The organism is Candidatus Micrarchaeota archaeon (assembly GCA_028866575.1).
Classification (GTDB): domain Archaea; phylum Micrarchaeota; class Micrarchaeia; order Micrarchaeales; family Micrarchaeaceae; genus UBA12276.
On sequence record JAGWHU010000004.1, the window covers coordinates 57,672 to 113,273 of the forward strand.

At 49.1% G+C, this 55,602-nt stretch carries 61 protein-coding genes and 2 tRNA genes (1 of these 63 cut by a window edge); 31 read left to right on the forward strand and 32 right to left on the reverse strand.

Features of this window, described 5'->3' with window-relative positions; all coding sequences use genetic code 11:
• On the forward strand, positions 1-1,238 hold the 3' portion of the coding sequence (locus KGI06_03180; GenBank protein MDE1871217.1) for an ATP-dependent DNA ligase. The gene continues 538 nt to the left of window position 1, outside the view; the window shows 1,238 of its 1,776 coding nt (coding positions 539-1,776); its start codon lies beyond the left edge, outside the window; it ends in the stop codon at positions 1,236-1,238.
• Between the two features lie 81 nt (positions 1,239-1,319).
• Here the strand turns inward: KGI06_03180 and KGI06_03185 are convergent, their stop codons facing one another.
• Complete coding sequence (locus tag KGI06_03185) at positions 1,320-1,646, reverse strand: hypothetical protein (GenBank protein MDE1871218.1); 327 nt, start codon at positions 1,644-1,646, stop codon at positions 1,320-1,322.
• 119 nt (positions 1,647-1,765) lie between these two features.
• Between KGI06_03185 and KGI06_03190 the strand changes: the two genes are divergently transcribed.
• The 4 genes from KGI06_03190 to KGI06_03205 all read left to right on the forward strand — a co-directional run bounded on the left by KGI06_03190 (position 1,766) and on the right by KGI06_03205 (position 5,833).
• Positions 1,766-2,662, forward strand: coding sequence for a hypothetical protein (locus KGI06_03190; protein ID MDE1871219.1), 897 nt, complete (start codon positions 1,766-1,768; stop codon positions 2,660-2,662).
• A gap of 216 nt (positions 2,663-2,878) precedes the next feature.
• Entirely contained in the window at positions 2,879-3,859 is a 981-nt protein-coding gene (locus tag KGI06_03195) for an HD domain-containing protein (GenBank protein ID MDE1871220.1), read from the forward strand.
• Positions 3,860-3,993: 134 nt separating this feature from the next.
• Entirely contained in the window at positions 3,994-5,268 is a 1,275-nt protein-coding gene (locus KGI06_03200; GenBank protein ID MDE1871221.1) for a redoxin domain-containing protein, read from the forward strand.
• Positions 5,269-5,317: 49 nt separating this feature from the next.
• Positions 5,318-5,833: an orotate phosphoribosyltransferase gene (locus tag KGI06_03205; GenBank protein MDE1871222.1), complete on the forward strand. Its 516-nt coding sequence runs from the start codon at positions 5,318-5,320 to the stop codon at positions 5,831-5,833.
• A 63-nt stretch (positions 5,834-5,896) separates the two neighbouring features.
• On the opposite strand, the gene KGI06_03210 is transcribed toward KGI06_03205, so the two are convergent.
• The gene (locus KGI06_03210; GenBank protein MDE1871223.1) at positions 5,897-6,037 is read right to left on the reverse strand and encodes a hypothetical protein; all 141 of its coding nucleotides are present in this window, start codon (positions 6,035-6,037) and stop codon (positions 5,897-5,899) included.
• Positions 6,038-6,182: 145 nt separating this feature from the next.
• Here KGI06_03210 and KGI06_03215 point away from each other — a divergent pair, with 145 nt between their 5' ends.
• Together KGI06_03215 and KGI06_03220 are read left to right on the forward strand one after the other, a co-directional pair.
• Positions 6,183-6,374: a C2H2-type zinc finger protein gene (locus KGI06_03215; GenBank protein MDE1871224.1), complete on the forward strand. Its 192-nt coding sequence runs from the start codon at positions 6,183-6,185 to the stop codon at positions 6,372-6,374.
• Positions 6,375-6,491: 117 nt separating this feature from the next.
• Positions 6,492-7,076 carry a hypothetical protein gene (locus KGI06_03220; GenBank protein MDE1871225.1) on the forward strand — a complete coding sequence of 195 codons (585 nt, stop codon included), beginning with the start codon at positions 6,492-6,494 and terminating at the stop codon, positions 7,074-7,076.
• Between the two features lie 234 nt (positions 7,077-7,310).
• Here KGI06_03220 and KGI06_03225 read toward each other — a convergent pair whose 3' ends face one another.
• The 11 genes from KGI06_03225 to KGI06_03275 all read right to left on the reverse strand — a co-directional run bounded on the left by KGI06_03225 (position 7,311) and on the right by KGI06_03275 (position 14,812).
• Positions 7,311-7,571: a type II toxin-antitoxin system RelE/ParE family toxin gene (locus KGI06_03225; protein MDE1871226.1), complete on the reverse strand. Its 261-nt coding sequence runs from the start codon at positions 7,569-7,571 to the stop codon at positions 7,311-7,313.
• Between the two features lie 9 nt (positions 7,572-7,580).
• The gene (locus KGI06_03230) at positions 7,581-7,808 is read right to left on the reverse strand and encodes a hypothetical protein (GenBank protein MDE1871227.1); all 228 of its coding nucleotides are present in this window, start codon (positions 7,806-7,808) and stop codon (positions 7,581-7,583) included.
• Between the two features lie 131 nt (positions 7,809-7,939).
• Positions 7,940-8,392 (reverse strand): hypothetical protein, encoded by a 453-nt coding sequence (locus KGI06_03235; GenBank protein MDE1871228.1) that lies wholly within the window; start codon positions 8,390-8,392, stop codon positions 7,940-7,942.
• Positions 8,393-8,494: 102 nt separating this feature from the next.
• Positions 8,495-8,610: transfer RNA gene (locus tag KGI06_03240), tRNA-Met, on the reverse strand.
• A gap of 68 nt (positions 8,611-8,678) precedes the next feature.
• Entirely contained in the window at positions 8,679-8,840 is a 162-nt protein-coding gene (locus tag KGI06_03245; GenBank protein MDE1871229.1) for a hypothetical protein, read from the reverse strand.
• A 15-nt stretch (positions 8,841-8,855) separates the two neighbouring features.
• Positions 8,856-9,482: a hypothetical protein gene (locus KGI06_03250; GenBank protein ID MDE1871230.1), complete on the reverse strand. Its 627-nt coding sequence runs from the start codon at positions 9,480-9,482 to the stop codon at positions 8,856-8,858.
• A gap of 216 nt (positions 9,483-9,698) precedes the next feature.
• A tRNA-Gly gene (locus KGI06_03255) sits at positions 9,699-9,817 on the reverse strand.
• 122 nt (positions 9,818-9,939) lie between these two features.
• The gene (locus KGI06_03260; protein MDE1871231.1) at positions 9,940-10,224 is read right to left on the reverse strand and encodes a hypothetical protein; all 285 of its coding nucleotides are present in this window, start codon (positions 10,222-10,224) and stop codon (positions 9,940-9,942) included.
• Positions 10,225-10,316: 92 nt separating this feature from the next.
• Positions 10,317-12,206, reverse strand: coding sequence for a Glu-tRNA(Gln) amidotransferase subunit GatE (gatE, locus tag KGI06_03265; GenBank protein MDE1871232.1), 1,890 nt, complete (start codon positions 12,204-12,206; stop codon positions 10,317-10,319).
• 5 nt (positions 12,207-12,211) lie between these two features.
• The gene (gene gatD, locus KGI06_03270) at positions 12,212-13,501 is read right to left on the reverse strand and encodes a Glu-tRNA(Gln) amidotransferase subunit GatD (GenBank protein MDE1871233.1); all 1,290 of its coding nucleotides are present in this window, start codon (positions 13,499-13,501) and stop codon (positions 12,212-12,214) included.
• Between the two features lie 42 nt (positions 13,502-13,543).
• Positions 13,544-14,812 carry a tRNA (N(6)-L-threonylcarbamoyladenosine(37)-C(2))-methylthiotransferase gene (locus KGI06_03275; GenBank protein MDE1871234.1) on the reverse strand — a complete coding sequence of 423 codons (1,269 nt, stop codon included), beginning with the start codon at positions 14,810-14,812 and terminating at the stop codon, positions 13,544-13,546.
• 68 nt (positions 14,813-14,880) lie between these two features.
• On the opposite strand from KGI06_03275, the gene KGI06_03280 reads away from it, so the two are divergent.
• From KGI06_03280 to KGI06_03295, 4 genes are all read left to right on the forward strand, one after another.
• Positions 14,881-15,297 (forward strand): hypothetical protein, encoded by a 417-nt coding sequence (locus tag KGI06_03280; GenBank protein ID MDE1871235.1) that lies wholly within the window; start codon positions 14,881-14,883, stop codon positions 15,295-15,297.
• A gap of 81 nt (positions 15,298-15,378) precedes the next feature.
• On the forward strand, positions 15,379-15,597 hold the full coding sequence (locus tag KGI06_03285; GenBank protein MDE1871236.1) for a hypothetical protein: 219 nt from the start codon (positions 15,379-15,381) through the stop codon (positions 15,595-15,597).
• Between the two features lie 22 nt (positions 15,598-15,619).
• Entirely contained in the window at positions 15,620-18,766 is a 3,147-nt protein-coding gene (locus KGI06_03290; GenBank protein MDE1871237.1) for an isoleucine--tRNA ligase, read from the forward strand.
• 80 nt (positions 18,767-18,846) lie between these two features.
• Positions 18,847-19,422 (forward strand): hypothetical protein, encoded by a 576-nt coding sequence (locus KGI06_03295; GenBank protein ID MDE1871238.1) that lies wholly within the window; start codon positions 18,847-18,849, stop codon positions 19,420-19,422.
• A gap of 294 nt (positions 19,423-19,716) precedes the next feature.
• On the opposite strand, the gene KGI06_03300 is transcribed toward KGI06_03295, so the two are convergent.
• Entirely contained in the window at positions 19,717-21,111 is a 1,395-nt protein-coding gene (locus tag KGI06_03300; GenBank protein ID MDE1871239.1) for an Lrp/AsnC family transcriptional regulator, read from the reverse strand.
• 401 nt (positions 21,112-21,512) lie between these two features.
• Between KGI06_03300 and KGI06_03305 the strand changes: the two genes are divergently transcribed.
• Together KGI06_03305 and KGI06_03310 are read left to right on the forward strand one after the other, a co-directional pair.
• On the forward strand, positions 21,513-21,839 hold the full coding sequence (locus KGI06_03305; protein ID MDE1871240.1) for an Lrp/AsnC family transcriptional regulator: 327 nt from the start codon (positions 21,513-21,515) through the stop codon (positions 21,837-21,839).
• A 62-nt stretch (positions 21,840-21,901) separates the two neighbouring features.
• Positions 21,902-22,645 carry a hypothetical protein gene (locus KGI06_03310; GenBank protein ID MDE1871241.1) on the forward strand — a complete coding sequence of 248 codons (744 nt, stop codon included), beginning with the start codon at positions 21,902-21,904 and terminating at the stop codon, positions 22,643-22,645.
• A 9-nt stretch (positions 22,646-22,654) separates the two neighbouring features.
• Here KGI06_03310 and KGI06_03315 read toward each other — a convergent pair whose 3' ends face one another.
• The gene (locus KGI06_03315) at positions 22,655-23,737 is read right to left on the reverse strand and encodes an aminopeptidase P family protein (protein MDE1871242.1); all 1,083 of its coding nucleotides are present in this window, start codon (positions 23,735-23,737) and stop codon (positions 22,655-22,657) included.
• Between the two features lie 95 nt (positions 23,738-23,832).
• Here KGI06_03315 and KGI06_03320 point away from each other — a divergent pair, with 95 nt between their 5' ends.
• Positions 23,833-25,071: a hypothetical protein gene (locus KGI06_03320; protein ID MDE1871243.1), complete on the forward strand. Its 1,239-nt coding sequence runs from the start codon at positions 23,833-23,835 to the stop codon at positions 25,069-25,071.
• Here KGI06_03320 and KGI06_03325 read toward each other — a convergent pair.
• Together KGI06_03325 and KGI06_03330 are read right to left on the reverse strand one after the other, a co-directional pair.
• A complete protein-coding gene (locus KGI06_03325) occupies positions 25,064-25,285 on the reverse strand; it encodes a DUF167 domain-containing protein (GenBank protein MDE1871244.1) in 222 nt (73 codons plus the stop codon). The genes KGI06_03320 and KGI06_03325 overlap by 8 nt on opposite strands.
• 15 nt (positions 25,286-25,300) lie before the next feature.
• On the reverse strand, positions 25,301-26,215 hold the full coding sequence (locus KGI06_03330) for a MoxR family ATPase (protein ID MDE1871245.1): 915 nt from the start codon (positions 26,213-26,215) through the stop codon (positions 25,301-25,303).
• 84 nt (positions 26,216-26,299) lie between these two features.
• Here KGI06_03330 and KGI06_03335 point away from each other — a divergent pair, with 84 nt between their 5' ends.
• Together KGI06_03335 and KGI06_03340 are read left to right on the forward strand one after the other, a co-directional pair.
• Complete coding sequence (locus KGI06_03335; GenBank protein MDE1871246.1) at positions 26,300-26,620, forward strand: hypothetical protein; 321 nt, start codon at positions 26,300-26,302, stop codon at positions 26,618-26,620.
• 33 nt (positions 26,621-26,653) lie between these two features.
• Positions 26,654-27,235 carry a DUF655 domain-containing protein gene (locus KGI06_03340; protein ID MDE1871247.1) on the forward strand — a complete coding sequence of 194 codons (582 nt, stop codon included), beginning with the start codon at positions 26,654-26,656 and terminating at the stop codon, positions 27,233-27,235.
• A 43-nt stretch (positions 27,236-27,278) separates the two neighbouring features.
• Here the strand turns inward: KGI06_03340 and KGI06_03345 are convergent, their stop codons facing one another.
• Together KGI06_03345 and KGI06_03350 are read right to left on the reverse strand one after the other, a co-directional pair.
• Positions 27,279-27,746, reverse strand: a complete 468-nt coding sequence (locus KGI06_03345; protein MDE1871248.1) for a hypothetical protein — start codon at positions 27,744-27,746, stop codon at positions 27,279-27,281.
• Positions 27,747-27,866: 120 nt separating this feature from the next.
• Entirely contained in the window at positions 27,867-28,151 is a 285-nt protein-coding gene (locus tag KGI06_03350; protein ID MDE1871249.1) for a 50S ribosomal protein L21e, read from the reverse strand.
• 93 nt (positions 28,152-28,244) lie between these two features.
• Here KGI06_03350 and KGI06_03355 point away from each other — a divergent pair, with 93 nt between their 5' ends.
• Entirely contained in the window at positions 28,245-28,571 is a 327-nt protein-coding gene (locus tag KGI06_03355; GenBank protein ID MDE1871250.1) for a hypothetical protein, read from the forward strand.
• On the opposite strand, the gene KGI06_03360 is transcribed toward KGI06_03355, so the two are convergent.
• The 4 genes from KGI06_03360 to KGI06_03375 all read right to left on the reverse strand — a co-directional run bounded on the left by KGI06_03360 (position 28,572) and on the right by KGI06_03375 (position 32,798).
• Positions 28,572-29,447 carry an alpha/beta fold hydrolase gene (locus KGI06_03360; GenBank protein MDE1871251.1) on the reverse strand — a complete coding sequence of 292 codons (876 nt, stop codon included), beginning with the start codon at positions 29,445-29,447 and terminating at the stop codon, positions 28,572-28,574. It abuts the gene before it with no gap.
• A 219-nt stretch (positions 29,448-29,666) separates the two neighbouring features.
• Positions 29,667-30,233, reverse strand: coding sequence for a methyltransferase domain-containing protein (locus tag KGI06_03365; protein MDE1871252.1), 567 nt, complete (start codon positions 30,231-30,233; stop codon positions 29,667-29,669).
• A gap of 8 nt (positions 30,234-30,241) precedes the next feature.
• Positions 30,242-32,488, reverse strand: coding sequence for a DNA topoisomerase I (gene topA, locus KGI06_03370; protein ID MDE1871253.1), 2,247 nt, complete (start codon positions 32,486-32,488; stop codon positions 30,242-30,244).
• An 82-nt stretch (positions 32,489-32,570) separates the two neighbouring features.
• A complete protein-coding gene (locus KGI06_03375) occupies positions 32,571-32,798 on the reverse strand; it encodes a hypothetical protein (protein ID MDE1871254.1) in 228 nt (75 codons plus the stop codon).
• Positions 32,799-32,815: 17 nt separating this feature from the next.
• Between KGI06_03375 and KGI06_03380 the strand changes: the two genes are divergently transcribed.
• From KGI06_03380 to KGI06_03390, 3 genes are all read left to right on the forward strand, one after another.
• Positions 32,816-33,172: an EamA family transporter gene (locus KGI06_03380; protein MDE1871255.1), complete on the forward strand. Its 357-nt coding sequence runs from the start codon at positions 32,816-32,818 to the stop codon at positions 33,170-33,172.
• Between the two features lie 8 nt (positions 33,173-33,180).
• Positions 33,181-33,510 (forward strand): hypothetical protein, encoded by a 330-nt coding sequence (locus KGI06_03385; GenBank protein MDE1871256.1) that lies wholly within the window; start codon positions 33,181-33,183, stop codon positions 33,508-33,510.
• 105 nt (positions 33,511-33,615) lie between these two features.
• A complete protein-coding gene (locus KGI06_03390) occupies positions 33,616-34,080 on the forward strand; it encodes a hypothetical protein (GenBank protein MDE1871257.1) in 465 nt (154 codons plus the stop codon).
• A 40-nt stretch (positions 34,081-34,120) separates the two neighbouring features.
• Here KGI06_03390 and KGI06_03395 read toward each other — a convergent pair whose 3' ends face one another.
• The 6 genes from KGI06_03395 to leuS all read right to left on the reverse strand — a co-directional run bounded on the left by KGI06_03395 (position 34,121) and on the right by leuS (position 41,675).
• Positions 34,121-34,690 carry a hypothetical protein gene (locus KGI06_03395; protein ID MDE1871258.1) on the reverse strand — a complete coding sequence of 190 codons (570 nt, stop codon included), beginning with the start codon at positions 34,688-34,690 and terminating at the stop codon, positions 34,121-34,123.
• 7 nt (positions 34,691-34,697) lie between these two features.
• The gene (locus KGI06_03400) at positions 34,698-35,162 is read right to left on the reverse strand and encodes a 30S ribosomal protein S15 (protein MDE1871259.1); all 465 of its coding nucleotides are present in this window, start codon (positions 35,160-35,162) and stop codon (positions 34,698-34,700) included.
• Between the two features lie 20 nt (positions 35,163-35,182).
• The gene (locus KGI06_03405) at positions 35,183-37,621 is read right to left on the reverse strand and encodes a valine--tRNA ligase (GenBank protein MDE1871260.1); all 2,439 of its coding nucleotides are present in this window, start codon (positions 37,619-37,621) and stop codon (positions 35,183-35,185) included.
• Between the two features lie 116 nt (positions 37,622-37,737).
• On the reverse strand, positions 37,738-38,028 hold the full coding sequence (locus KGI06_03410; GenBank protein MDE1871261.1) for a TRAM domain-containing protein: 291 nt from the start codon (positions 38,026-38,028) through the stop codon (positions 37,738-37,740).
• Positions 38,029-38,152: 124 nt separating this feature from the next.
• Complete coding sequence (locus tag KGI06_03415) at positions 38,153-38,797, reverse strand: HAD family hydrolase (GenBank protein ID MDE1871262.1); 645 nt, start codon at positions 38,795-38,797, stop codon at positions 38,153-38,155.
• A gap of 1 nt (position 38,798) precedes the next feature.
• Entirely contained in the window at positions 38,799-41,675 is a 2,877-nt protein-coding gene (gene leuS, locus KGI06_03420) for a leucine--tRNA ligase (protein MDE1871263.1), read from the reverse strand.
• Between the two features lie 101 nt (positions 41,676-41,776).
• Here leuS and KGI06_03425 point away from each other — a divergent pair, with 101 nt between their 5' ends.
• Positions 41,777-42,394, forward strand: coding sequence for a superoxide dismutase (locus tag KGI06_03425; protein MDE1871264.1), 618 nt, complete (start codon positions 41,777-41,779; stop codon positions 42,392-42,394).
• Positions 42,395-42,411: 17 nt separating this feature from the next.
• Positions 42,412-43,293, forward strand: coding sequence for a hypothetical protein (locus KGI06_03430; protein ID MDE1871265.1), 882 nt, complete (start codon positions 42,412-42,414; stop codon positions 43,291-43,293).
• A 6-nt stretch (positions 43,294-43,299) separates the two neighbouring features.
• Here the strand turns inward: KGI06_03430 and KGI06_03435 are convergent, their stop codons facing one another.
• Positions 43,300-44,022 (reverse strand): orotidine 5'-phosphate decarboxylase, encoded by a 723-nt coding sequence (locus KGI06_03435; GenBank protein MDE1871266.1) that lies wholly within the window; start codon positions 44,020-44,022, stop codon positions 43,300-43,302.
• Positions 44,023-44,122: 100 nt separating this feature from the next.
• Between KGI06_03435 and KGI06_03440 the strand changes: the two genes are divergently transcribed.
• On the forward strand, positions 44,123-44,824 hold the full coding sequence (locus KGI06_03440) for a hypothetical protein (GenBank protein ID MDE1871267.1): 702 nt from the start codon (positions 44,123-44,125) through the stop codon (positions 44,822-44,824).
• Here the strand turns inward: KGI06_03440 and KGI06_03445 are convergent, their stop codons facing one another.
• Positions 44,825-45,595, reverse strand: coding sequence for a hypothetical protein (locus KGI06_03445; GenBank protein ID MDE1871268.1), 771 nt, complete (start codon positions 45,593-45,595; stop codon positions 44,825-44,827).
• Positions 45,596-45,644: 49 nt separating this feature from the next.
• Between KGI06_03445 and KGI06_03450 the strand changes: the two genes are divergently transcribed.
• The 8 genes from KGI06_03450 (at position 45,645) to KGI06_03485 (ending at position 55,042) form a co-directional block, all read left to right on the forward strand.
• Positions 45,645-46,517 (forward strand): UbiA family prenyltransferase, encoded by an 873-nt coding sequence (locus KGI06_03450; GenBank protein ID MDE1871269.1) that lies wholly within the window; start codon positions 45,645-45,647, stop codon positions 46,515-46,517.
• Between the two features lie 110 nt (positions 46,518-46,627).
• A complete protein-coding gene (locus KGI06_03455) occupies positions 46,628-48,046 on the forward strand; it encodes a glycosyltransferase (GenBank protein MDE1871270.1) in 1,419 nt (472 codons plus the stop codon).
• 73 nt (positions 48,047-48,119) lie between these two features.
• The gene (locus KGI06_03460) at positions 48,120-49,301 is read left to right on the forward strand and encodes a hypothetical protein (GenBank protein MDE1871271.1); all 1,182 of its coding nucleotides are present in this window, start codon (positions 48,120-48,122) and stop codon (positions 49,299-49,301) included.
• A gap of 9 nt (positions 49,302-49,310) precedes the next feature.
• Complete coding sequence (dxr, locus tag KGI06_03465; protein ID MDE1871272.1) at positions 49,311-50,567, forward strand: 1-deoxy-D-xylulose-5-phosphate reductoisomerase; 1,257 nt, start codon at positions 49,311-49,313, stop codon at positions 50,565-50,567.
• 120 nt (positions 50,568-50,687) lie between these two features.
• Positions 50,688-51,329, forward strand: a complete 642-nt coding sequence (locus KGI06_03470; GenBank protein ID MDE1871273.1) for a hypothetical protein — start codon at positions 50,688-50,690, stop codon at positions 51,327-51,329.
• A gap of 36 nt (positions 51,330-51,365) precedes the next feature.
• Positions 51,366-52,670: a cytochrome ubiquinol oxidase subunit I gene (locus KGI06_03475; protein MDE1871274.1), complete on the forward strand. Its 1,305-nt coding sequence runs from the start codon at positions 51,366-51,368 to the stop codon at positions 52,668-52,670.
• Positions 52,667-53,578: a cytochrome d ubiquinol oxidase subunit II gene (locus KGI06_03480; protein ID MDE1871275.1), complete on the forward strand. Its 912-nt coding sequence runs from the start codon at positions 52,667-52,669 to the stop codon at positions 53,576-53,578. Before KGI06_03475 ends, KGI06_03480 begins: the two co-directional genes overlap by 4 nt.
• Before the next feature lie 33 nt (positions 53,579-53,611).
• A complete protein-coding gene (locus tag KGI06_03485) occupies positions 53,612-55,042 on the forward strand; it encodes an RtcB family protein (protein ID MDE1871276.1) in 1,431 nt (476 codons plus the stop codon).
• Between the two features lie 98 nt (positions 55,043-55,140).
• On the opposite strand, the gene KGI06_03490 is transcribed toward KGI06_03485, so the two are convergent.
• Positions 55,141-55,440: a hypothetical protein gene (locus KGI06_03490; protein MDE1871277.1), complete on the reverse strand. Its 300-nt coding sequence runs from the start codon at positions 55,438-55,440 to the stop codon at positions 55,141-55,143.
• Between the last annotated feature and the right edge of the window lie 162 nt (positions 55,441-55,602).

The window sequence follows — 55,602 nt, forward strand, 5'->3', positions numbered from 1 at the left end:
CTGGGGACAGGAAGTTCAAGGCGGAAGTAGAAAGGGCATACAACATATGCAGCGACCTGGGCCTCGTAGCAAGGGAGCTCAAGGCGAAGGGAAAGCGCGCGATAGAGGACTTCAGGGTTTCGCTCTTCAAGCCGGTGAGGCCAGCGCTTGCCGAAAGGCTGGCCACGGCAGAGGACATACTGGAGCGCATGCACGGCATAGCCGCTGTGGAGCAGAAATACGACGGCTTCAGGGTGCAGGTGCACAAGGACGGCAGGAAGATAAGGCTGTTTTCCAGGAGGCTGGAGAACACCACCGAGATGTTCCCTGATATTGTAAAGGCGGTCGAGAAGGAGGTTGGTGCAGGCAGGATAATATTCGAGGGGGAGGCGCTTGCCTTCAACGAGGCTACATCCGAATACCTCCCGTTCCAGGAGACGATACAGAGGAAAAGGAAGCACGACATAGCGAAGAAGGCCGAGGAGCTTCCGCTTCACCTCTTCGCCTTCGACCTGCTTTACCTGGACGAGAAGGACTGGCTCTCCGAGCCCTACGAGAAAAGGAGGTCGAAGATAGAGGAGATACTGAAGAACGGGAAGCTGATAACCCCTACCACAAGGATAGTAACGAAATCCCCGAAGGAGCTCGACGAGTTCTTCGCCAAGTCGATAGAGAACGGCCTGGAGGGCGTTATAGCAAAGGACCTTGACGCGCCCTACATAGCCGGGGCAAGGAAGTTCTCCTGGATAAAGCTCAAGAGGAGCTACAGGGCAAAGCTCGCGGACAGCATGGACCTTGTCATACTGGGGTATTACCTCGGCCACGGGAGCAGGGCTGAATTCAAGTTCGGCGGGCTCCTGTGCGGCGTGTACAACGAGAAAAGGGACATGTTCGAGACGATATCAAGGATAGGGACCGGGTTCACCGAGGTGCAGATGGAGGAATTGAGGGACAAGCTGAACAGGATAAAGACCAAAGGCAAGCCGGCAAGGGTAGACTCCGTGATAGCCCCAGATTTCTGGGTGGACCCGAGGTACGTAGTGACGGTGAATGCAGACGAGATAACGAAGTCGCCGATGCATACGTGCGGCAGGTCAAAGAACGGGGAAGGAATAGAGATAGGATATGCCCTGAGGTTCCCCAGGCTGGTCGGAGGCGAGCATCCGATAAGGTCTGACAAGGGTCCCGAGGAAACAACCACTACTGGCGAGATAATAGAGATGTTCAAGCTCCAGAAGAAGGTGGGGCTTAAGGAATAGGAGGCATGCACGTTGCACGCAAATAAAAAATATTGGGATCCGGTAAATTTTTTTTACCCAAAGCCAAAAGGATCCGGCAAGTTATATCTGCCTGATGTTTTCTATGGTCTTGGAAAACTTCTGGACGCTTTTTGCTATGTCCTTAAGCCTGGGGTTCAGCCTGTAGCCCAGCCCGTAGCCCTTCTCGGTGCGTATGTGCGTGGGCTGTATCACGTTCAAGTCAAGCGAAAGCTCCCTCAGCGTGATTATGAGCGTCTTCCTGGTGAATTTCTTCTCCAGTACCGCGTACAGCTCCCTTGTCGTCCTGGGGGACTTCTGAAGCAGCAGGGCTATGACTGCGTAGTTCGGCCTGCTGAGCACCTTCCTTATAGCCCATACCTCATCCTTGTCTCTCTCTTTTTTCACCATGGTTACTTATCTCAAATAAAGCTTTAAAAACTTTCGCAGAAACCGAAATTCAACACCGAAACACCAAAACAACATTTATTATAAAAATATATATACTTTTACCTGACTAAACAATAATAATGCGGTATAAACACATAATAATGCAGCTCCCGAACGTTTTATTAAAGGGAATGGCCGAAAGGCGCCAGGGAATCCCTAAAGCGCTGGCAACCGCAGTGCCCTCAAGGCAGGACTACGTCCTTGCCGCAAACAGCTTGCTGGAAAGCGCTGACAGCACTGTACTCGCCTACCTCTGGCTTGCAATGGAGTCCAACCATAACATCATCGTGATAGCGGACAGCTGCGACGCTGAAGGATTCGTCGATTCGCTGTGCACGTTGGTACCGCGGTTCATGACGATGATAGACACGCGCGGAAGGATTGCGGACAGGGGCACCAACTTCACCGATGCCGTTGCCATGAAGCGGATAGGCGATGCGGGCGTCGCGAGGATTATGCAGGAATGCATTCCGGACAGGATCATAGCAGCTCTAGGAAAAGGGGGCATGGACAAAATGTTCAGCTCCTCGAAACTTGGCGTGTCTTTCATAGCATCGGTCCCTAGAGGCGCAATAGGGTACCATGTGGTAAGGGGCCTGTGCAGGCGGCTAAGGGTAAGGCCTGAAAACGCAAACATGCTCGACATATCAATAAGCCTGTCCAGAAACGGGGATAAATACGGCATAACCGCAGTCACGGAATACAGATGGCTTGACAGGGCGGAATTCGGCCTGAAGGGAAACGACTTCATATCCAAGAGGTACAGCAACATCAGGATAATAAAGGACGGCACGCTAGATGCGGTCAACGCAGCGCGCTCAAAAGTGGTTGGGGGCATGTCAAGGTCGCACCTTGCCAGCAATAGCGAGGCTCTTGGGGAATTGGGGAGGAGGGCGAGGTTCCTTGACTCGCTGCGCACCGGCAACAGCATGGGGAAAGAGACAAACCCGATCGGGCTTTATTACGAGATAAAATAGCCATTGCAAAGTGATTAAAAAGGCTAGCAATATAATATTACTGCATATGGCCTTAGTGGTGTAACGGCTGCACGGAGGACTGTGGATCCTCTAGACCGGGTCCGACATGGGCATCTTGGAACAAAAATCAAAAAGCCCAGGGAAATCCCGGCTAAGGCCCATGAAGGCCATTAACAGAATGTTCATGGCCCTAGCAGAATAGCTAAAGTGAGCTATATGGAATTAAGAGATCCTATTTATGGTAGGTTCAAGATCACAGAACCTGTTATAAAAGAGTTACTTAGATGCAAGGACCTTAATAGACTGAAATATGTATCACAGAGCGGTTTAAAGAGCTTCGACATTTCACGTGGAACAAGTTATTCTAGATGGGAACATAGCGTAGGAGTTATGCTACTATTAAGAAAGCTCAATGCCGGTTTAAATGAGCAAGTTGCAGGCTTATTGCACGACTCCTCGCATACGGCATTCTCTCATGTGATAGATTTTGTATTCCAGACCCAGAAAAATGAAAACTATGCCGGAGATAAATTAAAAGAGTTTATAGAAAATTCTGCAATAAGCATGATATTGGGTAGACATGGAATTAGTACAACTTTGATGGGTGATTACGAAGTTCATAATCGCTTCCAATTGCTAGAAAGACCGATACCTGAATTGTGCGCTGACAGGATAGACAATGGATTAAGGTACATGCTATACAGCAAAATCGACATTGATGGTTGCACGGATGATTTGATTGTTAAAAACAATCGTATCGTCTTCAAATCCAGGTTATCAGCAAAAAGGTTTGCAAAGGGATATTTAGACGGGACAAAAAAAGATTGGGGCAATGCAGAAACTGGTTTAAGGGCACATTTTCTTTCAGAGGCAATAAAACGCGGTCTGGAAAAAGACATTATCAACATTTCACAATTTCATACTGATACGGAAAGATCCATAATAAATAGCTTAAAGGCTTCAAAGGATGAAAAAATAAAGCAAGATCTAAGAAGAGTTAATGGTAAACTAAAATTTATTTTTGACAGGGATGGGGATATATATGTAAAGGAAAAAGTACGATATGTAGACCCTATGATTATAGAAAAAGGTAAAACGTTTAGGCTTACTGAAGTAGATATAAAATATAAAAAGGCAATTTATGATATGAAGGAAATGCTAAGAAAAGGATACAAAATCAGGTTAATCAACGTATGATCGGTGCATGACATGAACAAAACACGCAAGGCATGGCCAAGGCCCGTATTTCACAAAAAGCAAAAAATATTTAAACCAACTTTTTTATACTTAAATATGTCTTCTACTGAATCTGGAATTATGGATGGATCATCATGGAAAGCGGAATAAAGCAGAGGGAGAATACTGGAATAGCGGGATTAGACGAAATCCTCGGCGGCGGCCTTGAGAAAAACAAGGTCTTTCTTGTGGCCGGGGAGGTCGGGACTGGCAAGACAATCACGTGCCTGCAATTCATATATGCTGGCTTGAAGAACGGGGAAAATGCGATTTACATGACTGCAGGGGACAAGCCGGAGGACATCCTTGGCAGCGCAAGGGCCATGGGCTGGGACCTGGAAGGGTACATCAGGGACAGAAGGCTTTTCATAATAGACATGTCCCCGTATAGCTTCAAGGTCGAAGTCGGCGGAATGCTCAGCGCAAGGGAAACAATGGAGTACCTCTACAAGCACGTGACCGGCAACAACGTCGAAAGGCTGGTAATGGACTCGCTGGAGCTTATTCCCGCTTCGATAAGCGGAAACGACGTGGAGGAATTGAACTACCTGAGGGATTTGGTAAACCAGATAGAAAACAACCTGAACTGCACCACGCTAATAACCTCCATAATACCGTCAGGGACGAAAAAGCTGAGCATGTTCGGCATACTGGAGCACACGGTAAGCGGGATAATAATGCTGACAATAGACGATGAGAAGTCCCAGAGGCTAATATCCGTCAGGAAAATGAGGGCCGACGGGATAAGCCTGACAAGGCACGCATATGCAATAGAGAAAAACAAAGGGATAGTCCTTGAAGACCTCAAGATGGTGGACACCGGCCCGATGGAAATAGGCAAGAAAATACCTGATTTTTCCTTGGAGGCGCTGCATCATGCAAAGGAGGTACCAATAAACTCCTCATCATACCATGGGAAATGGCTTGTTGTCGTATTCTACCCGGGGGACTTCACGTTCATATGCCCTACGGAGCTGGAGGAGCTTGCGGACAACTACGACAAGTTCGTGTCGCTGGGCGCGGAAATAATAAGCATAAGCATGGATACCGTGTCATCGCACAAGGCGTGGTATGACGCCTCGCCAGCAATCAAGAAGATAAACTATCCCATGGGATCCGACCCAAACGGTGAGGTATCCGGATTATTCGGCATATACAAGCAGGGCAAGCCCGTGGCAAGGGCCACATTCGTCTTCGATCCAGAGGGCCTTCTGGCAATGATGGAGATAAACGAGGACAGCGTCGGCAGGAGCACGGGCGAGCTACTGAGAAAATTGACTGCGGCCAAATACGTTATGGAGCATCCCGGGGAGCTATGCCCTGCCAGCTGGCAGCCCGGAAAACAGACACTGAAGCCAAAGCCTAATTAATGGATGCCTCAAAGTATATTGCAGCATCATGCAGCAATCTGGTGTTTGTTTGATAAAAGATAGGCTTATCGAAGCGAAGGCGGTGAAATACGGGTCATTCAGCCTCGCGTCTGGGAAAAAATCAAGTTACTACGTGGACGTCAAATCTGCGCTGACCGATCCCGTGCTTCTGGATGAGGCAGCATCTGAAATATCGAAAAGGGTTTTGTCCAGGAAGATTGCAGGGGTGGAAACCGGGGCTACACCCATCCTGGTCGCGACATCGCTAAAATTGGGAATACCATTTGTCATCATAAGGAAGGAGGGGCAGGCGCACGGCATGGAAAGGCAGTTCATAGGAGAGGTATCACAAGGCGAGGAGATAGACATGATAGAGGACGTTGTGACAACCGCCAGGAGCGTTTCCAGGGGCGTGGACATACTCAGGAAGAGCGGGGCCAGGGTCACCAGGGCAATATGCATCGTCGACAGGGAGGACTCAGGCAGGGATCAGCTGCGCAGGAAGGGCGTTGAACTGCTGGAGCTGGTCAGGATATCTGATTTGGTAAGCAACCAGAAGGGATAATCTACCTCTTAGGCCTGGAAAGGGGAACGCCAACTTCCCTATTTCTGCTTCCCATGCCCGAAACTACATGTCTTCCTTTGTGGCTTTCCTTATGGATACGCTCAACGTGACAGAATTCGGGTTATACAGCTTCATCTTGAACTTGCCATACCTTATCTCCACGACATGCTTTGCCGGAAGGACTGTGCTTTTATTCTCATCCATAACATATCACCAAATACCTGATTTACTTCTCTGTAAACATTCTTATTAATTTTGCAGTGCGGCACGTTAACCTTAGCCACGTATTGCAACCAAATGAATTGTTATAAGTATTTAAATGTTGATTATTTATAGTAAATTGGTCTTGATGATGGTAAGTTTCGGCTATGAATGCGGAGTATGCGGCGCAGAATTCGATGACCAGATATCCCTGGCGGAGCACATAAGCGAAAATCACCCAAATGTGGATGTGGGCGACTTCGAGTGCTCGGTATGCGGTGCGAGATTCGAGACAAAGGAGGAATTGTACGCGCACCTGAAGAGTGCTCACCCGGGATGAACCGGTCCTAGACTTCCGGGTTAGTGTTATTTTTCCTTGCGTTGTTTATTGGAGAAATGCTTTCAGGTATTATTGCTATAAATAATAGCAGGATAAATAAATTACTAAGGTGGCCCGATGGTTGAGAAAACCCATGAAAAGCATAGAAGCCAGCACAGATATACGCCAGAAATAGGTAAGGCAAAGACAATCGGATATATAGAAACTGATTTCAACACAATATCTAGCAATCCAAGGCTCTTTAACAAGAAAAGGGTTAAATTCGTAGGTAGAATAGAAAAGATTCATAAATCAATGATGGTTCCTTATCAGAAGAACTCAATTGAAGACAAATTACCTTTAATTGGAAGCACCGACAGATTTGTGTCTGGAATATATTTAAAGAGGTCAGTATACAAACCTACGTTATCTATTGATTTGAAAGACACAAGTGAATCAGAAAGAAAAAGGTATGTTAGACTCATAATTGAAATTTCCAAAGTGGGCAAGGATTCTTTTGAAAAAGCCATCGCACTTAAACCTGGCGATTCATTAGAGGTAAAGGGGATTGTAAGCGCCATTAAAGAATCTGGGCCCGCAGTTGAAACTGTAATTAAGGACGGTCCTAACAAGGGTTTGAAAGCGCTTAGAAGTGGTGGAAAATGGGTCGAAGGCAGCCCGTCAGTTTCAGTTATTGAATACAAGGTGCTTGGCAGAGATTAAAACAGTATCAAATGGTTGTGTAATAACTACCAGTCCGTCATGTCATTTTTCCTGCTTTGACGGGGCGGTAGCAACCACGAAATTGAGCTGACGGACACGGGCTAGCGTGGCCAAAAGGTGCTGTTTTGGTAATATCTTAATATTGTCCCCTAAGTAGGTAGTATATCACAATAAAAAATCTATCCTCTCTAAATTCTATTTTTCTTGTAAAGCAGTATATCCAATTCTGATGAATCAATAACCTCTCAGGTATTCATAAACCTCTTCCCTGCTTTTAAACAACAAGAGTATTATTTTATCCTCTTTCTCTAAGATTTGATAAACTAATCGCCTGTTTTCTATTCTTATTGAATAAACATCTTTCATATGATGTAACTGATCTCCTAACTTTGTTGAGCTTGCCAGCAGTTTTGCTATGTCATCTATTCTTTGCTTGGTTTTTGCAGTGACCTTTTTGACATCTTTCTCAAATTCTCTAGCTTGCTCTATTTCCATAAAATCAGATTAGGATATGGTGTATTTTGTGGTCTTTTCCTTTCCTGATTTTATATCTTTTAGCATTTTTTGCACAGCATTTGCATATAGCTCCTCTTCTGTAAGCTTGTGTATCCTATCGAATTCAAAAAGTGCCAGCCTTATTGCCTCAGTTTTAGTTTTGGCGTAGCCGTCTTCGAGCATCTTGTCTACCACTTCGGCCACGTAACCCTTAAGCTCTATATTGATATTCGGCATAACATTACCTATAATAATTTAATAAGGAATTATTATAAATACTTTTCTATAAAATTCATGCCTGCAGCCTGACGGGGGCGTTATCTATCGTTTAAGATCGGTGTAAGACATATATCGTTTGATATAGACCCTTAAAACAGTCTGTCTCTCAGTTTATTAGATGCGGGCGTTTTGCTAAGAATACCCACAATATTTTCTAAATTTTTATCATCTATAATAAATACCATCAAATTGAATAGTCCCAGATAAAGTTCTAAAAGTATATGTGGATCAGAGAAATCTCCACTCAAACCTGTCCCTGCCTCTCTTCTTACAGCAATTTTCTTGATTTTCTTGTAGCTAATTTTCATATTTACTTTGCCTTGTTTTGAATCAAGAAATTCACCGTATATAAAATTTGGGGTGAATACCAAATTATAGTGGGCATATCCTTTATGCTCTTTTGATGCTTCATATACTGTTATTAATAAATCTGGAACTAGCTTACCTGTATTGTAACCCCAAGCAAAATAAGCATCTTTTATAGTAGCTATTACCTGCTCGTTACTCAAATCTTTCGAGAAGTCTATACCAAAGAGCGACATACCGAATCACACTATAAATCGTATTAAGGTTTTTTAAAGTTTTTGGTGGGTTCTCTCAAAATATGGACTATATTTGAACACGCTCTAGACGACAAGGCTGATTGACGGGGGCGAGATTTGAACTCGCGATCTCTAGATTTCTCGTCATAGCATAAAGCTCGTCACTCATGGTGCTAAGCACATGAGTCTAGCGCTCTACCAGGCTGAGCTACCCCGCCGATATTCCAAAACAGCTGCCATATTATTTAGACTCAATATTATTAAATAAGGTGGGAATCGGATTACGTCAGTATTGCTGCATCAGCTTTAATTCTGCTATCCTCCCGTCGCCAAACGGGTGCAAAGCACTGACAGCATTGCATTCCCTGCAGTTCCTGCAGCCACTACCAACTACGTATTCGCCCTCCTCTGTTATCCAGCACCCGCACCTTAGCATCAGTCCGGCCATGTCAAACACCATCAGTCAATCAAGTTGCCTCTCAAGGTCCTCCTTCAGCAGCTCAACGCTTGTTATCAGAGCTAGAAGTATGGAGGTTATCGTGAGGTTTACCAGAATTATGCTGAATAGGAAGTGGCTGCTCGAGAACACAAGTGCCAGTATGGCCGTGAATACCGCTGCTATGCTGATTATCATCGGGTAGATGGCCAGTCTCGCCACAATGTCTATAAGCTCCTTCGGCATTCTGTGCTTGTTGGTTATCGTTGCCTCCTTCATCTTCTCGTATATGGTACCTGCGAAAACCGCGCTTATGCTCGTTGCTGTTACAAGGGATTCCCCTATTGCAATCATCAGGGCGGTATCGCCCCTGGGTATCCCGTATGAGCCATAGTATGTGAACAAGGCGAGTATTACGAAGAACACCATGTACCTTGCCCTCATCTTCAGGTACTTCGATTTTGTCCCGATGTAGCTGTATATAGCGAAAATCAATATCAGTATTGAAACTATCACCCCTATGAAAGTGACGAACGGGTTTCTTAACGATACGAGCACCAGGTCGAGCAGTATGAACGCGCCGATTGTCTCAAGCTGCTTGCTGGACTTGATCCTCTCCTCAAGATAACCGCTCCTGTTAATTGATTTTGTCATGAACAAACCACCTTATGCAAGCAATCCGGATCCTAATAATCCCTATTATTCGGAAAGGGCAACCAAGCCTTGCCGCCCATCCTGTTTAGTTAATTCTAGGACTAAAAATATATAAAATGATGCAATGGTATGGGGTTGCATCGCAGGAAAGAACGCCGAGAATCAGAAGAAGCTACTTTTCCGAAAGTTGGTGCATAGCAGAAATGAAATAGATGATGCGATCGCCGGGATTTGAACCCGGGTTTTTGCCTTTCATCTTGGCTTTTTGATAAAACTTTTTTTTTCAAAAAGTTTCAATGGAGGGGCAAAGTCCTACCAGGCTAGACTACAATCGCATTTAATCTATAGAATAGAAGGCAAATTTATATAATCATAGCAGAACCCCTGAGAAGCGCATAGTCGCTCCGGAGCGCATCGGCGCGCCTGGCGCATATTGCGCGCTGCAGCGCCGCGTTGTTTATCTGGTCTTGGATGCCGCTATTATTATTGCCGCGGCGCCTAGTTTCGTACCCCGCCTCTTTGCCTCATCCATGGCCTTTACGGTGTATTCGGTTATCCTGTCGGCCATTATCGCCTTGAGGGCGGCTGTCGCCTCGCCATTTCCCTCGGCCATTCCGGCAAGATCCAAGACCTCATGCCAGTCGCTTCTTTCCAGGACCTCCTGCGCCTTGCTCTTTATGCGCCTTGCTACACGCTGCCTTTCCACTATATCGGCTATCCCCAAGCCGTATGCGAATCCCAACAAACCCCCTGACTATATTATGAATTTTCTAGTATTTATACATTACTGGCCTACGACGACAAAAATCTGCAAATTTATCACATCATTTGGGATTATTTGTCTTTTTGCAACAGCCTGTTCAGCTCGCCGCCGTCTATATTCAGCCTGTGCCTGGCCATTATCCTGTTGCGCATGTCGCCTATGCTTGCGCCTGCATTTCCTTTCCTTTCCTTTTCCACAAGCTTTTCCAAATCCCTTCCCTTTATTCTGATTAGGTATGCCTTCTTAAGCTTGTCATCAATCTCTTTGCTGTCCTTCGCGGCTATCTTTATAGCTTCGTCTACTGCCTGCTTTGTGAGCTTTTCTTTCACGTACAAATCGAATATGTGCACCATTGATTCGTCGCTCACATTGTCGACTTCAACGCCCTGCCTTCTGAGCTCAATAAGCTTCTGTATGAGAACATTCGCAACGAACTCCGGATCCGCATTGCTCTTGCCGACTATGTCCTTGAACAATTGCAATCGCGGCGATAGTATGAGCTGCTCGGCAATACTCGGATTCTTGACAACGGATCTGATGTAAGATTGCTCCTTATCCACATCCGGCGCGTTTTCAGCTGCGATTTTCCTGAGTTCGCTTGTGACGAATATGGGCTTTACGTCCGTTTCCGGATACATCCTCGATCCTGTCGGAAGCGGCCTAAGGAACCTTGATGTATAATTCTCGTTGTCATGTGCCACCCTTGTTTCCTTGGGAACGCCTTTCATGGCGTAATCGGCCCTCCACTTTGCGAGCTCTGCCGCCCTCGCCGCGCTGTTGCCCTTTCCTGCCACGATTATGAACGAGTCGTTTTCCGAAATGCCGAGGCGCTTCCTAAGCGCGTTTGTCTCGCCACTGCCGAACCCGTATTTACTCAAATCCTCGTCGCTGTGTATTATTCCGTGAACGCCAGCCATCTTCGAATAATCGCTTATCTCGGTGCCAAGCCTCCTTTTCGGATTTATCTCCATTCCCAATAAACCCCTGAATCCCTTGAGTGCAAGCGCGAATACCTTTCCGTCCTTGAGGTTGTGTTTTATGACTTCGACTTCCGTATCGCCGAATATGTCGGTTACTTCGACAGGCTTGCCCACGCTCGCCTTTGCATTGGTGAGTTTTTCTTTTATTGTTATCAGGTTCTCCTGCCTTTTTATCTCGTTCTCAAGGAAGCTGTCTATCGATCCCAATTCCTGCATTCCCTTTATCTCCACTCTCGCGCCCTCTTTTATCGACATGTTGACGTCCTGCCTTATGGAGCCTATGCCCCTTTGAACGGATCCTGTGAGCCTGAGCAGTGTGCCTATGTATAGCGCTACCTCCTTTGCCGTCTTTGGATTTGGTATGCTGGGATCTGTATCTATCTCTAACAAAGGTATGCCGAGCCTGTCCGTGTTGTATATTACCGATGAGCTTGAGCTTGACACTATGCCGCTCGATTCCTCCTCGAGGAACATCGACGGTATGTTTATTTTCAGGCCATCAACTTTTATGCTGCCTTCTATCCCTATCATCACGGTCCTTTGGAAGGCGCTGGGATCGCTCCCGTCCACAACCCCCTTCCTCATCGGCTGCAATTCGTCTATGAGCTTCATGCCCATTGAAGATGCAACTGAAAGCGCTATGCTTAATGCATCCGCATTCATCATGTGCGGCGGCTCCTCATCCACGTCTACAAGGCATGTGTTGTACTCGAATATGTTGTAGGTGAAGCTCCTGTTCTTGCCCTGCTCGAATTCAGCAGATACGTCTATCGAGCCGAGTTCGCCTGCCACAGCCCTCTGGGACCTTGAAACGGATGCCTCCGGCTTTGTCGATTTATCCAATATGTTGGTGCTGCAGGAGCAGAAGAGCTTCCTCGAAGTGGCAAGCCTTTGGTGTATCTCAAGGCCGCACATGAAGCCCATTCTCCTGTAGCGGTCTTCCGCATTGCCTGTTTCCTTTGCCTGATTTGATTTGGCCATGGATATCATATCAAGAATTCATCGAACCTGCTCCTTTTCTTGAGCTCCATTTTCAGATCCCTGTCAAGCAGTTGCTTTGCCTCATTCTTGTCGAAATTGCCAAGGAGCCAGCCCAGCTTCACCAATGCAACTTCGGGGAGCATGTCCTCGCAATACACGACACCCAATCTGCTGATCAGCCTCAAATTCGTGTAAACGTTCGCGTTGACCCGCCCGTAAAGGCACTGCGACGTCATTCCCACTATGACGCCCTTTCCTATGGCATTCTTTATGTGGCCAAGCCAGAGTAGCTTCTCGTGCACGGTAGATGCAGGAACATGTCCCAAGCCCGTGCCCTCTATTATGATGCCCTTGTATCCCTTGCCAACGTAGAAGTCTATTATTTCCGGGTCGGAATTCGGGTAGCTCTTTATGAGCGCTACCTTGCTTTCGAACTTCAATTCGGCGCTTACCTTTATGCGCTTGTCCACCATTTTGTTGTAAGTGTTGTTGTACTCTATCCCCAGATCCTTGCTCACGTAAGCTAACGGCCTGTCGTTCATGGACCTGAACGCATCCCTTCTTGACGTATGCATCTTCCTTGCCCTGGTTCCGCGTATGAAGGCGCATTTGTTGTCGGAACTCGTAGCATGCATGCATATGCCAACCTCAGCTATGTCAGACTTCGCGGCTATCTGAACAGCGCTTGCCAGGTTGAAGAACGCGTCGCTCGAGCCCCTGTCGCTGCTTCTCTGCGCTCCGGTCACAACGACCGGTGCATTGAGGTCGTGCAGCATGAACGCCAAGGCAGATGCTGTGTAATGCATCGTATCCGTTCCCATAGTAACTACAACGCCGCGTGAGCCGCCGTTCAGCGCCTTTTCAACTTCCTTTGCCATTGCCTGCCATTCCAGGTAAGACATGTCCTCGCTTGCTATGCTGAAAAGGTGCTTCACTTCGACGTTGGCTATGTCTGACAATTCAGGGACTTCGTAGAGCAGTTCGGACGGCTCTATTAGCATATGGACGCCTCCGGTCTTGTAGTCTATCTTGCTGCCTATGGTCCCTCCGGTGTAAATCAGCGTGACCTTCGGAAGGCCCTTCCTGACGCTCACATCCCTTTTGGGAAATACGAGCTTCGTTCCAGCGCCAATCCTCTTTATCTTAGCGCCTTTCGAGTAGTCTATCCCTATGTTGTAGCCGTTGTCCAGCTTCACTATTATCGAATCGGGGCTGCCTGCCTCCGTGCTGGGCATGAGCTCACCTTCCACATCCAAATTGTCGGAGCTGACGGATATCCTGTCGCCGGTTTCTATTCTGTTCGCCTTGAATAACTTCAGCAGCTCATCGGAATACACTCACACACCCGTTGCATACAACACATTTGCAGATGCAGAATTTATAAGCACATTGTGCATGGAGCCCATCTGCATTTCATTTTCATCCTTTGCGATTACGATCTGCTTGTAGCTTTCGTTCCTGCCGTTGAACGATTTATCGTTGCGCTCCGTTATTATTACATCAAGTTTTTTGCCTATAAACCTATCGTTTAGCTCGTGCTGCACAGATCTCACTACGCGCGACAGCCTGTTGCTTCTGCTGTTTATCGTCTCGCGCGTGTTCTGGACCATTTTCGATGCCAATGCATGCGGCCTTGCGCCGAATCTTGACATGTTGGTAACATCTGGTTTTGTCCTCTTAACGAAGGATAACGTTTCCCCGAACCTGCTCTCTGTTTCTGTGGGAAATCCAGCTATTACGTCCGTTTCTATGGTTATGCCTGGTATCCTGCTTCTTAGCTCCTTCACGTAATTGTCGAATTCCTCTACCGTATAAGATCGTTTCATGTCCTTGAGCACGCCGTTGCTCCCTGATTCTATGGGTATGTGCACGAACTTGTAGAACTTGCTTCCTTTAAGCGCATCGGCAAACGCGTCGAAGTGCCTGTGCAGATGCTCGGGGTTCAGCATGCCTACTCTTACTTTGAAATCGCCATCCATGTCGGAAATCCTTCCCATAAGCTCCGCTATGCTGGTTCCTCTGTCCATTCCGTATGCGCCCATGTCCTGCGATGTGAGCTGTATCTCCTTGGCTCCCATATTCGAGCTGTTCTCTATTGCCTTGAGTATCAGCTTTTCGGAAAAGCTGTTCAGGCGCCCCCTTGCGAACTTGGTCTCGCAGAAGGAGCATGCGCTAAGGCAGCCATCACTTATGCCTATCATCGCAATCACGCTGTTAGAAGGTTCATAGAGCATTAGCCTGTCGTTCCTGCTATACGAGTTGAGTATTGCCTTCGAGCCGTTTGCAGCTACCGAGCCTATGCTCCCTATGTTCGGCGTGGTCACTATGCTTGCATCTGGGGCGTATTTCTCTATGAGATTTTGGTTTGCGCCGGCCATGCATCCTGTCACGACTAAGCGCTTCCCCGAGCCGCTGAGCCTGTTGAGCTTGTAGAGTATCTTCTGCGAGGTGGCGCTCTTAACCGTGCATGTGTTTACTACAACAACGTCCGCCGCGGCCTCGCTGCCCACAAGCTCAACACCGCTTTTTTCAAGCACCGAGGATATTATCCTGCTGTCTGCCTGGTTCAGCGTGCAGCCATAGGTCTTCACGTAAGCCTTCATCATCTCTACCAATACGGATTAACTAATAAGAATATAACAATTCTTATATATCATTATCCTAATAAACCCTTATGACTAAAGCCGTGGTACGTTTGCCTACGTTTGTGGATATAGAAACGCCTTATTCTGCAAGGACACCCAAGGGTGTCATCAAAAACATCAGGTATACGAGGGCGTGCGTGAGGGACAGCATACTGAGGGGGGAAATACCGTTCGCTTCGCACATTTTTTACACGCAATCTGGCATACTTGACGACAACTCCCCCGCTGAAAGGCAGAAAGGCATAATGGCCGGAAAGATGATGATAGAGAGGCTAAATGCCACAACTGTAGTTTATACCGATCTTGGCATGTCGAAAGGCATGGAATTGGGAATAGAGATGGCCAAGAAAAGCAGGCGCAGAATTGAATACAGAAGCTTGGGAAAGGGATGGGAAAAGAAATTCCTGAGAAATGAGAAAAACCATTCCCAAAACGGCATATGGTAAATGCCGGACAGGGAATTGCAAAGTTTTAGAGAAAGGCTTTTAATCTCTCATAACAGATAGTCTAGGTTACAAGGTGCATTTATGACATTTCTATGCGAAAGGTGCAAGAGCGAGATATACAAGTACGAAGCGTGCAGCTACTGCAGCAAGAAGATATGCAACAACTGCATCAAGAGCTCGATGCGGGTCCAGAAGACGACAAGGCTGGTGATATGCAAGGACTGCTGGGGAAACACGAAGAAGAGGAACGCATTCAAGAACAGGAGAAAGGAGGTAAAGAGCATAGAGGCCCATGAATGATCGTTCATGATAGTGACTTTTTATGCTGGACATAAAATCCAGGGAGCACGAGATACTCGGGTATTGGGCGGAGCACAGGGTAGATGAAAAAGTAAGGCAAAAAAACTCAAAGGGCAAAAAGTTCTACTTCCTCGACGGGCCCCCCTACGTGACCGGGGAGCTGGGTGCGCACCACATATGGGTCGAGACGATAAAGGATATTGTCCTTAGGTACAAGAGATACCGTGGCCTGCATGTGCACGACAGGGCGGGATTCGACGTGCATGGGCTTCCAATAGAGGTGAAGGTCGAAAAGCTCCTGAATGTGAACTCAAAATCCGACATAGAAAGCAGGCTCGGCGTCGAGAAGTTCGTGATGGCGTGCAAGGACTATGCAAAAGAGCAATCGAAGGGCGCGATATCCACATACCTGAGGTTCGGATCGTCGCTCGACTTCAACAGCGTCTACATGCCCTACGAGAATTACTACATCAGCAAGGGATGGGGGATATTCAAGGAGATTAGTAGGAAAGGGCTGCTGTACAAGGATCTTACTCCTTTGGCATACTGCCCGAAGGACGAAACTGTACTGTCAGCTCAAGGGCCGGAGGTGGAATACGAGGACGAGACCGATGCGTCAATATTCGTTAGGTTCAAGGTGGATGTCAAGAGGAGCAGGAAGGCGAAGATCAGGCTTCCCGACAACACGTACCTGCTTGTATGGACTACAACTCCATGGACATTGCCATCAAACGTCGCGATAGCTGTGAATCCCAAGGAATTATATGTCGTCATGAGGTCCGGGGCAACGCACTACATAATGGCAAAGGAGAGGCTTGATGCGTTTGTGGAGCAGGCGAACATCAATGCGGTGCTGAACGCTGAATTTTACGGCAGCGAGCTTGAGGGCATATACTTCACCAGCCCGCTGGAGAACGAGGTGCCAAAGCAGAAGGAGCTCGCGGAATACCACAGGGTGATACTGAGCGAGAGCTTCGTTAACGTCAAAGAAGGCACGGGCGTCCTCCATGTCGCGCCAGGCCACGGGCCTGAGGACTACAAGCTGGGGAAGCAACACCGCATGCCTACGTTCTCGCCAATAGACCAGCATGCGAGGTACACTGAAGACGCTGGCACATTCAAGGGGCTGAAGGTGCCTGGCGAGGCGAACGCCGCTGTGCTTGAAAAGCTGAGGGAAAGCAAGGACCTTCTCCTTCAGGGGACAGTGAGGCACAGCTATCCCCACTGCTGGAGGTGCCACAGCAAGCTGATATACCGCGCAACAGAGCAGTGGTTCGTTAGCGTGCAGAAGATGAAGAAGAAAATGCTAAGGGCAAACTCAAGGATAGTATGGCATCCAAGCGCCGCATCGGAATGGTTTGCCGACGCGGTAGAAAGCTCCCCCGACTGGTGCGTTTCGAGGCAGAGGTACTGGGGCGCCCCGATCCCGATATGGGTGTGCGATTCCTGCAAGGAAATGGAGGTGCTCGGCTCATCGACGGAGCTGAAGCAGCGCGCAGGGCTGGAAAAGGAGCTGTTCGACCTGCACAAGCCCTATGTCGACAAGGTCACCTTCAGCTGCAGGAAGTGCAGCGGAACCATGTCAAGGGTGCCTGATATATTCGACGTATGGTATGATTCGGGTATATCCCATACGGCAAGCCTTACTGACGCGGAATTCGACAGGCTGTTCCCAGCTGACTGGATAACCGAGAGCAGGGACCAGATAAGGGGGTGGTTCAGCGTGCTGCTCAGGACCAGCATAGCAGTATACGGCAGGGCGTCCTTCAAGCGAGTAAACATAGGCGGCATGATAAAGGACGAGCTGGGGCAGGAGATGCACAGGCACCTCGGCAACACAATATCGGGCAACGAGCTTCTGGACATAGTATCTGCCGACGGGTTCAGGCTCTGGTGCTCAAGCCATCCCAGGTGGCTGGAGCTCAAGCTCAAGAGGGACGAGCTGACCGAGGCCGACAGGAACATAATGACACTCTACAACATAGCGGAGCTGGTCAAGGAGTTCGCCATCCTTTCAGGCAACGACACTAGGAAGCAGAGGAAGCCCTCATTGGCCAGGATGCAAAAGGAGGAGCGATGGATAGTATCGAGGCTAAACACCCTAATAGGCTACGCAACAGCAAACCTCGATGAGTACCACGTCGACGATGCTGTGAAAGAGATAAGGGAATTCGTGCTGGAGGATTTCAGCAGGTTCTACCTCAAATTCGCCAAGCAGAGGGCAGAGCTTGCGGGGAAGGCGGAGCTCAGGAGGCTATCGGTAGTAACCGCATACGTGCTCAGGCAGACGCTCATACTTTCATCCATAATAATGCCGTTCGCGTGCGAATACATATACAAAGAGCTGTTCAGCGCAGATAACAGGAGCATATTCATGGAAAAATGGCCGAGGCAGTCCGCGGCGCTAGTGGACAGCGACCTGGAATCCGACTTCAAGGTCCTGAAGGACGCATCCAAGGCAATACTCTACCTGAGGGAGCAGCGGAACTCGAAGCTCAGGTGGCCGGTAAGGGAATCTGTAATAGAGACGAACGACGATGCGGCTATAGCGTCGCTTGAGAGGATGTCCAACCTTCTGGGCATGTACACCAACTCCAAATCCATAAGGATAGTCAAGGGCACCGCATCCTCCAAGGAGATAAGGCCCATATTCAACAGGCTGGGCCCTGAGTTCAAGGGGCATGCGCAGGCGATAGCTGATGAGCTGAGGAAGCAGGACGCAGGCATCGTCGAGAAGTCAGTCGAGGAGAGCGGCTACTACAGGCTGCACACCGGCGAGGGCGCATTCGACATAAAGCCGGAGCAGTTTACAATAATAGAGCGCGCCTCAAAGGGAAGCGGGATAACTGCAAAGGCCGGCAACGCCGAGCTGTACGTGGATGTCGATACGGAAATGTCCGAGGAGCTGAAGGAGGAGCTTGTAACGCGCGAGGTGATAAGGAGGATACAGATGATGAGGAAGGAGAGCGGCCTCACCAGGCTTGACAGAATAAGCGTATACGCGAGCGCCGATGCAACAGTGAGCAGGGTGCTTGAGAGGAACATGGGCACCATCAAAAAGATAGTCAAGGCAAAAGCCGTAAAAATAAACGCCGGATTCCCGAAAGACGCACCAAGCATGTCGGTGGAGGTGCTCGGGGCAAGGATAAGCCTTGCAATAGCAAGGTGACTGGCGCGCCCAGGCATTCTACCTTATCACTAATTAATTTGTTCAGTCCATAATAACACAGGACCTTCTGGTGTTTTGCAATGGAATCCGATGTCGAATCGTACAGCGGCGACAGCTCCTACAGGTACGTGGACAGGCTGATAAAGGGGAGCGGCTCCGAGCTAATGATTATATCCCCGTACATAAGCGGCTACTACGCGAGACTGCTCGTCAAGAGGGCAGGCAGCGTGCAGGTCCGGATAATAACTTCGGAAAGCTCCATCGGGAAGAACAAAAAGCTCCTGGGCAGGCACCTCTCAAGCGGCATAGGCGCGTACATGAAGGCGCTTGCATTCGTGCTCCTGCTCGATTTCATATCAGCATATCTGGCTTTCGGCTATACGACCGCAATACTGAGCGCGATAGTGGTGATACTTGCCCTGGCTACTTACATGAAGCATGCGAAAACGGAATCGAATCTTCTTGTAAAGGTTCCCAAGGGCAGGTTCATACACGAGAAGATGTACATAAACGGCGATACGGCGATAATAGGAAGCGCGAACCTCACCTATAGCGGAATGCACAGGAACATAGAGCACATAGAAGTGATAAGGGAGCCTTCAAGGATAGGCGAGCTGAGGGGCCATTTTGAGTCTCTTTGGGGCAAAATTAACTAGTAAATATTCATTTACAACGCTCAAAAACCGCTAGCGAAAGCTTTTTAGAGCTTTATTGGCAAGTTTATTATTAATTAAGGTAGGGAAATTAGGAAAACAGTGAGATATGTGGGATCACAAATCAGTGATAAAGGGAAGCTTTATTCAAACAAGGGTAGAGTTATCTTTGTATCAAGTCCAGACGGTTGCCCAAGGGTAAATCTTACTAATACAAGCAAAAATGCAAAATTCAGAGATGATTTCTCAAAGGGATTAAAGGTATCAAAGTCTTTTGCTAAAATGATATTCAAGTAATCAATTTTCAGGCTTTAATCCTCTTATATCAGTTTTATACTTCTTTCGTTCTTTCTTTATCCTACCTGTTTCTTCGTAATCTATTTTGGGTGGGTAATTTAATTTATATTCTTTTATTAGTATTTCTTCTTGTATCGAATAAACGTTATCAAAACTTCTAAAACAGAATTCACCCAAAAGTAATGAGGTTATTATTACCGTTCTATTGATTGTTCCAATATTCATCAATGCGAAGTTTTCAATTGCGGTCTCTAAATCACCATCATTAAATATTGGTAAATATAAAAGAATTCCTTTAGGGTTAATTGTGTCATCGATTAACAAATATTTATTAATCTGAAATGGTGTATTACTGACTATATCTCTTAACACTTTTTCTCTATTAATCTTAAATTGTTTACCGTTTACTATATCTTCAAATATAGCTGCAATATACCTGATCGGTAAATAATTCATTGATATTGTAATTCTTTTTATAGCTCCTCTTTCTTTTAACCTATAATATGAATATTGCGATCTACCTTTATCAAAACCATATATGTTATCTATTTCTGTGAAATCAATCTTTCCATTCTTCCTTAATTCTTTTAAAACTGCGTACTCTCTTGAAAGTAATTCACTTTTAATATAATCTATAAACTCGTTTCGGATTGGTATATATCCGTAATCTTCAAAAACAGGGGCAGCGTTCCAAGTTGCACGATAATCAAATTTTTCTCTTAGTTCGATTAAAAGAAAACTTATTTCTTCTATACTCTTTGCAAGAGCATACATCATCAAATCAAAATCTCCTTTTGTCAAAAAGGCTAGCTGAATTCTTACATCATTAATCAATACACTTTTTAGTTCTTCTGTTTTAGGAAATTCATCTAAAAACTTTACAGTTATAAGAAATTGAATATACCCTAATTTTGTTATATCAATTTCTGCCATATACTTTATTCCATATTTTTTTTCTAGTTTTTTGACCTGCAAAGATACTGCGGTCTCTTTAATACCCACCATTCTTCCGAGTACAGACATAGATATTCTTCCATTCATGCTAAGTGCAGTAAGTAAAGTAGATTCGTGTTTGTATCTTTTCACATCCTTTGTTACATTTTCTAAAGTTTTTTGACCTGCATCTAAAATCGGTTGTTCCATCAACGACTCTGTAGCAATCTGCTGTGAAATGTTCCTTGGTTTTCTTTTTTTTGCTGGTATGAATTGCCCCTTATTTGTTATCCTGCCCAAGTAAGATGTCACCTTTATGGGCTTCCTCTTTTCCTTGCTCCACCTGCTTGTCGACTGGTAGGCAAAGAAGTATTTCTTGATGTGTTTTATTTCGACATACTTTCCATTGGCCCTTTTTAGCTTCAGGAATGTTGATTTTACCTTAGCTGGCAGTGTTATCATATGGATTACCTATTGGTTAATTAAATATAAATAATTTGCTATGTTTGCTGTGCTGTATAGGAAAATATATGGATTAATATATGGGTTATATATCTTGATTTAGTTGATTATAGGATATTATTCCAAAAATATGAATAATTGGCTGACATTGGCACCTATCTAACATGGACACGCATATATACCTCAAAATGTAAATTCCTATCAAATTGGTTGTTGGATGCAAAATCCCAAAAAACCCAATAACACAATTTTTACAGAAATAAATCCCAATCCCAACCAAAATCATCCAATACGCATGGCTTTTTGCCGTGCGTCTTTTTCTACTTAAATTGTCTAGATTTGTGTGCTAGTGGATACCCTGCACATTTCCGGAAATCATAGTGTAACGCTAAGGTGTGTGGATGGCTAACAACAATACCGGTTTTAGGGGCAACGGCCGTGCCAAGTTCAAGCGCATGGAAGGCAAATCCTACAATTTCTACCTTGTGCACCCTCCACAAGATGCCGATGCAAACCTTCTCGCGAGGCAGCTGATGAGCATAAAGAACGTAGAGGAGGTCTTTGTCACGGACGGGGATTACGGCTTCGTTGTCAAGGCTCGGAATGGTGTTGGCGAGCCTGACGATGCATGCGAATACATTTCAAGGAAGCTGGGCTGCGGCCTTGTCAAAGCTACAAGCCACTACCAGTACAGGAAATGGCCGGGTCATACCGTTTTGGTACCGTAATAAACGTGGATTTTCAAAAAGGCTTTTATATAGGGTACCAGAAAACGTATTGGAGAGATTTAGTGGTAGTGAAAGAGAGGAGCACATTGCCTAAAGGATTCGACGTAAAAGATAGGAAGTTCCTTGAAATGCTGAGGGATGACCGCAGGCTTTCAATCATTGTCGATTCTTCGGAAATCGTGCACAGGTGCGAGGCGCTGTACGAGGAGGCTCCAGAGCCCGTCCAGAACCTAATACGCGGCATAAAGGAAAGCACAGAGGGCGATTTCGGATCCCAGTCCGAGCGCATAAGGAACATGTTCGAAAAGACCATGAATATAAAACTGGACGCCGACGAACTTGACAAGCTTACTACAGTGGCTACGGTGGAATTGATACTATTGAGCCCGATACCCTTGATGTTCCTGAAGAGCAAGGGCGAGCAGCGGGGCTTGCACGGAAACGAATGGGAAAATGTTTCCAAATGGATGGAAAAGCACATGTCAGCTGCAGCAAGGAATCTCGTATTGATGTACGAATACTACCCTACTGATGAAATACGCGACAGGATAGAGGAGCTCGACGAGGCGGTCCGGAGCGTAGGCGTCAGGCAGAGGGTCTTGGATGTCATAGGGATGAATGAAGACATATCAAGAAGGATAATAAAAAACGACATAAACCGGATTAACCAGCCAGGCAACGATTCCAAGAAACACAAGTTAAATGTCGAGTATTTCCTTGAAGTGATGAGGAAATCAAAGATTGAGGTGCGCATAAATTCCGACATCAACCCATACGGCGACAAGACAAAAGAAATAACCAGCTAGCGGCGCAGATCATAGCACCCTGCACCCTGTTTTCGTTACTATTACATCATCCTCTATCCTGACTCCGCCAAATCCCACAACGTATATTCCTGGCTCGTTGCTTACTACCATGTTCGCCTTCAGCCTCTCCTTCGAATTGGCGTACAATCCAGGTCCTGGATCGTGCACGTCTATGCCTATCGCATGCCCCAGCGAATGTATGAACCTGCCTTTGTACCTGCCTTTCAGCGCTCCGTCTATGTATTCGGCAACGCTGTTGTGCGCCCTGCTGCCCATTACCCCGTCTTTTATTATTCCGCACGCGATCCTCTGCGACTCCTTTACTATTCCGTACATCTCAAGGAACTTCCTGTACTTCCCGGATTTTTTGTCGGGCCTGAATACGAAAGTCCTCGTTATGTCGGAGCAGTAGTTGTTGTACTTCGCCCCAGCATCGACAAGGACTATGCAGTTCTTCCTTAGCCTTGTCCCGTTGGGCATGTGGTGCGGCAGCGCCGCATTCCTGTCGAATGCCACTATGGTGCTGAACGCTGCGCCGGATGCGCCCAGCTTCATCATCGTGAAATCCAAAATACCGGCGAATTCCCTCTCTGTAATGCCCTCCCTGAGCGATTTTTTCGCCTCTTCTATGGCGCGCTTCACTATCCTGTTAGCCTCCGTTATGTTTTTTAGCTCGCTGGCGTCCTTCACGGATCTCGCCTCGTAGAACGCATGCGACACATCGGTTATCCTTCCAGGCCCAAGCTTTTTCAGGTTCATGTATGATTTGTATGGCAAGAAGGATCCGTTTATTCCTATGCTCTTCGATTTTACGTGTCTTTTTATGATGCCAGCAAGCTGCGCCCTGCTCTCAATCATGACGACCTGCATCTCCCTCGGCCTCTGCTCAATCGCAGTCTCGTATTCCAGCCTTGATACCGGAAGAACCATGCCCTTCCTTGTCACTATCAGCACCGTGCCCTCGAATACCCCGCTTGTGAATCCGGTCAGGTAGCTGAAATTGCTGTCCTGCCTGTCTGTGTTGGTTATTATTATCGCGTCGGCATCAGTCTTGCCGAAGATGCCCCTTATCCTGCCAGCCACGCTCCTCATTAAATGCACGTTAATCATTGTCAGGATAGTTTTAACTATTTTTATCGCCAAGCAATATAGGTGGAATCCTGGACAGGAACGCTATAATATCGGAATTGAGCGGCGAATACCCCAACGTGAAGAGGTCAGACGTGGTATACAGGCACATGAGGGATCCTGCACTGCTCAGGTATTACTACAGGGTGAAGATGCTCCCGATGACGAGCAAGACCGAAATCGTGGGCAGCTCGCCAACCGATCTTTTCATAGGCAGGTTCGGGTACCCGTACGTGAACATAGGCCCGCTTGTCCCTCCGGAATTCGGCGACACCACGATACTAAGCACCCCCGAGCGGTGGCGCACCATGGGCATAGAAGACATAGTCAGCATGCGCTCCAGGCTCGTGAGGGGACTGCACAGGACGAAGGTGCAGAACGTGGAGCACGGGAAAGTCGAGGAGCTTGTCAGGGACCTTGCATTGGCTGAGCGGCCCGCCGAGGCCGAGGTGTCGTTCACAAGCAAGCCATACGTCAAGCTAACCCTTAAGGACGAGGTCGAGCCCTTCGGCCCCAGCGCCAGGATCAGGAAATTCGACCTGTACAACATGCGCGCCGAGAGGAAGGTAGAGCGCCTTTACGGCGATACCGATGCGCCCTCAAAGACCGCAATGATAGAATTGTACGACAAGGGCATACCCGTATCTAAGATACAGCGGGGCCTTTCGGCGGGGCTCTTCGGGCTCAAGACAAGGCGCAGGTTCGTACCAACGCGCTGGAGCATAACAGCAGTCGACGACACCCTCTCGAAGAACAACCTCGATGAGGTGAAGGGTTATGAGCCCGTTGATTCGATACATGCGTATTTCAACAACGCGCTTGACAACAGGTGGCTGATTTTCCTAATACCGGGAAACTGGCAGTACGAGTCCATAGAGGCATGGTACCCGAAAACTGTGTGGAACGAGGACGGAGTCAACATATCAATATTCGGATCGTACGAGGGCTACACAGGAAGGAAGACTTATGCGGAGATAGGCGGCTGCTACTATTCCGGAAGGCTTGCCATAACCGAGAAGCTCCAGCTCCTGAAAAGGCAGGCGGTCGCGCTCATATTGAGGGAGGTGCATGACGGCTACATAATGCCAGTGGGCGTGTGGAACGTCAGGGAGCACGTGAGGGAAACCCTCCAGGCCGAGCCGCTGATCCTGCATTCCATGAAGGAGATGTCCGAATGCATAAAATCCAGGCTCGACATAAGGGTGAACGACTGGATCCTGAACAGCGTCATACTCAAGGACGCGCTGAGGCAGAGGCGCATGAGCGACTACAGGCCGAGCGCGCAGGCTGTCACGTGATTACCGATAATATCTTGCTCCTGGAATTGCGCCCTTTTGCTATCCTTATGGATGATTTTGGCACGCCAAGGTATTCCGACAATATCTCTATCAATCGCGCGTTGGCCCTCCCATGCCTCGCCTGCGCATCTACTTTTACCCTATAGGAATTGCCCCCAGTCCTTGAAACAGATGCCGTTTTTGAATTTGCGGTTACCTCAACGGCTATCTCCATGGCTCCGACCGCATCTCATTTAACGTTTGCGACTATGCCGTCTATTATCCCGTTAACGCCTATGCCCCCTGTTGACCTTACCACTATCCTGTGGCTCAGCACCGGCTTCGCAAGGTACTTTATGTCGTCAATGCTCACCTCGCTCCTGCCCTCTATGAGCGCCTTCGCCTTGGAGCACCTCATGAAAGCTATCTCGGCCCTTGGGCTTCCCCCCATGACTATGTGCATGTCCGTCCTTGTGGTGTTAACAAGCCTTGTTATGTACTCTATGTCCTCGTCCGATATATTTATCCTGTCCACGTCCTTCTGCATCTGCAGTATCTCCTCTATCTTCAGGACCTTCTCCGTCTTTACATCCGATTCATGCTCCTTCAGCCTCAGCATCTGCACCTCCTCCTCGCTCGTCGGGTAGCTCACCGCTATCCTCATGAGGAACCTGTCGGCAAGCACCTTGGGCAGCGCCACCGTTCCCTCTATGTTTAGAGGGTTCTGCGTCGCAAAGGCTATGAAAGGGTTCATCAGCTTCATGGTCTGCGCTCCGGGTATGGTCACCTGCCTCTCCTCCAGCGCCTCAAGGAAACCTGCCATGGTCCTTGCAGGAGCCCTGTTCAGCTCGTCCATGAGGAGTATGTTGGTGAATATGGGGCCCTTCTTCACCTTGACCTCGTGCTCGGCCTCGTCGAAATAGGTGAGCCCTATTATGTCCCTCATGTCAAGGTCCGGGGTGCCCTGTATCCTGGCGAAATCCGCATCTATTGCATCGGACAGCGCCTTGGTCATCTGCGTCTTCGCCACTCCCGGAACGCCCTCAAGAAGGCAGTGGCCGTTTGCCACTATGCCTATGAACATCAGCTCTATTATGTCGGTTTTGCCAGCTATGTGCTTCTTTACCTCGCTTAGAACCTTACCGAATGCCTTGCTTGCGTCCATCAAACAAACCCGCTAGTATGTACTGCTTAGTATATAAGCATTAAATATTTAACTGGTTGTATATATAAGGGGCAAAGTGGTCTTATGGAAGTAAAGGAAACTAAGATAGTGTCTATTGATGACGTTATACGCATACTGGAGGGCGGCAAGGGCGCCGAGCTCACGTACGAGCAGCAGCTTGCGCTCCAGCACGCGAAGAAGTTCGCGGCCTCCAAGGCCAAGAACGAGAAGATGAGGAAGGAGCTCGTGGCAGTGGGAGACCTGAGCGAGAGGAGCATAGTGAAGATACTTGACATACTGCCGAAGAACAACATGACGCTGAGGCAGATACTTGCTCAGGAGAGGAAGTCTTTTTCTGACGAGGAAGTGTCAAAGATACTTGCGATAACCAAGGAGAGTGGCTAGTGTTCCGATGCATTTTCTAGATGGTGTGGGAATATGGAATCAGAGGAGCGAAGGGAGGAATACGCATACGTGCTTGACTTCATGGTCAGCGGCAAGTCCTTCTCAAACAAGCCGGAGCCGCTCACCCAGCTGATGGGCGAGGAGCGCTTCACGATCCTGGAGGCAACGATCAAGCCCGGGGCCTCGCTGGGCCTGGGCGAGCGCGTGTACATAGGGAGGGAGGAGCGCGACAAGATCCTGCTCATAAAGTCGAGGATAAGCTACGACGAGCTGACGCAAACGGCCAAGAACGAGCTGCCCAACGTTGTGACAAGGATAGTCGCGTCAAACGAGAAGAGGTTCGTGGAGGTATTCAACAATGCGGGGCCGCTGAACATAAGGCAGCACTCCCTTGAGCTGCTTCCTGGCATAGGCAAGAAGCACCTTGAGGCCATAATAAAGGCAAGGAACGAGAAGAAGTTCGAGAGCTTCAAGGACATAATGGACAGGGTACAGCTGCTGCAGAACCCATCAAGGCTGATTACTGACAGGATAATAGCCGAGCTGATGGGGAATGAGCGCTTCTACATGTTCACGAAACCTTACAGGAAGAGAGAGGGATTCGAGCGTTATTGAAACCCGAACCCGTTACGTAAAAACATAAAAACAAAAAAACAATTCAGGCGGAACGCCTCAGGTTGCTCAAGTCCTTATCCGGGAAATGCAGCACCTTGTCCACCCTTTTGTGCACAGCCTCAAGCACATCGGCGGCATTTCTCTTGCCGAACAGTGTGCCATCCTTGCGCAGCCTTTTTACAGCGTAAAACATATATTCGGAAACCTTCGGAAGCCCCATGTTTATCGTAGCAACTACTGCGTTCTTCGCGGTTTCTGTCTTGTAATAAGGTGCGGGATCCGGGCTGTTCATTATGTTGCACAGCGCAGAAGCGAAATCCTTTATCTTGCTTGACATGTAAACTGACATCGCCTTTTCCTTCAAATCGTTTTCTATGTGCCTGAGTCCCTCGATAACCGTACCGTTGGTCGAATCGACAGAATTCAATCTGGACAATTTAACCAGGGTAACGTCCAATTCCCTGTTGAAATGGGCCTGCCCCCTCCTGTCCAACTCCATAGTTGTATTCATAGAGTCACCAGCATATCATCTAAACTAGTGTTTAGCAGATATATATACCTTTACATCCATATGGCAATCGTCGGACTACTCCAATCTATCCTCCTGAACCCGAGAATCAGAATGCGCATGTTACATCTTCTTGAGGTGCAGAGCCGGAACCACCAGCTTCCTCTTCGCCCTGAAGACGTTCAGCTCAACAACATAGCCGTTGCCGCGCCTTTCTATGACTTTGCCTATCTTGCCCCTGTACCTGGGATGTGGTATGTTCTTGAAGTTGCCCTTCGGCACTATAGCCACCTTGTCTCCTTCCTTGAAGCTCTTTATCGTCTCGCTGATGCTGAGCCTTGAGGGCTTGTGGTGCCTTGCAAGGTGCCTTGTCCTTCCAGAGAATAAACCCTGCGATCTTCTTGTCATGAAATCATTCGACAAATAGTAATAGAATATCATATATAAACCTATTTAAATGTGTATGTGGAAGTATTATCATAAAATACAAAAGTGCGTTCAATGGCGAAGCATTCAAACCAGATATACCCTCCGCACAGGAGAGTCATACTAAAACCTACTTACAAGGTCCAGAACATAGTAACTAAGGCTGAGCTGAACGTGGACCTCGACCTTTACGGGCTTGCAAAGCTTTCCCACGACGTTGACTACGAGCCGGAGCAGTTCCCAGGAGCTATATTCAAGGTGCACGACCCGAAGGCTGCGCTGCTGCTGTTCAAGAACGGCAAGATAATATGCACCGGCGCCAAGACCACTGCCGATGTCAAGAGGGCAATAGACAAGGCTGTCGAGCTTGTCAACAGGTACATAGCGAGCAAGGGAAGGTAGCTACAAATCAAGCTTCGCCAGCCAGTCTGCAACAACCCTTGCGGTTTCCTTCTCCTTTTTCCAAAATCCGTGGTTTGCCCCTTTTATTACCGAATGGCTGAACCCCTGTGCACCTGAATTCCTTTCAAGTATTTCCATGTATTCCTTTACCGGCTTTGCGGCGAATTGCTCCTTGCTTCCGAATATTGCAAGCACAGGTTGCCTTATGCTTCCGAATTCCCTTAGCCTTGGGAGATCATAGTTGAATATCCTGCTCTCAACAAACTTGAGATCGGAGAAGCTAAGAAACCTGTGCGTCCCGAAAGGCCTTCTTATGTAATTCCTTGGCATTATGGAGTATTTGTCATTCCTGTATAGCCTTTTCGCTGCGCTTACTGCGCCACCAAACCTTCCCCCGAGGTCTCTTTTCTGCATGTTGTAATCATCAGCAGGCGCGAGGAGAACAATGCCCTTCACCTTTCTGTCCTTCTCCTTGTATTGGTAATATACCGCTTTCTGGCAGCCGGTGCTGTGCCCTGCGAGTATTATCCGCCTTGAGCCTAACACGCCGGCAAGCCTTATCGCGCCGCCAATGTCATATATGCATTCCTCAAACCTTTCGAATCCTCCCCCTGTGATCGTGCCTTTGTACTTCCTTCCTTTTTTTCTTGTCCGTGTTTCAACGGTGTAGCTGCCACGCTGCTCTATAGCAAGGAAATCGTAGCCTATTTTTGGCAGCGAATCAGCAAGCGCCTTGATCAGTCCGCTGCTGTAGAATGTTCCCTCAAGCCCGTGCAGGTAAATGAGAGTTTTCCCTCTTTTTCTTCCAGGCCTTGCAAGGAAACCGTGCAGCTTCAGGCCGTCCTTTGTCACAAAAGATACTATTTCCCCTTTCATTCCCTCGTAGCGTATTGGCGCTCAGAATATAAAAAGTACCACTTGTGTTCTTGTGTAAACCGGCCAATCAGAAAGCTTTAAATACCTGTACATTAAAACAAACTAGACGCATTTTTTATGCGTATTCTGTAAAACCCTATTCTCATCCACCCAGGCGTATGCTAACGCATACGCCTCAATTTCTTTTTAATCAGAAAACGGGCAAAGGCAGCGGGCTTGCTACTTCTGCTTCTGCGCGAAAACCAGATAAGCTGTGTGCCATACCCCCTTTGTTGAGGGCCTTGTCCCCTCCTCCCTTACGAGCATGTCCCTGACGATTACCTCAATTGTGTATATGTTCCTGAATTTGTACCTGTTCAGCGCGGCCACGAAATCCCTTACCTGCTCAGTGTGCGGAAGGTAGCCGCATATGTACCCGTCGGGCTTCAGGGCCTTGTGCGCGTTCCTTACCGCTTTGTTTGAATTCGGCATGTCAAGTGTAACAAGGTCCACGTCTTTCTCGGTTACGGTTTTCATGAAGTCCTTGTTCTTTATGATCAGGTTGTCAAGGCCTTCCCCGCTCCTGTTCCTTTCTGCAATCCTTATGAAATCCTCCCTTGTCTCGTAGCTCGTCACCTTCCTGCATATCCTTGCCAATGAGACTGCAAGCCATCCGCTCCCGGTGCCAGCATCAAGGCATTCGCTGCCCTTGCCTATTCCTGTATAGGCGATTATCATGCCTATGTCCTTTGGCAGTATCACCTGCGGCCCCCTCTTCAGCCTCTTGTAAGCTTCGGGAATGAACATGCGCAGCACTACTCCTGCTTTTTTGCCTTACTGGATCTTTTCCGCTTTGTTGCGGGCTTCGCCTTGCTCTGCCCTGGCTTCCTCGGCCTTGCCGCTCTCTTGGCCTTGGCTTCCTTGGCTTTGGCGTCCTTTCCTGCAGCCGCTTCCTTGCCTGCGCTTGCAGTCGCATTTGACTTGAGCTCCCTTGCCGTGACGGCAGCGGGCTCCTTCCCCTCCTTCTTCAGTTTCTTTTCCCTCCATTTCTGCTTGGTTATGCATTCGGGATCAAGGTCCATCTCGAAGACGCCCCTGCCCTTCCTTATCACCTTCACTATCGGCGTATGGCAGTGCTCGCACATCTTTCCTGCAGGCACTACAAGCGCGTTCTGTGGTATCGAATATGTGTTGGTGCAGTCGGGGTAGTTCGCGCACGCCACGAACTGCTTGCCTGCCCTGGATCTTTTTATGACGAGGTCCCCACCGTCCTTTATGCACTTGCCGAGGGTCACCTGGCTCTCCACGAGCCCCTCCTGCATGGCCTTGCCTATCTTCTCCTTGTTGTTGTCGAAAAGCCTGAGCGCCTCCAGCAGCATCTCCTTGCCCTCCTCTATAACCTCCTCCGGCCTCTTTTTTCCCAGGGATATCTGCTCCATGTCTCCCTCAAGCTTTTTCGTAGTTTCCTCGTTGACTATCATGTTCGAATTCTCGTCAAGCGCCCTGTACACGCTCATGCCGAAGCTTGTAACCTTTATCGCTGAGCCCTCTATGTAGCCCCTCCTGAAAAGCGTGTCTATTATCGCTGCCCTGGTGGCCTTGGTCCCGAGCGTCCTCTTCTCAAGCTCTGCTATGAGCCCGGCCTTGCCGTAGCGCCTTGGCGGCTCTGTCTTGAGCTCCTGCATGTACGCCTTTGCAACATCTGCCTTCGAGCCCTTGCTGAACCCCGGCAGCGTCTTCTCCTTAACTGAGGCGTATGTGTAAAATTCCATCCATCCCCTTTCTATTATCCTGGTGCCGTTCGCCACGTATTTCTCGCTGCCTATTGCTACCGTGACCTTCATCTTGGCTATCTTAGCGTAAGGCGCGAAGCATGCCAGGAACCTCTTCGCTATGAGGTCGTAGAGCTTACCCTCAACGTCGTTGAGGCTCTTAGGGATTATCCCCGTTGGGTATATCGCCGGGTGCGCCTCGTCGCTCTTCATGCCCTCGTTCGGCCTGAACCTCCTCTCGCTTATGAGCCTCTTCGCAAGCGCCTCGTATTTCGGGTTCTTCGCAAGCTCCCCTATTATCCTCGGAAGCCCGAGCGTAGGCGGCAGCTTCTGCGACGATGTCCTGGGATATGATATGTATGCGCGCTCGTAGAGCGACTGCGCCGTAGCAAGCGTTGATGATGGATCCAGCCTCAGAGTCCTGCTCGCCTCGAGCTGCAATGCCGTCAGGTCAAACGGCGGATAGGGCCTTGACATGTTCTCCGCGGATTCCACGCCTTCCACCACGGCATTATCCTTGCCAGCCTCGGTGCCCTTCAGCGCCGCTTCGGCCGCCTTCTTGTCGAATATGTCCCCCCTAGTGTTCGAGAACTCTATCCCGCTTATCAGCGCCAGCACGTTCCAGTATGGCTTTGAAACGAATTTCGATATCTCGATCTCGCGCCTTGCCAGCAGCGCCAGGGTCGGCCCCTGCACCCTGCCTATGCTCAGCGGCCTCATGAACTTCGTGCCGACGAGCGCGCTGGTGAGGGCCCTGCTCAGGTTGATGCCCCATAGCCAGTCCAGCATGTGCCTCACCTCCCCTGCATGGAAGTTGTCCAGGTCGAGCGGCATAAGGTTCTCATAAGCGTTCTTCAGGTCAGGTATCGTAGTGGTTGAGAACTTCATCCTGCGGGCCTTGCCGCGCACGTCTATCCCTAGGAATTTTATTATGTTGGTGCCTATCACGGTTCCCTCTATGTCGAAGTCGCATGCGTTTATGCAGCTGTCGCTCTTCTGCGCAAGCATGCGGAACACGTCGAGGTACTTCTTGGTGTAATACGCCTTCTTGTCCACTTCGTAAGATGCGGCCCATTCAACGTCAAGGACCGGGTACCCGCGCCTGTCGTCCTTCTGCCTTATGGTGAATATGTGGCCGACAGCCGCAGCCACGTATATCCTGCCACTGGGCGAATCTATCTCGTAGTAGTTAACGCCGTTGACGTTGAGCCTCTTCTGGGCGTTGTTGCCGAGTGCTATCGCCACCCTGAGCGCAACGCTTGGTTTCTCCGCTATTATGAGTGTATTCATGAAGGATCACGAATCCGCCTTGCTGATTTAAGTAAAACAATCGTCTACAAAAGATATAAGGCTTTGCAATGGATCGGCGCAATCAGCTGTACTTGCCCCTCCTCTTCCTCTTGGGCCTCGTTTCTGGGGCTGCCTTGCCCGGCTTTGCGGTGGATATCAGCCACGCGTTGTAGAATCCGAAGAGTATCGCTATCGCAACTGCAACGTAGAAAAGCATCCCGCCACCAGAACTTATAAATATGGCAATAGCCAAAATAGCAAGTATTACCGTTATCAGAGAAGTTGCAAATTCCTTTGTCAGCCTTTCCAAAACAACCACGTGATGCTGTGAATATATACTTGGTCATATTTTTAACACTTGTTGCGGCGCTGATTACATCATACTGCCAGCTCCTATTCAAGAGGGGCCTCAGCAAAAAACTAAACAGCATAATGGACATACTCAATACGCTGCGCAACAGGTACATAATCATAGGTCTCGGGGGGTACGTTCTGAGCTTCACGCTTTACCTGATAGCCCTTTCTGGGTCGCAGCTCTCCATAGTGTTCCCGGTATTCGCGAGCTCCTTCATATTCGTCACGATAATATCTGCCATAAGCCTCAAGGAGAGGGTGAGCATGCCCAGGATAATCGGAATACTGCTGATATTCCTGGGGATAGTGATGGTTACCATAACCGCGTAGTGTTTGCCATGAAGGAGGGAAAAAGCATAAACCTGATGATGATCATTGCCGCAACGCTTCTTGGCGGGATAGGGCAGTTCCTGTTCAAGTACGCGTTCACGGACAACAGCCTAATACTTACGCTGCTTGCAGGGATCGCGGTTTACGCGCTGTCAACCGCATTGTACTTCTACGTGCTCAGCAGGGTGCACCTGAGCTGGGCCTACGGACTGAACGGGATAACTTACATACTTGCAGTAGTGCTCGCGGCCACGGTGCTCTCCGAGAAGGTGCCGCTGCTCAGGTGGGGCGGCGTGCTGGTCATAGCTATAGGCGTCATATTCGTGAGCATAAGCTGAAGCGACACAGCTGCAATTAAAACTGCGGATTCGCCTACGGCACCGCATTGCAAAAAGGATAAATATCTTGACAAGCGAAAAAATACTGGAATTATAGATGGTTTGATGGCAACAAAGGACTTTAATGCAGGGGACATTGCGAACGGGAAGGCCAAAGTTACTTGGACCACGATAGCGCGTATGAAGAAATTACCGAGCATGTACGAGGGGAAGAGCGTCTCTGTCGAAGCGGTAATGAACGGCAGCCCAATACAGGTAAACAACCACTTCATCTACTTTGACGCCAGGGACGTGTCAAGGGAAAACGGGGTGCAGGCCGTAAAGGTCGAAGTGCAGCGCGCCAGCGTGAGCGGCTCAGCCTTTGAAATGGCAAAGACCCTAACAACAAACAGCGTGATAAGGATATACGGGAAGTTCAGGGCCCCGGTTGGCGACTACGGCATACCCGTAATAGAATGCACCGGCATGGCAAGGATAGATGCCGCTGGCAAGAACACGTTTGAATACGGCAGCGCGCTCAGGAAAGGGCGCGCCAACAGCCCCTACTACAGGGAAATAATCTGGTATTAAGAATAAAGAGGGGAGAAAAAAGTGCCAAGCTGCGCTCTTGCTACTTGACCTCAAGCATCTTTACCTCAACCTTGTTGAGGGGCGCTATGTGCCTCAGCTTCGAAGCAAGCTCAGCCTGGAATTTGCCCTCTATTATGGAGTTTATCGCAGGGTTTGCGTCGTTCTCCTTGAAGTAGTTCGCCACGATCTCGTTCATCTCCTTCCTTATCCCTATGAGCCTGCTGCGCGTCACCCTTGATCTTGTTATCACTATCATCTTCACCACCATCCCGGTGCCGTCCCTGCTCGTGACCGGCAATACGGAATCCGCGACGCTCCTGTACCTCCTCACGAGTGACCTCATGTAGCTGTACAGCTGCGATATGGACATGAGCTTTGTGTGCGCGGCGTTGCCGTTCACGTCCGTGACCTTGAGCACAACGCTGGTGTATGCGTTCGAGGGGTTCCTCGTCAGGGAATCGAGCCCTATGACTATCTTCCTGCCCACTATCGCCTTGTCCTCGTTTGCGGGCATCTCGCCTATTATCGCGTCGTTGAACACTGCCGGGGCGTGCACCGCGTACCATTTCTTGAGCTTCCATTTGTCAGCCCCTTTCTTCTGAAGTGTCATTTTATCATCACGTGGTCTTCTTTATGAGCAGCGCAGCCTGCTTCGGATCGTATCTCCATCCTTCGGGCAGCTTGCCCTTTGCTATGTAGTATTTCGTGAGCCTCCATATCTTTGCCTCGACGCCATTCAGCTTCTTCTGGTTGTGGTAATCCTGCCTGTTCTTCTCCATATGGGAGTTGATTTTTACAGCCTTCTTCATCAGGTCCATGATGTCCGGGGGCATTTCCTCCGCAACGCCCTTGTCCTGCATTATCCTGACCAGCCTCTTGCCCATGTAGTGCTTCACGTAGGGGATCCCATGCTCATTCTTCAGCATCTCGCCTATCCTTGCCGGCTCCATTCCCTGCTTGGCGTAGTTGACGATCGTTTCCTCTATCTTGGCCCTGTCGAATTCCTTGGGCTCGCCTATCGATTCTGCCAGGGGCTTCCTTGACTTCGACTTGCCGCGCCTCTTGGAATGCATTCTAGCCATTGAAACACACATTTTAAGGGTTATATATTCACAGTAACTGAGTACTCTCCTTTTGCTATCTCTACCTTCTTAGCCTTGCATATCTGCACAAGCTCCTCTTTAGAGGATAAGGTTGCTTTATAATATTCTTCAGGAACATTTATATTAATTGATGTTATCTCGAAGTTGAGCGCCTTCTTCTCCCTTGCCTTCGCCTTCCTCACGTCGCTTATTATGGCGTTGAGGAACGCGCCGACGCTCTCGTAGTCTATGCCCACTACCGCGCTCTTGAATATTATACCGTTTATCACGTAGTCCGAGCCTGATCTTATATCCAGGTTCTCCGGGAAGCCCTCCAGGAATATGCTGCTGCCCTTCATCTTAGAGAACAGCTCCTCCGATGCGTGCGGCATTATCGGTGCGAGCAGCTTCAGTATCGTGTCAAGCACATGCTTCAACACGTGCGCCGCGGCGTGCCTGCTCTCCTCCATGCCTTTCTCCTTGGAATATATCCTGTATTTCACGCTCTCTATGTAATAGTCGCAGAACTCGTGCCAGTAAAAGTTTATCGCGGTGTTCGCGGCATCGTAGAAATTGAATTTTTCGTATGAATCGTTCACGTCCTTCACTACGCTGTTGAGCCTGTTGAGTATCCACATGTCGAATGTGCCGATGCCGCTGCTCGCAACTTCAAAGGGCACGGGCTCGCCTGCCTCCTTCAGCGCGGTTTCCACGAAGGCGAAGGAGTTGAACAGCTTGGTTATGAAGCTCTTTGCGAATTCCACGTCGTTGTATATGAACGGCTTGTCCTTGCCTATGGCGCTGCTAAGGGCGCACCACAGCCTGACTGTATCGACAGGGTACTTAGCAAGCACCTCGTCGGGGGATGCGCCTATGCCCTTGCTCTTGCTCATCCTCTTGCCGTCCGGGGCGAGTATCATCCCGTGCACGAGCATGTTCTCAAAGGGCTTGTTTTCGGTGAGCGCCCATGACCTGAATATGGTGTAAAAGGCCCAGGTCCTTATTATCTCTGTGCCCTGTAATCTGAGCGCGGTCGGATATGCCATGCCAAAAAGCTCCCTGTTGTCCGGCCATCCGGAGATTATGAGCGGCGTTATCGAGGAATCGACCCAGACGTCGCAGGTTGCGGTCTCCCCCTTCAGCGGGCCGCCGCATTTCGGGCATTTTTCATGCGGTGCGCCGTCCCTTGCAGGATCCACCGGTAGGCTCTCGCGCCCTGGCGTTGCTATGAAGCCGCACTTCTCGCAGTACCAGAACGGCAGCGGCGTCCCGAATACCCTGTTCCTGGATATTATCCAGTCGTAATCTATGAAGTTCGCCCAATCCTCCAGATATCTTTTCGTGAACTCGGGCACCCACTTTATCTCGTTTGCGAGCAGCTTTATCTTCTCAGTATACTCCTTGACTTTTATGAACCACTGGACGGACATGATAAGTTCTATCGGGGTGCCGCACCTGTCGTGCACCTTTATGGCGTGCTTCACCGTTTCCTTCTTGACCAGCGCCCCTGCCTCCTCAAGCGCCTTTATGATCTCAGCCCTTGCATCGGTTACCCTCATTCCGGTAAACTTCTGGGCGTTTTTCAGCAGGCCCTTCTCGTCCATGGATTCTATCATCCTGAGCTTGTGCCTGTAGTACATTTCCCTGTCGACCTTGTCGCCGAACGTGCAGACCATCTCTGCCCCTGTCCCGAACTCCATGTCGACGCTGTCGTCTTCTATGACATCCACTGACGCCCCGAATATCGGCGTTTTAATCCTGCTGCCCCTTAGATTTTTGAACCTTTCGTCCTTCGGGTTTATCGCAACCGCAACGCACGCATGAAGCAGCTCCGGCCTTGTGGTTGCTATGGTAATGCTCCTACCGCTGGAGCCCTCTACCTCAAAATTCAGGTACGAAAGCACGGTTTCCTCCTCCTTTTCCTCGGTTTCCGCATGCGCTATCGCCGACCTGTCCTTCCAGCACCATTCTACCGGATAGTTCCCCCTGTATACCATTCCCTTGTCATGCATCATTATCAGCGAAAGCTGCACCTTGGCCCTGTATTCTTGCGACATCGTGGTATATTCATGCCTATAGTCCGGCGAGAATCCCATCCTGTACATCTGCTCCTTCATCTTGTCCAGGTTCGCCTGCGCTATCTCCACGCATTTATTGTAGAATTCCTCGCGCGAAAGCCCGAATCCGAATTTTTTCTCGACCGCCTTCTCGGTGGGGAAGCCCTGGGTGTCCCACCCCTGCGGGTACAACACGTTAAAGCCCTTCATGCGCTTGTATCTTGCGATGAAGTCGATCAAGCTGTAGCTTGTCACGTGGCCCATGTGCAGGGTACCAGAGGTGAACGGCGGCGGCGTGTCTATGACATAGGCCTTTTTGTCCCTGTTTTTTTCGTCGAAAAGGCCTATCCCGTTGTCCAGCCAGTACCTGTTCCATTTGTCGTCTATAGATGCATCATACATTCGCACACCGGTGCCTGTAGCGGCAAGGCTAACTGAATATACCAACGGAAATTAATAAACAAAATAATAAACAAAACAATAAATAAAATAAAAAACTAAAAAATAAAAATAAGTTGTTAAGCTACGAGCTCGCCTATTGCGAACCTTGCCTTCACGTCCGTGATCCTAACCTTTACCGTGTCGCCCTCCTTTGCGCCCTTTATAAAGATTACAAATCCGTCCTTCTTGGCTATGCCGTCGCCCTTAGACGCCACCGCCTCCACCTTCACTTCGACCTCGTCGCCCACCTTTACCGGCTTTGGCAGGAAATAGTTTGGATTCATGTTCATTACACGCCTTCCTCTTCCGCCCCCATGCCTTTCTCCGCCTTCTTCGAAGTCTCCTTCATTGCTTTCTCCATGTTTCATTCAATCTTTTGCTCATACGTAGAATTAGCTGTTACGCCTTACTCCGTATAGTGTATGATGTTGGAGGTTCAAGCTTAAAAATCTTTCTGTAAAGCTTAGGTTTCTGGCAATCGGGAAACCATATTCACAGGTGCATGTACAGGTCCTCTATGCTCCTGAAGAGGTAATCCGGCTTTATGCTGCTAAGTCTGTGCTGGCTGTCGAAGCCGCACGATACCGCGCATGAATGCACATTCGCGAGCTTGGCGGTTATGACGTCGTCCACCATGTCCCCTATGTATATGCACCGCCCGGGCCTCACCTTCGTCGTGTTGAGTATCGCCTTCAGCCCCGTGGGGTTGGGCTTCAGCGCATGCAGGTCCCTTGCGCTCACTATGACGTCGAAGCTGTCCATCATGTTGAGTATTCGGAGCTCCCTTATGACCCTGCTCCCCCTCCCGTTGGAGAATATCGCCGTCTTCTTGCCCCTGCCCCTCAATTTCCTTATCAGCCTCATCGAGTCGTTGTGCAGCTTCGGCCTGCTAAGGTTCAGGAATATGTCGAAAAGGTTGGTCATTATGTCGTTCTTCATCTCCTCCTCTTTCAGCCTTCTCTTGAGGTCATAGTCCACGTGCCTGAAGTCCTTTATCTTGCTGTCCTTGTTCCATATGTGCAGCGCCCTCTTTACCGCCTCGTTCACGCGCATCGTGAGCCTCATGCTGTTGAGGGTACCGTCCCAGTCGAAAACGAAAAGGTCGTGGTCCATGAGCTTTTTTTTGTCGGAAGGCATCTCAACCCCATGCTATGTCGATGCTGGGCTTGTCCGGCAACGCCCTTGATGCCCTTCCAGATTTGGACGACGCCTCGCCCTCTATCGTCACCTTTGCCCTGAACCTGTCCTCAAGGTAGGGCCTTGCTTCCAGGAAAGCCTTTAGGAGGGATTCCATGCTGAGCTCCTCCCGAGGGTTGAGGGTGTTGAGCCTCTTCGCGAACTGCCCGAGGAACCTGGAAAGGGCTTCCTTGTCTGTTTCCGTGCCAATGCTCCCCATGACTGAGCTTATGCTCTTGGATTTGGAGAGCATGCTGTAGGCCCTGGCCTTCCACTGCTCTGCTATTATGAGCCTTATCTCGCTGACCGATTTTCCGGAATTGCCCCCTATTTTTCCCGTGAGCTCTATCCCCTGCCTTATGTCGTCTATAGTGTTGTCTATAACCTCCTCTATGAGCTCCTCCTCGAGGTTTATCATGTCCTCGCTTGCCTCCGGCCACTTCTCCTGTGCCACAAAGCTGCTGTTGCCCAGCATGCTCCAGAACTCCTCCGCAACATGAGGCATGGCAGGCGCAAGCATCAGCGTTATCTTCTCAAGGAACTCCTTCAGGACCATCGCGTTCTCGCCGCTCCTCTCCATGTATTTCCTCAGCTCGTTAATCGAGTTGTAGTATATCTCGGTATATGCGCCCTTCATGTTTATGGCGTCCATCATCGGCGTGGCGGACTTTATCTTTGAGTTAAGCTTCGAATACATCCAGTAGTCGATGTGGGATATCTCCTTGCTCTTTATGGAGGGGAGCGATAGTATGGTCCTGTAAAGGAACTCGTTCTTAGCCTGCACGCTGTTCATGTTCTCTGTAGTGAACTCCGTGCTCGTGTCAAGATCCGCACCTGCTATCTCTATGAACCTGAGCGGATCCGCACCGTATTTCTCAATGCCGTCAAGTATGGGTACGATGTTGCCCAGGCTCTTGCTCATCTTCTCGCCCTCGTAGTCGACGAACCCGTTGACCACTATCTGCTTGGGCCAGTACTGCTCGCCGAGTATTGCAACGTGGTTGAATATGTACATAGTTAGATGATTGGGTATTAGATCAGGGCCGGAGTGCCTTGAGGTGTTGGTGTACCAGTACTCGAACGATTCCCTGCACCTGTTCAGCGCGGGCTCGCTTATCCCGGTCAATTCAGCAACAGCATTTACATCCCCTTTGGAGAGCATCACGTAATCGAAGAATTCCGGCTTGAGGTTTTCAGGCTCTGCCTTTTCGCCCCTCAGTATGTGGTCGAAAGTGTAGAATGCCATGTACAGCGTAGAGTCCGAAAGCGACTCTATTATCGAAGTATTGTCGAACGGGAACACGGTGCCGAGGCCCTGCTTTCGCTCCGTGGCCCTAAGGTCTATCCATTCCATCGCGTTCTCGAAAGTGTGCCTCAGCTTTTCAGGCCTTATCCTCATTTCCTTTAGGTCCTTCCTTGCAGGCTCCTTCCATTTAGGGTCGCCGTAATTGATGAACCACTGATCGACTATGTTCACCACGACCCTGAAGCCGCACCTGCAGTAGACCGGCTCGTCATTGCTTATCACGTGTATAGCGAACGCCTTCGAGTCGCCCTGCAGCTTCTGCGTTATGAGGTCCCTGGCCTCGGGCTCCCTCATGCCCTTGTACTCTTCTACAACCATTATGCCCCAGTGCGATTCCTCCCTGTATGCCAGCTTTGTCGCGAACTCAATCATGTCATCTATCGCGTTCTCGTTCGCATGAAGTATCTCAAGATACGCCAGCGCAGGTATCTCGGGATGCTGTGCAACGGCCTCGCCAGCGCTTACGTCCGTCAACGATCTTCCTATGCCTATGTTTCCCTTTTTCTCTATCTCGATTATCTTGGTGAACTCGAATTCGGGCATTGGATAATTGTCAGCCTTGAGCCTTTGGATGGCGACGTAGTCGAACGGGGCATGCGATGGTACGCTCATCACCACTCCCGTGCCTACATCGGACTTCACGAAGAATCCGGGAAGTACGGGGATCTCCTTGCCGTTGACTGGGTTCAGCGCCTTCTTTGAAAGAAGCTCCTGCGCGCTGATGTCCCTTTCTACTGTCACGTCCAACTGGTGCTTCAGGTTGTAAAGCGCGTCATGCGATATGTAATACCTCTCGCCGTTTACCTTTGCAATGGCGTACTTGACCTCCCTGCCCACGAAGATGTTGGTAACCCCGTATATCGTTTCGGGCCTGAACGTAGCGCACCCGAAGAATATGTCGCTTGACGCATCCTTGAACTTTATTACCGTGATCTTTTCTATTTCAGGCTGGACGTCGTGCATCGTGTCGTGCTGCCCAACTGCGTTGTTTTCGTTCGGGCACCAGCCAACGGGGTGCTTGCCCTTGGTTATGTGGCCTTTCTCCTTCAGGCGCATGAACTGCCACTCAACGAACTTGCTGAACAACGGCTCGATGGATACGAACTTCCTGCGCCAGTCTATTCCGTAGCCGGCGGCCTTCATTCCCATCTCGGTGCTTTTTATGAAGTAGTCCGCAATGTACCTCGGGTCCGTCATCTTCTTTATCTCATCGTCAGGCACGTGGAACATCTTCAGCTCATCGATCAGCTCCTTGTCGTTGTTCCTTATGCGTTTCGCAAAGGCCAGCAGGGGAGTCCCAGTTGCATGGAATGCCATGGGGTAAAGGACGTTGTAGTTCTGCATCCGCATGTATCTCGCGTACGTGTCTGCAGTGCCGTAGGTCCTTATATGCCCCATGTGCTGCGGGGCATTAACGTACGGGAAGGCGGCTGTAACGAGAAGCGGCTTCCTGTCATTCGGCTCCACCTCGAAAAGCTTCGCGCCATTCCATGCCTTCTGCCATTTCTCCTCTAATTCTTTGTAATTTATCATCAGTGCACCAACTGGACAGAACGAATATTATTTCGGTTGAGTTAGAATATTAAAAATGAATCTTTTAATAGTTTCCCTCTATAAAAGTATTGGGTGAATATATGAGCAATACCGAGGCTAACCACGCCGTAAAATCGATGCCCATTGCCTTCGACAAGGTAAAGAACGTCATGGACGAAGACACGTACAAGTGGCATCACGACACGCATTATGCTGGGTATGTCAACAAGAGGAACGAGATAGAAAAGGAGCTGAAGTCCGTTGACAGGTCAAAGGCGAACGTCAATTACAGCGCGTTCAGGGCGCTGAAGCTGGAGGAAACCTGGAACGGGAACGGGATGATACTCCACGAGGTGTATTGGGACACGATGGGCGGAGACGGGAAGCACGGGGATGGCATGGGCATAATAAAGAAAATAAGCGAGGACTTCGGGTCTGTGCAGGCATGGAAGGAAGACTTTCTTGCAACCGGAAAATCGGGAAGGGGATGGGCTGTGCTTGTGGCTGATTCGCTGACTGACGGCAAGCTCAGGAACGTGCTGTTCGACTTCCACAACCTCGGGGGCCTGGTGGGATCAATGCCGCTGATCGCAGTTGACACGTTCGAGCATGCGTATTACCACAAGTTCGGGCCAGACAGGGGCGCCTACCTTAACGCGCTCGTGGACAACATAGACTGGAAGAAAGTCGAAGCGAGGTTTACGAAGCACAGGCAGTAACCGATACAATGATGTAGATGCTGCTTTATCTCGTGAGGGTAATAAGCATTGTGCTGATAGCGCTAGCGTACATGCTTTTCGACCTGTTCAACAAAAGGAACGTGCCATCGGTTTTCGTCTATTCCACGCTTGCATACGGTGCCCTTCTCACGATACTCTACCTAAACGCCAGGACGATAGCAATAAGCGCATCCATATCCCTTGTGGTCCTCGGCGTTGGGTATGTCGTATACAGGATAGGGCAGCTCGGCGCGGCTGACGTCTTCGAATTCGCGGCAATATCCCTCATGCTGCCGATTCAGGGCATGCCATTTATTGCATCGTATGCGCCGCAACTCAGCGTGCCATTCATAGTATCGGTTGCAATAAACGCCGGGATAATCGCTCTTGCGATAGTTCCAATATACTACATACCGAAGGCAATCAGCAGGTTGAAAAAGCCAATAACATCACTGATAAACAAGGGGAATCTGCTCTCCGCATCGCTGCTTGCGATAGCATACATTGTTTTCATATACTTCGCAACCCTCGTAATAAGCCTGAATTACTTCGCAATCATAATGCTTGCCATAATGCTCACCAGTTCCTTCCTTGTGATGCTGTTTTCCGTTCCCGTGACCTACTCCATGGTGCGCGAAGTAACAGTGAAGCAGATGGAAGAAGGCGACATAATAGCGCTCAACCTCATGGGCGAGAGGAGGGTATTGGCACTGAAGAAGAAAATAAAGGGTTTCGGAAGGCTAGTCACATCCGATGTCATGAGGCAGCTAAAAAAAGCTGGCGTAAAGGACAAGATGCCCGTTTATAAGGAGGCGATGCCGTTCGCCCTTCCGATATTCGTTGCGGTGATATTCACGCTGCTGTTCGGCAACATGATATTCATCGCACTTGGAATATGATTTTTCCTAGACTGACAGTTTGCCTGCAGCTTCAAGGGCCGCTGCACGCATGTCCTTTGACCCTGTTATTCCCCTTCCTACTATTGCATGCCAGTTCGGTCCAGCTACTTTTAATGCATCTTCTATGTTGCCGCCCTGCTTTATGAGCCCGGGCGAAAAGAATACTGGTGCTTCTTTAGACACCTCTGCAACCATTGGCTTGAGCATTGAATAATAATGTTCTATCCTTTCGACCTTGTTTCCCGGCACTACGAAATTTACAACCCCTTTACTTGCGCCGAGCTCGTATATCTCATCCAGCGCCTCATCCGCAACGTAACCTCCTTCGCTCCTCTTAAATTTTTCGTGTGTCATCTCGCCGCCGATTATGGGCGTGATTCCACATTCCTCACACGCGTTTACAAATGCGGCCAAAGTTCTTGGGCCTGTCAAGGGGAAACCTATAATCGCGGAAACTCCTGCGCGCTCAATCATCTGCACCCTGCCTTTCTGGGTATCTGGTATGTCTGTCGCAGCCTTTTGTGCATCGTATATCAGGGGCTTTTCTGTAATCTCCCTTGCAACCCTCACGATGTTGCGAAGCCCCTCCTGCTCAGCCAGAGTGACATCTATCTTGTATCCTCCAATACCTTCTATTCCTGATGTCTGCCTCAATATGTCCTTGAGCCTGCCCATCGACTCCACGTCGCAATCAACTATAATGCTCCTTCTTCTTTGAATTATCCCCATCTAATCCTCGCTAAAATTGTATTTCGCACCGTTAATATAAATAGCATGGTTATGCAAAGACTTTTTAAATTTCACTGCTTTACTGATTAAGGTGCAATGAATGGATTACGTTAGGACATACATAAAGAAATACTGGGGCATAGCCTACAGGAGGACGCTAGGCATAGCGCTTGTAACGATGGCGATAATACTCTCAATGGGGCTGACGTTCACGGTGCTGAGGCAGTCGTTCGCGGTCAACAACTACATCGGCTATATGCTGTTCTGGTTCCTGCTGATGCTGATAGGCATAGTCACGTTCCTGTCCAACTTCCTGCATTCTCACATATCATCCACTAAGATGATGACCGAGGAGGAGCACAAGCTGCACTCCAAATACATGGCGATATGGATGATGTCCATCGTCGGCGGCGTGATCGCGTTCCTGATCCCGCTGTTTTTCGTGGGCTCTTACGTTGCGGCTCCGTTGTTCCTGCTGTTCACCTTCGGCGGCGTTCTTCTCGTTCTTTACGCTTCCATCCTTGCGATATTCAGGCATCACTACGGAGAGCTCGTCATAGGCGCAGCGGCCTTGTGGATAATGTTCTTGTTCGGGCTCTCGCAGCTCGGGAGCTCCGGGCTTAACTATGCGGGCAGCGCGAACTTTTCCATATACTATACAATACTCTCTTTCACGGTAGTGTCTGGATTCGTGGGAATAGCCCTGCTCATAAATTCTTCGCGCGAATCCCTTGACGAATTGATGAGGAAGGTAGCCCCATCTGCGCGCCGCCAGAGGAGAAGGCGCAGGGCTTCAGGGTAGTCAGCTGAATTCGGCCGTGATCTCGGCATTGGATGCCAATGATAAGATGGTGTTCTGCGATGCCGCGTTTAGCACGTTCGAGCCCTGCGAGTTTATTGACCATGAGCTAAAGGCCATGCCCTCCTGCGGCTGGGCGAATATCACATAGTTTCCCGGTGGCAGGTAGGCCGAGGTGCCGTTGAAATAGCTCATGCCGTTGAGCACTATGTTGCCCCTTGGGCTTGTTATGAATGTAACGTAGTCGAAATTGACCCCTGTCGGGGAAACGGACTGTATGGAGTATCCGGAGGACCTGTATAGGCCCTGGCCGCATGATGCCGCGTTGTCGGTTGTGCATATCTTGTAGTTCAGCACGAAATAAACCATCTGCTGGGACCCAGCCTTCGGCTTGGATTTTCCGGAAATCGCGACGCTGCAGAGGACCTGGGACCCCTCGCTGGCGAAATCCGGGCTGCAGTCGCCGAAGCTGTATGAGGTTGCGCTTCCAAGGCTGGACATCGTGGCGTTTATTGAATTCGAGGGGAAGTAGAGCACCTGGCCAAGCTGGTTGGAAAAGACTATGTAATACTGCATGGGGCTTACCGCATTGTAGGAGAGCAGCGAATCCGCACAGGGGAGTAGCGGCTGTATGCTGCACGACGACTGCACATAGCTAAGCGGGGCCCTTGAGCCTGTTATGAGTATGACCATGACTATGAACAGGGATATGAGTATTATTGCCCATGAATAGGTAACCATGAATTCAATGGCCGACTGCTGCTTCATCTCCATCTGCACTTTATTGGTAGCGTATTTATAAATACAATTACATAAGATTGCGATGGACAAAATAACAGCGCTGCTGAGGCTTACAAGGATAGAGCACAGCATCATGCTAATTATAGCGGTGATAGCTGCAGAGGTGATATCCGGCTACGTGCCCGCGCTTCCTGTCTTTGCCCTCAGCATCATAACGCCCATGTTCATAAGCATGGGCTCGTTCGCCATAAACGACTATTTCGACGTAGAGTCAGACAAGGCGAACAAAAGGCTGGACCGGCCGATAGTGAACGGCTCGATAGGCAAGAAGGAAGCCTATGCCGTGGCGATGTCGTGCTTTGCGGTAGGCGTCCTTGCCAGCATCTTCATAAACGCGGCGGTATTCCTCATAGCACTGGCTTTCGCTGCGCTTGCATACATGTACAGCTATAAGCTGAAGGACATGCTCCTTCTGGGAAACGTCTACATAGCGTTTACTATGGTGATACCTTTCATATACGGCAACTACGTCGTGTCGGCGGGCCTTGGCACCGATATAATACTCATAAGCATAGTGATATTCCTCGCGGGGCTTGCAAGGGAGATACATGGGATGGTCCGGGACTACCAGGGCGACAAAGCTGCACGGAAATCCAAGAACCTGCTTTATCACGTGGGGTCAAAGAGGGCGTCTCAGCTTGCGTTCGTCCTGTACATAGAGGCCGTGCTCGTAAGCATATACATGTTCTTCTTCGCCCCCCCGTTCGCCTACAATGCGGTTTACATAATACCGATAGCAATCACGGATTTCATCCTTGTATACGTGTCTTATGCCTATCTTACGCGCAAGAGCAGCAGAAAATTCTTCAGCTTCACAAGGAACGCGAGCCTCGGCGCGATGGCGCTCGCGCTGATCGCTTTCCTGGCGGCCGCGATCGTTTTTATACAGATATAAGGCACAGCCCCAAATCCGTAAATTTTACTCCACTAATCAGGAATCCACTTATAATAATATATTAGTATGTGTCCATAATATACTATAGAGTATAGTATAGGGTGGTAAATTTGACGACCAAGGGTAAAGAGAAGATGGATATCGTTGTGGTAATGGGTGCCTACCTTCCGATAAGGGACAAGTTTGACGGATACGGGGGCACGGAGCGGGTAGGATCCTTGCTGACCAAGGGATTGGTAAGGAGGGGGCACAACGTCACGCTGATAGCTCCTGAGGGCTCTGACGCTGTTGCAACGAAGCACGTTTCCACGGGCAGGCCGCTGTGGGCTGACGGAAAAGTTGAAATCCCGATTGAAGCCCATAAGAAAGCGGTGAACAGCATACTGGACAAGGTTTATGAGCACAGCAAGCATGCCGACATAGTGCACGGGCACATAGACGAGATGCTTGCAGATCCAAGGCTGAAGTCCGTAAGGACCGTTAACACGGTGCACGGCGACACGGCGTCGGATAACACAAAAAGGCTTTACATAGAATCAAACTACAAGCCGATAATATTCATATCCAAAACCCAGCGGGAGCGCATGACTTCAATCAACCCCGCGGATGCGTACATAGTACACAACGCCGTGAACTTGGACGAATTCAAGCCCTCGTACGACTCGCACAAGTACAGGCCCGGCGACTACATAGTGTACCTTGCAAGGATATCCGAGGAGAAGGGCATGCACGTTGCGCTGGACGTCGCGCATGCAACAAAGACGAACATAGTGACTCTTTACACAATGCCGGATACCCCGAAGGACATGGATTATTACCTGAAGGAGGTAAAGCCGCGCATAGAGAAATACAAGGACGAGATTAAGATAATCGAAAAGGAAAACGCCAAAAGGGCGGTAATAGCGTCATATCTAAAGGGCGCCATGGCGCTGATAGCCCCAAGCGGCTTCCCGCCATCAACGTGGGCAGAGCCGTTCGGGCTAATGGCAGTTGAGGCAAACGCCAGCGGGACCCCTGCAATAGTGGCCAACAAGGGCGGCCTGGCAGAGATAGTCGAGCAGGGCAGAAACGGATTCAAGTGCGACACCAAAGAGGAGATGATCGGCGCGGTAGAGAGGATAAAGGAAATCGCCGGTACTCCGGAAGGGATAAGGCTGAGGGTAGATTCGCGAAACGCGGTGGTGGAGAGGTTCAGCCCCGAAGTGATGGTAAAGAACTACGAGAAGACCTACGTCAAGATACTGGAAAACCCCCTGGGCAGCATGTCCGCATTCGGAGGCTTCCTAAGAAACAAGGTGTCCGGAAGCGGCAAGAACGGCGGCAATACAAAGAATGCAAACGTTTCCAATATGGCAATAATGCTGGGCTTTGCCGCAATGGCAAACGCCACGACTTTGTACGACAATATCCTCAGGATATCGCCGATAACTGAGGGGCTTATTGTAGTTGGGTTATTCGCCGCAACGCTAATGCATTTAAAGAATGCTAATTATAAACATAATGCAAGGGCTATGCCCCTGGCGGCATAAACAAGCTATTTGCATGCAGTATGTGCCGGTTCCTTGGGTTGGCATGCAATTTTATCCGAGGTCATGATACCTTATGGGTTATAAGATAGAACTTGGCAGTCTTACAAGGGAACTTGGCAAACTGAAAAGCAAGGAGGGGTACATTTATGCAGGAAGCCCGAACTTCATCGGGCTTTTCGGAAGGGATTCGCTGATCTCGTCATGGCAGCTGCTGGATTACGATCCCAAAATAGCTAGGGATACGCTCATCGCTCTCTCAAAGATACAGGGCAGGCGCTCTGATAGGAGAACGCAGGAGCAGCCTGGGAAGATACCACACGAATATTACCCAAAGACCACTTCCATTAGATGGTTCAACAGGTACAAGGGGCATGTCGGCTGGCTCAAGATCGGCAGGCCGGAATACCTTTCTGTTGACAGTACACCTCTTTTCATAATAGTGCTCGCCAAGTACTACGAAAAGACCGGCGACAAAAGGACCCTTGCAAGGCTGTGGCCCAGCGCCAGGAGGGCCGCAAACTGGATATCCGATTACGGCATTTACAAGAAATTCGTGAGATACATGTCCGACGGCGGCAAGCTGAAATCGCAGAGCTGGAAGGACGGCATAGGGAAATTGCTTGACGATGCGGTGAGCCCTGTTGCAATTGTCGAGGTGCAGGGCTACTCATACAAGGCGCTCAGCGACATGATGGCCCTGATGCAAGCAATGCGCGACACCAGGGGCGAGAAAGCATTTGCTAAAATGGCCGACGACTTGAGGAGCAACTTCGAAAGCGCATTCTGGATGGAAAAGGGCAAGTTCTACGCCATGGCGATAGAGGGCAACGGCAGGCAGATAAAAACGATAACCAGCAATCCCGGGCATCTCCTTTTCACTGGGATACTGGACGGGAAGAGGGCCGATGCGGTTGCAAGGCGCCTGTTCATGAGGGACATGATGACGCCCTACGGGATAAGGACACAGTCCTCAAGCGACAAGCATTTCAACCAGTACGCGTACCAGCTGGGATCGGTATGGCCACATGACAACTGGATAATCGCTGAAGGGTTAAGGCAAACAGGCCATATAAGGGAGTACAACAGGATACGGGCTTCTATAATAAGGGCTGCACAGAAGCTGGGATCAATCCCTGAATATTACGGCGTATCAAAGGGCAACAGGCTATTGCCTCTTGACGTGATGTGGCCAAGGCCGTGCGATCCGCAGGCATGGTCATTAGCAACATTGATAAGCATGCTTTACGATAAGTGAAATGATAAAATGAGGGAAAGGCTTGCTATTTTCGGATCTACCGGATCCATAGGTGTAAACGCGCTAAATGTAGCCGAAGAGCAGAAAAACTTCGATATTGTTTCACTTGTATGCAACGGGAGCAATAACGGGAAGATCGATATAATGGAAAGGCAGATCCGCAGATACAACCCGGAGCATGCGGCTGTCATAAACGAGGATGCTGCAAAAGAGCTGAAGGGGAGGCTCAGCGGGTCAAAAGGAATAAGGACAGAAATTTACTCCGGTATCGAGGACGCGATAAAGATATGCACGCTCCCCTGGGTCGACAAGGTCGTGAACTCGACAGTCGGGATATCAGGCCTGCTTCCTACCATAGAATTCATCCACAGCGGGAAGGACATCGCAATAGCAAACAAGGAATCGTTCGTTACCGGCGGAAGCCTGATAAACAGGCTCGCAAGGGAAAAAGGCATGGAGATAGCCCCGATCTGGGAAGCCGGAAGAAAAAACGGGAAAAGGGCATTGTATCCGATAGACAGCGAACACAGCGCGATATGGCAATGCCTGCAGGGCGAAAAGGGCAACGAGATAGACAAGATAATACTCACGGCCTCTGGAGGGCCTTTCAGGAACTCGAGCATCGAAGAAATGAAAAACGCAACAGTTGATGAAGCACTGAATCATCCCACATGGAAGATGGGCGGCAGGATAACAATAGACTCAGCTACCCTCATGAACAAGGGATTCGAGGTGATAGAGGCCGCGTGGCTGTTCGGCGTCAGGCCTGAGCAGATTACGATCCAGGTGCACCCGCAGAGCATAATACATTCAATGGTGCAGTTCAAGGACGGCAGCATAAAGGCGCAGATGAGCCCTCCGGACATGAAACTTCCGATACAGTATGCGCTTACATATCCTGAGAGGATGCCAAGCAAAAGCATTCCGCGCCTTGACCTTGCAAAATCAACAATGCTGAACTTCGAGGGAGAACCAGACACGGAAAAATTCAGGTGCCTCGGCCTTGCATTCGAGGCATTGAAACTTGGCGGCACCGCCCCCGCGGTGCTGAACGGCGCGGATGAAAAGGCGGTTGAGCTGTTCCTTGACAGGAAGATAAAGCTGCTTGACATCCCCGAAGCGATAGAAAAGGCATTGGCAAGCCACAAGGTGGTGGGAAACCCCAACATAAAGGACATACTGCTGGCTGACAGGGAGGCAAGGGGATTCGTTGCGGAATACGCCAGGGAAAAGTATCCTGGCAAACTGAAGAGCGTATCTATATAGCGCTGCCGAACGGCCCTACAAAGGAATAAAAATAATCGCATTCAATACCTCTTGATGATGACTCACGAGGTATTTCTGATACGTGATGAATAAGAGAGTCGCTGATGTAATGTGCTTGACATGATGCCGCCCCTGCAACTAGAGACAGTTTCCGTTGCCTCGCTTGTATTCGTGCTGAGCCTTGTCCTTACCATAGTGCTTACATTGTCCTACCTGAAGAGCAGGAGGCTGAGCAAGCTGTTCTGGAGCCTCGGCATGTGGGCATTCACCGCAAGCGCACTTATGACTGTAGCGTTCGCGCTCGGTACATATTCGGAGCCCCTGGCTACGATATACCTGTACATAGTTGCAATACTCGTAGAGCTGCTTGCAATAGGCTCGATGCAGCTCATGAGCTACGGAAACATGAAGCTCGCATATTATGCCTTCTGCGCGATTACAACCGCGTTCATGTTCTACTCACTTGCCGTCTCAAGCATACCCAATCTTATAGCCAACTACGCGCTGTACGGATCCCCTCCCGCGCTTGTAGTGTACGCCTCCTCGGCAATAACCATACCCGCATCAGCGATACTTGTCATAATCGCGATAAAGAGCTACTGGACCGGCAAGGACTACTGGAACATAAGCATAGTGGCGGGCGTGCTCATTTTCGCCCTGTCCGGGGCAATCTACATAAACTCATTTCCATCAATGCAGTACGTGACGGAGTTCATAGGGATATTCCTCCTATGGCTAGGGTTCTTCAAGCGTGCCAACTAAGGTGTTTTACTGGATGTAACGGTCTTCGATAGGGCATTGACCGGCTATTCGTTGTCCGTGCACATAATACTAGCATCGATAGGGATAGCCCTGCCTGTCATAATGCTGCTTGCGGAATATGTCAGCATAAGGTTCAACGACAAGGATTTCGAGTTGCTTTCAAAGAGGATTTCAATAGCATTTGTGATACTGTTCGCGCTTGGAACGGCATCAGGCACTCTTGTGGCGCTGGAGCTGCTGCTCGTATGGCCGAAGTTCATGGCCTTCATATCCCAGGTGGCGATACTTCCATTTTACATAGAGGTCTTCGCGTTCTTCATGGAGTCGATATTCATAGGCATATACATCTATTCGTGGGGGAAGTTCAGGAACAGGATGCTGCACCTTGCTTCCGGAATACCCATAGCAGTTGGAGGTGCATTGTCGGCCGTCCTGATAACGATGATAAACGCTTTCATGAACACGCCGAACGGTTTCGATGTCCAGGCATACCTGAAGGGCGGCACCATAACCGGCGTTATGCCGTTCGCGGTATTCTCCACCCCTTCAACAGCGCTCGAGGTCAGCCACGTGCTCGCCACCGCCTACCTTGCCGGCATACTCATATTCGTGGCGTATATGGCGTTCATGCTGTCAAGGACAGGCGCGGAAAACAGCAAGAGGTACTACAGGAAGGCAATAAGACTGGCCATGGTTGTCGGAATAATAGCGCTGGCAGCATCAATCGTCACGGGGCTTATGTCCATATCCGCGCTGATGCATCTGCAGCCCGAGAAATTTGCCGCGATAGAGGGCAACATATATCCGCAGTCCTATGCCCCTGAAAGGATCGGCGGCATACCGGTAAACGGATCCCTGGAATACTACATAGCGCTGCCCAGCATGCAGAGCATACTTGCAACGGGCAGCGCCTCCGGTGCGGTTCCTGGCCTAAGCAGCTATCCAAGAAGCACATGGCCTCCTTTGATAATACACCTCATGTTCGACCTAATGTTCGGCGCCGCTGTTCTTCTCGGGCTCATATTCGCATACGTGGTTCTGCAGTATCTTATCAAGAGGCGGCCGTTGTACAGCAGGCTTTGCCTTTGGCTGCTAATGCTAAGCGGTCTTCTGTCCGTTTTCGCGCTGGAGGACGGCTGGATAATGGAGGAGCTCGGAAGGCAGCCATGGATAATATACAACGTGATGCTGGTGAGCCAGGCAGCTAACCAGGCGCATGCGCTATCGCCAGTTGCGATGTTCATATTCGCATTCTACATCGCAGTGCTTCCGGCTACCGTATTTGCGATATTGAGGATATTCAAGGGAAGGCCCCTTGAAGGTGAACTGGCGAGCAGATGAACCTGTTATATTCCGTGAACTACCTGATATTCTCGGTATTCCTTACGCTGCTCATGCTGGAGATCGGTCTTGCGCTGGTAAGCCTGGCAGGCTCCGAGAGGTACAAGGACAGGATAGCCAAAATCATAAACCCGATATGGGAGGTAACGGGAACCTTCGCCATATTCTACGTTGTAAATTTCGAGGTAAGCTACCCGTTGGTGCTGGGCATTGTCGGCACCGCATACGCCGTTCCATTGCTGGTTGCTGCGATATTCCTCATAATAAGGAACGTCCTGCTTGCGCTCCGGGACTACGTTGGTTACGGGAAGCAATGGCCCAGGATAGTATATCCAATGTCCACGATAGTCGCAGGCGCATTGGCGATATCCGTCCTGAGCTCCGGGGTAAGCGGCATGGGGATAAATCTGGCAAATGGTGCCATAAACGCATCCTTCATATTCAACCCCTTCAATCTGCTTATCATACTGTCAATAATCCTGTTATCGTTCTCGCTTGCCAACGGCATAATAAAGGTAGACAGGTTCCATAAAGCCGGCATGATATCTGAAATCCTCGGATTCGCAATAGCGGCAATTGCCTCTTACGTTTATCTGCCGGGATTCCTGAAAGGCCAACAGACTAGTACGCTTTTAATCATTGTATCCCTAATAGTGTTAATAGCTGCGATAGCGCTTCAGGCGATTAAGGCCAAATACGCGGGTCCATTCAATGCGGTTTTTGTCGCGTTGCTCATAAACCTTTTCGGCGCCTCGATATACCCATACGTGTTCGGCACAGCCAACATAATGAATTATGCGGCAAGCAATGCGCTTGCAAGCCCTGAACTGCTGATAACGACGATAGGGGGCACGATGGTAGCACTTTCACTGATAGTGCTTATATACGTCAATTATGTAAAGAAATGAAAGATGCAAAAAAGATTTATTAGAAGGGATTTTATGATTAAAAAAATAACAGATTATATTTGGGAGGTGGAAAAAGAAGGAAATATGAATGTTCCTATACGTATATACGCAAATGAGACTATTAGGAGTACTATAGAAAAAGATAGAACATTAAAACAAGCGCTGAATGCATCGACACTTCCATCAATAGTAAAACATATGCTTTTAATGCCGGACATGCACGAAGGTTATTCGTTTCCAATAGGTGGTGTAGCTGCATTTGATGCAGAAAGCGGTATAATATCACCTGGTGCGATCGGATTTGATATCAACTGCGGGGTAAGACTAATAAAGACCAATCTTACTGTTAAAGATATCAAGCCAAAAATGAGTAAACTCATGGACCTGCTTGCAAAGAATGTCCCAAGTGGAGTGGGGAGCAAGATAAACCTGGGGTTTACACAAAAGGACTTGGAAAACGTCGCAGTGGAGGGCGTTGGCTACATGGTCGACAAAGGGTTCGGCTTCTCAGACGATGTTGACCATATAGAGGAATATGGTATGATAAAAGGTGCGGATTTCAGCAAGGTAAGCCAACTTGCAAAGAAAAGAGGTATCAATCATTTAGGGACTCTTGGCGCGGGGAATCATTTCCTTGAGGTTCAGCGCATAGATCAAACATTCGATGAGAAAATAGCAAAGGGATTCGGCCTTGAAAAGGACAACGTGACCATACTGGTACACAGCGGATCTCGCGGCTTTGGCCACCAGATATGCAGCGATTACCTTAGGCTATTTGCAGAATATCAACAAAAGAACAACATAAAACTTCCAGATCCTGAACTCAGCTATGCCTTTGTCAATTCGAAAGAGGCAGAATCATATCTGGGCGCGATGAGATGTGCTGTAAACTTCGCGTTCACAAACAGGCAGATAATGACGGATTCGATAAGGAAGACCTTTGCGGAGATATTCGGAAAAAGCCCAGAAGAGCTTGGGATGGAGCTGCTATACGACGTCGCTCACAACATTGCAAAGCTGGAGGAGCACGAGGTCGACGGAAAGAGGATGAAGCTGTACGTGCACAGGAAGGGCGCGACAAGGGCTTTCGGCCCCGGAAGAGATGATATACCCAAAAAGTACAGGGATTTAGGACAACCAGTTCTCATACCAGGAAGCATGGGCAGCGCGAGCTACGTGCTCGCCGGAAGAAAGGAGGCAATGCAGGAAACGTTTGGTTCCTCGTGCCACGGCTCTGGAAGAGTCATGTCAAGGCATCAGGCAATAAGGGAGATACCTACGTCCAGGACGCTCAACGACCTGAAGAGCAAGGGCATAGAACTAAGGGTAAGGGACAGGAAGCTGATAAGCGAAGAAGCTGAATGGGCATACAAGGACGTCAACGACGTTGTAAGAAGCATAGAAGGCGCAAAGATATCCAATATTGTGGCGAAGCTCGTGCCTTTGGGCGTTGCTAAAGGTTAGTTTGAATCCCGGCGAGGGCGTTACCAAATTTTGTCGTCGAAAAATCTTACTGGTTAACATCCCCGACTTTTCGGATTTATGGCGAAATAATTACCTTGTTATGCTTTTGCGGTTTTATGTTTTTTAGATCCACGTAGCATTCCGGCCTCGTAAATGCGCCTGCGTCTCAAGAGATCGTCCAGATAAGAGTTCAACGGATTTTTTTCTGGTTTCTTTTCGATGGCTCTCTCTATAACTTCTATAGCACCGTCGTAGTCTCGTTTTGCTTCGAGGGTTGCCGATCTAAGCATAAGATTATTAGGGTGTCTTTGCTGCATTAGTTTTAGTCCCTCTTCTGCAGACCATGTCCTTTCTTCATGAGTTGAGTTTTTATGTTTCGTAACTTTTCTTTTTTGCATATTAATCCTTTTTTTAATATTTAGGCAAGAATTCCACGACTTTTAAGTCGTTGGATGAATTGCACAATTTATCTATTCCTTATTATTGAATTCTTATCAATGGTGGCGTTAGCCACCAGAGACAAGATCCCATGAATAGTGTAAACAATACAAATAATATAA

Excerpts from the sequence above, each read along its gene's own strand:
- KGI06_03355 (MDE1871250.1), top strand. The coding sequence starts at position 28,245 with ATGGCGAAGCATTCAAACCAGATATACCCTCCGCACAGGAGAGTCATA.
- KGI06_03460 (MDE1871271.1), top strand. The coding sequence starts at position 48,120 with ATGGGTTATAAGATAGAACTTGGCAGTCTTACAAGGGAACTTGGCAAA.
- KGI06_03285 (MDE1871236.1), top strand. The coding sequence starts at position 15,379 with ATGACATTTCTATGCGAAAGGTGCAAGAGCGAGATATACAAGTACGAA.
- KGI06_03190 (MDE1871219.1), top strand. The coding sequence starts at position 1,766 with ATGCGGTATAAACACATAATAATGCAGCTCCCGAACGTTTTATTAAAG.
- KGI06_03315 (MDE1871242.1), bottom strand. The coding sequence starts at position 23,737 with ATGAGGAGCGTGGCTGGCAGGATAAGGGGCATCTTCGGCAAGACTGAT.
- KGI06_03440 (MDE1871267.1), top strand. The coding sequence starts at position 44,123 with ATGGATTACGTTAGGACATACATAAAGAAATACTGGGGCATAGCCTAC.
- KGI06_03245 (MDE1871229.1), bottom strand. The coding sequence starts at position 8,840 with ATGGCCGGACTGATGCTAAGGTGCGGGTGCTGGATAACAGAGGAGGGC.
- KGI06_03210 (MDE1871223.1), bottom strand. The coding sequence starts at position 6,037 with ATGGATGAGAATAAAAGCACAGTCCTTCCGGCAAAGCATGTCGTGGAG.
- KGI06_03340 (MDE1871247.1), top strand. The coding sequence starts at position 26,654 with ATGGAATCAGAGGAGCGAAGGGAGGAATACGCATACGTGCTTGACTTC.
- KGI06_03230 (MDE1871227.1), bottom strand. The coding sequence starts at position 7,808 with ATGCCGAATATCAATATAGAGCTTAAGGGTTACGTGGCCGAAGTGGTA.
- KGI06_03335 (MDE1871246.1), top strand. The coding sequence starts at position 26,300 with ATGGAAGTAAAGGAAACTAAGATAGTGTCTATTGATGACGTTATACGC.
- KGI06_03325 (MDE1871244.1), bottom strand. The coding sequence starts at position 25,285 with ATGGAGATAGCCGTTGAGGTAACCGCAAATTCAAAAACGGCATCTGTT.
- KGI06_03290 (MDE1871237.1), top strand. The coding sequence starts at position 15,620 with ATGCTGGACATAAAATCCAGGGAGCACGAGATACTCGGGTATTGGGCG.
- KGI06_03295 (MDE1871238.1), top strand. The coding sequence starts at position 18,847 with ATGGAATCCGATGTCGAATCGTACAGCGGCGACAGCTCCTACAGGTAC.
- KGI06_03450 (MDE1871269.1), top strand. The coding sequence starts at position 45,645 with ATGGACAAAATAACAGCGCTGCTGAGGCTTACAAGGATAGAGCACAGC.
- KGI06_03490 (MDE1871277.1), bottom strand. The coding sequence starts at position 55,440 with ATGCAAAAAAGAAAAGTTACGAAACATAAAAACTCAACTCATGAAGAA.
- KGI06_03405 (MDE1871260.1), bottom strand. The coding sequence starts at position 37,621 with ATGTATGATGCATCTATAGACGACAAATGGAACAGGTACTGGCTGGAC.
- KGI06_03280 (MDE1871235.1), top strand. The coding sequence starts at position 14,881 with ATGACTAAAGCCGTGGTACGTTTGCCTACGTTTGTGGATATAGAAACG.
- KGI06_03330 (MDE1871245.1), bottom strand. The coding sequence starts at position 26,215 with ATGGACGCAAGCAAGGCATTCGGTAAGGTTCTAAGCGAGGTAAAGAAG.
- KGI06_03195 (MDE1871220.1), top strand. The coding sequence starts at position 2,879 with ATGGAATTAAGAGATCCTATTTATGGTAGGTTCAAGATCACAGAACCT.
- KGI06_03225 (MDE1871226.1), bottom strand. The coding sequence starts at position 7,571 with ATGGAAATAGAGCAAGCTAGAGAATTTGAGAAAGATGTCAAAAAGGTC.
- KGI06_03360 (MDE1871251.1), bottom strand. The coding sequence starts at position 29,447 with ATGAAAGGGGAAATAGTATCTTTTGTGACAAAGGACGGCCTGAAGCTG.
- KGI06_03470 (MDE1871273.1), top strand. The coding sequence starts at position 50,688 with ATGATGCCGCCCCTGCAACTAGAGACAGTTTCCGTTGCCTCGCTTGTA.
- KGI06_03435 (MDE1871266.1), bottom strand. The coding sequence starts at position 44,022 with ATGGGGATAATTCAAAGAAGAAGGAGCATTATAGTTGATTGCGACGTG.
- KGI06_03445 (MDE1871268.1), bottom strand. The coding sequence starts at position 45,595 with ATGGAGATGAAGCAGCAGTCGGCCATTGAATTCATGGTTACCTATTCA.
- KGI06_03305 (MDE1871240.1), top strand. The coding sequence starts at position 21,513 with ATGGCTAACAACAATACCGGTTTTAGGGGCAACGGCCGTGCCAAGTTC.
- KGI06_03485 (MDE1871276.1), top strand. The coding sequence starts at position 53,612 with ATGATTAAAAAAATAACAGATTATATTTGGGAGGTGGAAAAAGAAGGA.
- KGI06_03200 (MDE1871221.1), top strand. The coding sequence starts at position 3,994 with ATGGAAAGCGGAATAAAGCAGAGGGAGAATACTGGAATAGCGGGATTA.
- KGI06_03430 (MDE1871265.1), top strand. The coding sequence starts at position 42,412 with ATGCTGCTTTATCTCGTGAGGGTAATAAGCATTGTGCTGATAGCGCTA.
- KGI06_03400 (MDE1871259.1), bottom strand. The coding sequence starts at position 35,162 with ATGGCTAGAATGCATTCCAAGAGGCGCGGCAAGTCGAAGTCAAGGAAG.
- KGI06_03250 (MDE1871230.1), bottom strand. The coding sequence starts at position 9,482 with ATGACAAAATCAATTAACAGGAGCGGTTATCTTGAGGAGAGGATCAAG.
- KGI06_03415 (MDE1871262.1), bottom strand. The coding sequence starts at position 38,797 with ATGCCTTCCGACAAAAAAAAGCTCATGGACCACGACCTTTTCGTTTTC.
- KGI06_03215 (MDE1871224.1), top strand. The coding sequence starts at position 6,183 with ATGATGGTAAGTTTCGGCTATGAATGCGGAGTATGCGGCGCAGAATTC.
- KGI06_03425 (MDE1871264.1), top strand. The coding sequence starts at position 41,777 with ATGAGCAATACCGAGGCTAACCACGCCGTAAAATCGATGCCCATTGCC.
- topA (MDE1871253.1), bottom strand. The coding sequence starts at position 32,488 with ATGAATACACTCATAATAGCGGAGAAACCAAGCGTTGCGCTCAGGGTG.
- KGI06_03480 (MDE1871275.1), top strand. The coding sequence starts at position 52,667 with ATGAACCTGTTATATTCCGTGAACTACCTGATATTCTCGGTATTCCTT.
- KGI06_03185 (MDE1871218.1), bottom strand. The coding sequence starts at position 1,646 with ATGGTGAAAAAAGAGAGAGACAAGGATGAGGTATGGGCTATAAGGAAG.
- gatE (MDE1871232.1), bottom strand. The coding sequence starts at position 12,206 with ATGGCCAAATCAAATCAGGCAAAGGAAACAGGCAATGCGGAAGACCGC.
- KGI06_03235 (MDE1871228.1), bottom strand. The coding sequence starts at position 8,392 with ATGTCGCTCTTTGGTATAGACTTCTCGAAAGATTTGAGTAACGAGCAG.
- KGI06_03390 (MDE1871257.1), top strand. The coding sequence starts at position 33,616 with ATGGCAACAAAGGACTTTAATGCAGGGGACATTGCGAACGGGAAGGCC.
- KGI06_03385 (MDE1871256.1), top strand. The coding sequence starts at position 33,181 with ATGAAGGAGGGAAAAAGCATAAACCTGATGATGATCATTGCCGCAACG.
- KGI06_03410 (MDE1871261.1), bottom strand. The coding sequence starts at position 38,028 with ATGAAACATGGAGAAAGCAATGAAGGAGACTTCGAAGAAGGCGGAGAA.
- dxr (MDE1871272.1), top strand. The coding sequence starts at position 49,311 with ATGAGGGAAAGGCTTGCTATTTTCGGATCTACCGGATCCATAGGTGTA.
- KGI06_03395 (MDE1871258.1), bottom strand. The coding sequence starts at position 34,690 with ATGACACTTCAGAAGAAAGGGGCTGACAAATGGAAGCTCAAGAAATGG.
- KGI06_03300 (MDE1871239.1), bottom strand. The coding sequence starts at position 21,111 with ATGATAACACTGCCAGCTAAGGTAAAATCAACATTCCTGAAGCTAAAA.
- KGI06_03345 (MDE1871248.1), bottom strand. The coding sequence starts at position 27,746 with ATGAATACAACTATGGAGTTGGACAGGAGGGGGCAGGCCCATTTCAAC.
- KGI06_03220 (MDE1871225.1), top strand. The coding sequence starts at position 6,492 with ATGGTTGAGAAAACCCATGAAAAGCATAGAAGCCAGCACAGATATACG.
- leuS (MDE1871263.1), bottom strand. The coding sequence starts at position 41,675 with ATGATAAATTACAAAGAATTAGAGGAGAAATGGCAGAAGGCATGGAAT.
- KGI06_03350 (MDE1871249.1), bottom strand. The coding sequence starts at position 28,151 with ATGACAAGAAGATCGCAGGGTTTATTCTCTGGAAGGACAAGGCACCTT.
- KGI06_03365 (MDE1871252.1), bottom strand. The coding sequence starts at position 30,233 with ATGTTCATTCCCGAAGCTTACAAGAGGCTGAAGAGGGGGCCGCAGGTG.
- KGI06_03275 (MDE1871234.1), bottom strand. The coding sequence starts at position 14,812 with ATGATGAAGGCTTACGTGAAGACCTATGGCTGCACGCTGAACCAGGCA.